Here is a 57,671-nt window from a genome sequence, read left to right as displayed (position 1 = left end):
TCTCTTTTAAAATACATCAACAAAACAAGAATTTATGCTTCTAAACAACTTCTATTAAATTCATCTTTCTCAATAAAAGAAATTGCTCTTCAGGTTGGATTTAATGATGATAAGCATTTTATGAAACTTTTTAAAAAATTTGAAGATGTCACACCAACTGAATATAAAAATGCATATTTTAGAAAAAACTTAAACAAAAAATAACTTCTTATATTGTGACTTTATTTTAAAAATATTTAAAATGATTATTCACATCTAATTCATAAAAGGGTATAATAATCTTAACATAGTATATTATTATTTGATAATTTTATAACGAACTATAACTTAAGTACAATTTTTCCGAAATTAATATTTAAACATTAATTTCGATTCAACGAATATTAACAACACAGAGGAGATTATTATGATTCACATTACAAATCTAAAGGAAAGTTTACCACTCTTCAAGGCTTTAAGTTCGGATGTAAGAATGAATATATTAGAGATTTTATCACAGTATAAGCAATTAAATATGAATGAGTTATCAGAGAAACTTGATTTAACTAATGGTGCAGTTACTATGCATATAAAAAAATTAGAAGAGTGTGGATTAATAAAAACTACTAATTTAACTGGAAAGCATGGATTACAAAAGATATGTTCTCTTCACGAGGATAAATTTGTAATAGATATTGGTAAACAAGATGTAGAAAATTCATATCATATAGATTTAAATATAGGCCACTATTCTAATTATGATATTGCCCCTACATGCGGAATTGCAACTAAGGATAGTATTATAGGAGAGGTAGACAATCCAAATTATTTTGCTGATCCTGAAAGAATTAATGCAGATATTCTTTGGTTCACTAAAGGAAGTATAGAATATAGAATCCCTAACTATTTAAAACCAAGTGAAGTATTCTCTGAATTGCAAATATCTATGGAAATAAGTTCAGAAGCTCCTGGAGTATGTAGCATATGGCCATCTGATATACATTTCTATTTAAATAATGTCAATGTTGGCAGATGGACCAGTCCTGGAGATTTTGGTGATAGTAAAGGTATTTTGACTCCATCTTGGTGGAATCCTCATTGGAATCAATACGGATTACTAAAACTTTTAAGCATAAATTCCTTCGGAACTTTTATTGATGGAATAAAGATTTCAGATGTCACTCTAGAAGATTTAGAATTAAATTATAAAAGTGATATCCTTCTAAAGTTAGCTGTTCCAGAAGAAACAAAACACGTTGGTGGATTAACTATTTTCGGAAAAAACTTTGGCAATTACAATCAAGGCATAAGCATAAGACTTGTTTATAATACATTAACTCAAGAATCTTGATGTTGATCATTGTATCTAATTATATATATGTTGCAATTCACAATGCACATTTCACAATTCACAATTGCAACTAAAATTATTGCAATATTTTTAGAATTATAATGAAGAATCATTTTTGCAATATATATTAAAATATATTGAATTAGATCCGTTTTTATAATAAATAAGAAGTAATATTTATAGGGCATAAATATTACTTCTTATTTTATTTATATACCATTTCAAATGTTTTCTAACCAGAAATAAGTAATATACTTTTGTAATCGCAGTTGTCATAATATGGAATGTTTCATTGGTAATTTTGATGGATGTGATTCTTTGCCAATAAAATAGGATTTAACACTATTAATTTTAGTCGTTAAATCCTATTTAATCTATATTACTTTTTATTTATTCTTTCCTAAACGAATTACATTCCAAGACGCTTTTCCCAAAGATGAAGTTATAATTCCGTCAACCAGATTACTTCTATCTACAGATTTTGGAGTAACAGCTTCACCTGTTGGAGAATTCACTATTTTCATATTATCATGCTCTAACACAATATGTTCAATGATTTTAAATCCTTCAAAACTTCTTACATCACAAGTTAATTCAATATCTTCCTCTAAATTACGATTAACTGCAAATATTGTAACTTCTTCCTTTTCTTCATTATATACTGCTATCGATTCAACGTCTTTTACGTCAGTAAAATCTATAGTATCATGTTTTGGCGAAGAAACTACTGGTTGAAGTGCAATTCCTCTACCGTATTTAGATGCATGCAAATATGGATAGTATATAGTCTGCTTCCAAGCTGGTCCATTTTCTTCTGTCATAATTGGTGCGATAACATTAACCAATTGCGCTAAGCATGCCATTTTAACTCTATCAGAATGTTTCATTAAAACAATTAACATTAATCCAACTAAAAGTGCATCTTCAAAATTATACATATCTTCTAAAAGTGCAGGTGCCTTTTGCCATGGATGATTCTTCATTATATCATCATCTTCATTATTAGAATGGAACCATACATTCCACTCATCGAAGCTTAAGTGCATAGTCTTTTTACTACGTTTTTTTGCTTTTATATAATCACAAGTTGAAGTAACTGTTTTAATAAAGTGCTCCATATCATCACTTTGTGCTAAGAAGTTTGCAGTATCATTTAATCTATTACCATAATATTGATGGAGAGATACAAAATCTACAACATCGTAAGTATGATCAAGAGTTGATGCTTCCCATTCAGGGAAAGTAGGCATTGCTGTATTTGAACTTCCGCATGAAACTAATTCAATATCTGGATCTATTAATTTCATAGCTTTACCTGTTTCTAGAGCTAATCTTCCATACTCTTTAGAAGTTTTATGCCCTATCTGCCATGGTCCATCCATTTCATTTCCTAAACACCATGTTTTTATTTTATGTGGTTCTTTAACACCATGTTTTATTCTTAAATCACTATATTTCGTACCACCTTTATGATTACAATATTCTAAAAGATTGCAGGCATCTGCAATTCCTCTTGTTCCAAGATTTATTGCCATCATTATTTCAGATCCTACAGCATTAGTCCACTTTGAGAATTCGTTTAATCCAATTTCATTAGTTTCTAAGCTTCTCCAAGCTAATTCTAGTCTCTTTGGCCTTTCTGCTACTTCTCCAACACTATCTTCCCAAAAGAAATTTGATACAAAATTACCACCTGGGTATCTTATAATTGGAACATCTAATTCTTTTACTAATTCCATTACATCGGTGCGGAAGCCATTTTCATCAGCTGACATATGGCCTGGCTGATAAATCCCTCCATATACTGCCCTTCCTAAATGTTCAATGAAAGAACCATAAATTCTTTTATCTATTTCGGATATTTTAAAGTCTTTGTCTACCACCATTTTTGCTTTTTTTGCCATTATAATTCATCTCCTTAAGTATTTAGTTTGGACTTTCTAGTCCTTAGTGAAAATCAAATCATATTACCCCTTTACAGCTCCAGCTGTCATACCTTCTACAAAATATTTTTGGAAGCATGCAAATAAAATAAATACTGGTATTACTGAAATGAAAGAACCTACAAATAATAAATTATAGTTGTTTCCATAAGGCGTTAATAATGTATTTAATCCTATTGGTAAAGTAAATTTTGCACCATCTTTCAACACTAACATTGGCCATAATAAGTTATTCCAACTAAACATTGCATTTAATATAGCCATTGCCGCAAAAGATGGCTTCATAATCGGTAAAATTAATCTGAAGAAAATGCCATATTCCGATGCCCCATCTATCCTACCTGCCTCAACAAGGTCTCTTGGTATTCCGGAGAGGTATTGCCTAAAGAAAAATATAGTTGATGCACTTGCTATAGTCGGCAAAATTATTCCAATATAGGTATTTGTTAAATGCATATCACTTATTTGGTTATATAAAGGTAACATTAAAATCTCAAAAGGTACCATCATAACGAATAAAACACATATAAATAGAAAATTCTTTCCTTTAAAATCGTACATTGCGAAACCATATGCAACAAATGCGCTGATAAACAATTGGCAAACTACTTGCACTATAGTTAAAAATAAACTATTAAAAAACCATGTAAATAAGCTATTTTTTTCTGTGAATAGAATTATATAATTTTTAAACGACATTTTAGCAGTATCTATTGATACATCCATACCATTTGCTATTACTAATGCACCATCCTTGAACGTAGAAACAAATAATGTATAAAAGGGAATTAGTAATATTACGGCTATGACTGCAAAAAGCATAAAAATTAATATTCTTTTTGGCAAATTTTTTACATGACTTACTGCATTTTTTTGCGTATTTTTTTTATTATTCAAACTAATATTGCTTTGCATACTAATCTCCTTTCTTAAATGTTCCATTTAGTTTTAATTGCACTAAATTAATAGCCATTCCTATAATAAACAATACTAATCCTACAGCAGATGCATAACCCATGGCATTTTTTTCAATACCTTGTCTGTATAAATATCCTACAATTGTAAGACCTATATTATTAGGCGAGTTATTGCCATTAAATACCATATAACTTTCTATAAACATTGCAAGACCTGCGTAAATAGATATAGTAAGCACATAAATTGTTGTCGGTTTAAGTTGAGGTATTGTTATATATCTAAACTTTTGCAATGTATTTGCTCCATCTATATCAGCTGATTCATATAATTCCGCAGGAATGTTTTTAAGTCCTGATAAGAAATATAACATATTAACACCAGTCCATCTCCAACATGCCAATACTAGCAATACTATAAATCCTGTAGTTCCATTTTTTAGCCATTTAAATGGATCCATTCCAAATAGCGCAACAACCTGATTCATTAATGAAGTAGATTGTTCTCCAAAGGCAAATCTAAATATTATACCTGCCACAGCAACAGATGTTAAAGCCGGTAAATATAATGCAGATTTAAAGAATTCTTTTCCAACCATTAGTTTGCTGTCTATTATACATGCAAGTATCATTGGAATTGGAATAAGCAATATCAATGTCCATATCATATATTTAAAGCTGTTCCATAACGCAACTAAGAAAACCTTATCCCCTAATAGTTTTGTATAATTTTCAAACCCAACAAATTTTCTCGATCCTGGTAATACATTCTCAAAGCTCATTATTACCGTATTTACCATTGGAGATATGAAAAAAAGTAAAAATACAAGAATAAATGGTAATATAAATACATATGGTGCTGCTTTTTTATTATATATAAATCTCTTTACCATTTCTTAACTTCCTCCTCCCACGCTTAAATAATACAGAGAAGCCATCTTTGTAACTCAATATGCTTGTAAAAAGCTTCTCTGTGTGGATGTTTTTAATTATTTCAATTCATTTTCTACTTGTTGCTGTGCTTCATCTAATGCTTGTTTTATATCTTTTTTATCTTCAAATATGCTATTTAATGTAACTGTATTTAAAACGTTGTTTATACTTGGAATAGCATCATTTGATTTAATTAATTGTATTTCATTTTTGATTTCGTTTAATGTATCAAAAGGATTAGTCTTAAAGTATTTTACAAACTTATTTTCTGGATTATGAGTAATATCATTTTTAGTCCATAAATCAGTATTGCATGGATCGAAGCCTAAATCTTCCCATATTGCCTGTTCACCTTCATCTGAAAGTTTTGCATATGCTAAGAATTCTTTAAGATTTTCTTTATTCTTAGCTGTTTTAGTTACAGCTGTACCTGTACCACCTAAACCTACAGAACGTAGTTGACCTTTTTCAAATACTGGAGCCGGAGCAATTGCCCATTTACCTGCTTGATCAGGCATGTATTGTAAAAATCTTGACATATACCAAAGAGGCATAATTGCAACTGCATAGTCCCCATTATTTATCGCACCTTCAGCATCTGTTTGGTCAGGTTGTCCACCTGGAATAGTAGCTATTGCATGGGCATCTTGTAAATCTCTTAACGTAGTAAGTGCTTTAACCATTTGCGGACTATTTAATTGTGGCTTACCATCCGCATCAGTAAAATCTGATTTTTGTTCTGCTAGCATAAGACTTTCTTGCCATTGAGCACTTGTATCTGCTGTCCCAAAGTTTTTACCAGTTGCAGCATAATATTTAGCACCTGCTGCTTTAAAATCATCCCAGGTAGCTATAGATTTATAATCAATCCCCGCCTTTTCTAAGATTTCAGTATTGTAGTATGCTACACATGCACCAACGTGTGTTGGTAGTCCATAATTATGTCCATCTTTACTGTAAAGATCTATACGAGATTTAACCAACTTATCTTTATAAGGTGAAATAACATCATCAAGATTCTCTAATTGTGGGTCTCCTTTAAGAAAATTAGGGAATTTTCCAACTTCTATATCACATGCATCAGGGGCTCCTTGTCCGGACAAGAGTGCAGATTGCAATTTATTATGCATATCATCATAAGGAAGAACTGTAAAATTAATATTTAACTTCTTATCAGGGTTTTTCTGATTCCATTTTTCTAACATCTTTTCATAAAACGTTTTATGCATCTCAATAAATGTCCACATTTCTAACTGATCTCCTGAAGAAGATGATGCTGAATCCTTTCCTCCACTCGAGCTAGTACTCGAACTACTTCCACCACATCCGATTAACATTGTTGCAGCAATGGATGTTACAGCAGCAATAGCAGCAAGTTTTTTTAATATTTTTACACTTTTCATATTTTTACCTCCCATTATTTATTTGAAGTTAATATATTTAGTGAACACCATTTCATTTTTATTAATTAAATATATGCCTTTAAAAACAGTGATCAAAATAACTCTTATAAACAAAGCTTGTACAAATACGCGCTTTATTTTAATTAATTTTAAAGTATATCAATAAACTTGTATTCCTTTTAAATTATTTTATGTATATATTTTTTTAGTTTATTTAATTCTTTTGTTAATTTATCGATATTTTGCCACCAGTAATCCTTTTCATATGCATTATTTTTAAGTTGCAACTTATTATCATAAATTTATTATATACTTATATCTATTAAAGTCAATACTTTCAAGTTATATTTATTTAAATTATTTTAGATTTATTTAAATCATATTTTGACCTTTTTATACAAAACTTAAGATGTTTTATATTATAACGAACTTCTTAATGGCATGTAAATGTTTTTATAATCTTGAACTTTAAATTTTCAAATGATATACTATCTTTAAACTTATCTAAAATAAATATATCAATAATATTAGGTAAATTTTATTTGAGGAGATTGATTAATATGAAACTATTAACCCCAAATTTCGAACGCGAAGGTCCTGATATAGAAAAGGACGAGCCTCCAAAGGAAGGTATACATTTATTTTTTGAATTATTTACTATGAGATTTTGGGATATAATTAAATTGAATTTTGTCTTTGTTTTATATTCCCTCCCTATTATTACAATCGGTCCAGCTTTCGGTGCTATGACTTCAATTTTAATGTCTATGATCCAAAGAAAGCATACTTATATTTTTTCAGATTTCCATGAAGCCTTTAAAAACAACTGGAAACAATCATTATTTAGTGGATTAATAATATTAATTGCATTTTCATTTTTAGGTGTTTCACTATCCTTTTATTTAAAATTAGCTCAAGAGAAATCTATTTTCTATTTTGTTTTCTATTTATGTCTTTTTATCACAGTTTTACTTGCACTTGCATCCATGTATATTTATCCGTTGCTTACTACTGTTTCTCTTCCTCTAAAAGATGTTTTTAAAAATTCTATATTACTTTGTATTGTGTGTATAAGAAATACATTGTTAGGCGAATTAGCCTGTGCACTAATATTAGGAATTCATATTTTCTTTTTTCCTATATCACTTCCGCTTTTCTTGATGCTTACATTTGGTATACTATCTTTCATTTCCAGCTTTACCGCTTGGATAGGCATAAAAAGATTTATTGTACAATGAGTAAAAAAACAAAGCATAACCAACTACTCAAATATAGTTATTATGCTTTGTTTTTTATCTATTATAGATTAATTGTCAACTCAACTGGACAATGATCTGATCCTGTTACTTCCATATGAATTTTTGCATCTTCTAATTTATCCTTAAGACTTTCTGAAACCAAGAAATAATCTATTCTCCATCCAGCATTATTAGCTCTGGCATTAAATCTATACGACCACCATGAGTACATGCCTTCTTTATCAGGATAGAAATATCTATATGTATCTATAAATCCTGCTTCTAATAGTTCAGTTATCTTAGATCTTTCCTCATCTGTAAATCCTGCATTTTTTCTATTAGATGTAGGATTTTTTAAATCTATTTCTTTATGTGCAACATTTAAATCCCCACAAATTATTACAGGTTTGTTTTTCTCAAGTTCTTTTAAATATTTTCTAAATACATCTTCCCATACCATTCTATAATCAAGTCTTTCTAATCCTTGCTTAGAATTAGGAGTATAAACATTTACTAAGTAAAAATTACCATACTCTAAAGTAAGTACCCTTCCTTCGTTATCATGTTCTTCTATCCCAATACCTCTTTTTACAGTTAAAGGCTCCTCTTTTGTAAATACAGCAGTGCCTGAATAACCTTTCTTTTCAGCATAATTCCAGTAACTTGTATATCCATCTAGTTCCAAATCTATTTGACCTTCTTGAAGTTTACTTTCTTGTATGCAAAATATATCAGCATCTATTTCCTTAAAATATTCTAAAAAGCCTTTTTTTACGCAGGCTCTTAACCCATTTACGTTCCATGAGATTAATTTTTTCAATTTCATCTCCTCCTTAAAATCTTAAATAATAATAATTATTATATAATATTTTAGAAATATTATCTATATATATCACAATTATCTTTTTACTTTCTATTAGATTTAAGTGGACACTTTGACCTCTAGAGTTTTAAATATAGATTTATTATTAGAACATACGTATTATGTTAGTAAATAATTTATTAACATAACAAAAAACCACATGCTTTTTATGCCTAGTGGTTTAATCCATTTATCAAAATATTACTTTTTCGATTATACTAATTAATAATAAACAACAATAAAGTTATTATAACTATGCTTATAGGTATACATAAAGAATTTACTACCCCCGCTAAGCCTTCATCACATTTACATCTAGCCGTAAAGACTGGTGCAAGAACAGGAACTGGGCCAAATACCAAAATAACTAGTACATGCTTAATTTCCATTGAGAACGGTACACAAAAATAAATAATAACTGCAAATATTGCTGCAAACAAGTAACGTATACTTATAATAGAAGCAACTTTAACTAGCTGTTCTTTTCGGAATTTGCATTCAAAAACCATGCCAATCATAAGCATGGACAAAAACGCATTTCCTGCACTTAGATTTGAAGTTACTGTATATATCACCTGTGGCAACTTAATACCTGTAATTGTCACTATAAACATAAGCATATAAGTATCAAAAGGTACAGATGAGAACATTTTTCTAAGAAATGCTCTAATGCTTTGATCATTTCCTTCACCAACAACACCTGATGCAAGTGCATATGTGCCTCCTGTACACATAATCGAATTACCTATATCAAAGAGACTTGTTATCCCAACAGCATATGCACCCATAAAACTCTGCACATATGGTAGGGTAAAACATCCTATATTATATCCAGCTAAATTTAGCATATTAAAGGCTTTTTCTTTATTATCCTTATTCCTAGCTAAAACAAAACCAACGAAAGACATTATAATGTTTCCCAAAAATCCAAGCAAAATAATAAAAAGCATTGATGTATCCATTTTAAAATTTGCAAATCCAGTAATAAGTGCACACGGTAAAGTAATATTCATTATAATTTTAGTTATAATTTTATAGTCTTTAGGCCCAAAAACCCCTATCCTTTTAAAACTATATCCTATCGCAATAATCAATATAAAGCTAAACGCTTTTATTAAAATATCCCCCATTTTTACCCCTTTCTCTTAATCATACCGAAATAATAAAAATCCACATCTAGCACTCTAATACTTAACTACCAAATTAGGATCAAAATGTAGAAATTTAACTTCAGCATGTATGCAAATACATGCTGAAAAATCAATAACTTATTCTTAATTTCAATATATACTATCGATTAAATTAGTAAATTGCTACAACTCATGAACTAAATATAAGATCTAACAAAAACACTTTATTCTTTCATTTCAGCAATTTTACAATGCTATTTACTATTTTATCTTTTCTTAATAGTCTTCTTTTTGCCATTTGGCGAGTTTTTTTCTTTTGCTTTCTTACCTTTTTCTCTTCTATCAGAAATTCTATCAGCCTTTAATCTGTCTGAAGGCTTTTTCCTATTAGTTCCTTGGCTTTCATTACCTCTGGAAACGCTAGAATTATAACCTTTGACACTTTTATTTTTGTCTTTTATAAGACATTTTGGACCATTTCCTATCAAATCAGTTCTACCAGCTTGTGTTAATGCCTCATAGACCAGTGTATAGTACTTTGGATTCTTATATTGAAGCAGAGCTCTTTGCATAGCTTTTTCATGCTTAGTCTTTGGTACATAAACTTCTTTCATTGTCATTGGGTCTAATCCGGTATAATACATTGTTGTAGCCAATGTACCTGGTGTTGGATAAAAATCTTGTACCTGCTCTGGTTGATAGTTAATATCTCTTAGATACTCAGCAAGCTCAATTGCACATTCTAAAGTACTTCCCGGATGAGATGACATTAAATATGGAATTATATATTGTTTTTTTCCAAGTTTCTTTGTTATTTTTTCAAACTTATTTACAAATTTATCATAAGTTTCACCAGCCGGTTTACCCATATATTTTAGTACATCTTTTGAAATATGTTCAGGCGCAACTTTTAATTTTCCACTTACATGATGTTCTACTAATTCTTTAAAAAACGTATCATCTTTATCAGCCATAATATAATCATATCTAAGACCTGAGCGCACAAATGCCTTTTTAACTTTTGGTACATTCCTTATAGATCTTAACAAATCAAGGTATTCAGTATGATCTACATCCATATTTCTACAAACATCTGGAGATAAACACTCTTTATTTTTACATGCTCCAAAAGCTAACTGCTTAGAACAAGCTGGTTTTCTAAAGTTTGCAGTCGGCCCTCCTACATCATGAATATATCCCTTAAAATCTGGAAGTTTTGTAATGTCTTCTACTTCTTGTAATATTGATTCTTTACTTCTACTTTGAACAACTCTTCCCTGATGGAAAGTTATAGCACAAAATTTACAATCTCCAAAACAGCCTCTTGAACTTACTGTACTAAATTTAACTTCTTCAATTGCAGCTATTCCGCCTTTCCCTTCATAAACAGGATGGTAATCTCTCATATATGGAAGTCCATATACTTCATCTAATTCCTCTCTATTTAAAGGGGCTTCTGGAATATTTTGTACCACATATTTACTTCCATGCTTTTGTACGATAATATTACCACGAACAGAATCCTGTTCTTCATATTCTACTTTGCTTGCTTCCGCATATTTATATCTATTTGTAGATACTTCCTTATACGAAGGAATTTCAATATAATCCTGCACATCTTCTAAACTTTCTGTAGCATAGCAAGTACCTCTAATATAAGTTATATCCTTTGCTCGAACTTTATTCTTTAAACTTTCTGCAACGGCCACTATTTGTTTTTCACCCATACCATAAATTAACAAGTCAGCTGTACTATCAATTAATATTGATTTTCTTACTTTATCACTCCAATAATCGTAATGAGCAAATCTTCTAAGACTTGCTTCTATTCCTCCTATTACAATATCTATATCTTTATAAGCTTCTCTTATCTTATTGCAATAAACAATTGTCGCTCTATCAGGCCTAAGTCCCATTTGTCCACCTGGAGAATAGAAATCTTTTTCTCTTAATCTTTTACTTACAGTATAATGATTGACCATAGGATCCATGTTTCCACCATTAACTAGGAAAGCATATTTAGGCTTCCCAAATCTCTGAAAATCATAAATATTATCCCAATCTGGTTGTGGTATTATCCCAACTTTATATCCATTTGCTTCAAGTACTCTCGAAATAATTGCAGTACCAAAACTATGATGATCAATGTATGCATCAGCTGTAACAATTATGAAATCTAATTGCTCCCAACCTCTTTCTCTCATATCTTTTTTGCTTATGGGCAAAAACTTTCTTTCAGTTGTCATATCTTCACCTACTTATTCTTCTTATGGTTTAATTTTCAAAAATAATACACACCTTATTTTCTCTTTGCCTATTATAACATAAAGACATCAAATTCTAAATCCGTATTATGTTATTGTTTGAGTCAAGTAAAAGTTGGCAAGAATTTTATTTAATTTATTATCCATTATTTTACATCATATTTTTAGAATTTCCCTACACACGCTTTATACTTAACTATAACTAATATCACTAAATGATTTTAATCCACATAAATCACGCACTATTTTTCTACCTAGCGTTGTGGCAGCTCCGCTGTACGGAATTTGTGCGCTATTACACTTATATACCTTACATTTATTAGATTCTTTATTTGCTTGAAATACTGTTAATGGTAGTTTTGTAACTATTGTATCAATAACATTATCAGGAATAATATTTCTATAGATTTTATCCACAGTATCAAACAACCTATTACTAAATTTTTCAGATAATATTTTAGATAAATTATCTGCACCATTAATAGACCAGCTCATTTTTCTGCCCTTCATCCTTTGAGCTAATACATCACAAATATTATGTTCCATTGTACCTAAATTCCTGTATTCTATGCCTTCCGGCGCCGTAGGCATGTCTATGTTACCTCTTAATTTATATGGTGTTAATCCATCTCTATTGTGAGCTAAGTAATCATATAACTCAGTAAGCTTCTTAAATGAAACATCTTCTTCATTTGTAAGTGTCATCATATTTACAATAGCTTCTAGACCTTCATCAATTTTACCTTCTCTAAATAGTTTTAATAATTGCTTTTGGGTTCTTTTATCACTTACCTTACGCATAATTGCTTGACCTACATGAAATGGATCTAGTTGAAAATGAATGTCTTGATCCTCACAAGTTGCCTTAATCCACTTTGCTCCATCACCGTTTAATATTCTAGTTTGAATTTCGTCTACATTGTATTTTTCTGAAATTGTTGCGCTAGCAAGCTTTTTAAAGTGGCTAGAATTACTAAAACTTGCACAAGCAGTTTTATCAACAACTACATATTCTTTTTTGCTTCCTGGACGTAAAGTCCAGCCTGTATATGATACTGCTAGTTTTAACTCTTTCTTTTTATTTTTCCCTTTTGGTCTATCTTTACCTTGAAGATAGAGCCAAACTCCATCTTGCTCTTGAAACAATACTGGTACTTCCTTTTCGCCTTTTAACACACCTTTATCATCTAGTTCAATTTTACGATTTTCTAGTTCTTTAATCTTTTCTCCAACTGTTTGAACTACGTTCCAAACGCCTTGAGCACTAATTTCTTGATTACACATAGTTTTAATATTCTCAGATGTCTTTCTAAAAGAAACATCCGCCACGTTAGTCAAAATAGTTTCTACGAGATTTATAGAAACATTTCCTATAGTATCCATTCCTAAATACTCATCCAAAAGGTATTTAGTTGCTTTCTTACCATCCTCAAGTTTTAATTCATAAACACGCCTAGAATACTCTACATTCCCCATAATAGTCCTCAAACAAGTTTGCTTACGGCCTTTATTACGGTAAACCTTGCTATCTCTTTCATTAAGTAGTTTTTCATCCAAGGATTCTAATATGCTTTTTAATGCATTGCAAGCTTCATCACAAGCATATTTATAAATTCTTTTCTCTAACTCCTTGAAAGTAAATCCATTATCATTTAAACTTAATTCATACATAAATCTAACTCTATTCTATTTAGTTTCGTCAACTTAATTATAATGGATAATTTATGTATTGAGGAGATGCTTTTGCATCTCCTTTATTATTTATATAGTATTCTTTATTATCTTTGCCTACTAAAATTATACTCTAACTATGTTATTTATTAATTTCATGTCTTTTTAAACATTATTTTCAATTATTCTAGTATTAAAATGCTTTATTTAAACTATTCTACCCCAGTATGTACACCTATAAGATCTTATTTACATAAATTTGTATAATAAAAATATGGCGGGTTATATCCTTATAGATAATTTTATTTTTAAGTTTAATATGTAACAATTTTTAATTATGTTTAATATATTATTAATATAACAAATGATATAGATTAACAAAGGAGAAATGAACTATGAGCAGATGCTGTTATAACAGATGTTGCAATAATTGCTGTGGATACAATTACGGAAACTTTTGTGGATACGGTGGTTATGGCGGATATGGTGGTGGATATGGTTTTAATAATGCTTGGGCATTATGGCCACTATTATTCTTATTATAAAACAACCAACTAATTTTATCCTGTAAGGCTATTTTTACACCTCGATATTACAAAAGAAAAGATTTCTATAATTGCTTATTTTAGAAATAATATAGAATATGAAATAAGACCTAAAGATATATTTAATATCTTGTAGGTCTTATTTTTATGTTTATTAATTTTTAAATGAATGTATAGGTGCAGGAATTCTTCCACCTCTTTGAGCAAATAATTCTGATGATTTACCATTTACCTTCATTACAGGTGCTCTACCCAATAATCCACCAAACTCCACCATATCACCGATTTCACAACCTGGTGCTGGTATAATTCTAACTGCTGTAGTCTTATTATTTATTACTCCAATCGCAGCTTCATCGGCTATCATTCCTGCAATCGTAGATGCTGGAGTATCTCCAGGAATTGCAATCATATCAAGACCAACTGAGCATACACATGTCATTCCTTCTAATTTTTCTAAATTTAATGATCCACTTATAACCGCATCAATCATACCTGCATCTTCAGATACTGGAATGAAAGCTCCACTTAGGCCTCCAACATGGCTACATGCCATAACTCCACCTTTTTTAACTGCATCGTTAAGCATAGCAAGTGCCGCAATTGTACCATGAGTTCCAACTTGTTCTAGTCCTATTTCTTCTAGAATTTCTGCAACTGAGTCACCAACGGCTGGTGTTGGAGCTAAAGATAAGTCAACTATACCAAAAGGCACATTCAATCTTCTAGACGCTTCGTTAGCAACTAATTCTCCCATCCTTGTAACTTTAAATGCAGTTTGCTTAATTGTTTCAGCAACAACATCAAAAGATGCTCCTCTAACTTTCTCAAGCGCTCTCTTAACAACGCCTGGTCCGCTTACACCAACATTTATAATTCTCTCAGCTTCTCCAACTCCGTGGAAAGCTCCTGCCATAAACGGATTATCTTCTACTGCATTTGCAAATACAACTAACTTAGCGCAACCAAAACCTTTTTGATCTTTTGTAAGTTCTGCAGTTCTCTTTATAACATCCGCCATATCTCTTACAGCGTTCATGTTTATTCCTGATTTTGTGCATCCTACATTAACTGATGCACAAACTTTTTTTGTTACTGCTAAAGCTTCTGGAATTGAACTTATTAAAATCTTATCACCTTTTGTACAGCCTTTTTGAACTAATGCTGAAAATCCACCTAAGAAATCTATTCCAAGAGTCTCTGCTGCTCTATCTAAAGTTCTTGCAAATTCAACATAGCTAGTTTCATTAGTAGCTCCAGCAATTATTGACATAGGAGTTATTGAAACTCTTTTATTTACTATTGGAATACCAAATTCTGTTTCTATTTGCCTTCCAACCTCTACTAAATGCTCTGCAGATTTTGTAATTTTATCATATATCTTAATTCTAGCTTTATCTCCATCTGGATCTATACAATCAAGCAAGGATATTCCCATTGTTATAGTTCTAACATCAAGTTTTTCTTCCTCAATCATTTTTATCGTTTCAAGTATATTATTAGTATTCATAAGCCCCTCCTATTATAGTGAATGCATTGACTTAAATATTTCTTCTCTTTGAATCTTTACTTCTACCCCAAGTCTTTCACCCTCTGCTGTAAGTCCTGTACGAACTTCTTCAAAAGTCGCATTCATATCTTTGCAGTCTAGTACCATTATCATGGTAAAAAAACCTTGCATTATAGTTTGATTAACATCTAATATATTGATACTATATTCTAACATTTTCTGACTAACCCCTGCTATAATACCAACTTTGTCCTGCCCAATTACTGTTAATATTGCTTTCATGCTTATCTACTCCATTCATAAGTTATTTTTAAGATCCTTATTAAAAATATTATCCAATTCTAATTGAATTGGATAATATACAATAAGCATCTTTATTGCTCTCTTTATTCTATAATTTATATTATATTTTGTCAATTTTAAGAGAACGTTTTGTAAATATTTTTTCTTTTCGTTCGGATTTTTGTTAATCTTATTCAAAAGAAAATCTCAAATTACTTTTTCAAGTTTTTTAATACCTTTAGAATGTCTTTAGGCTTATATGTATAATCTACGCATATTCTGTTTAATTCTGCGGAATTATCATCTCTGTCAGCATATCCTCTTTCAGTGGTAAATCCCATTGAATAACCAACTTCACTAAAAGCTTTCTTAGTATCATCATTATATTTTCCTTCTGGATAAGCAATCGAAATTATAGGCTTATTAATTAAACTTTCTAACTTTTCCTTAGAATTTTTTAGTTCTTTTAATTGATCTTCATATGACATAGTAGGAAGATCGATATGAGAAACTGTGTGAGACTCTATATCAATTATTCCACTACTACTCAACTCTTTAACTTGGTCAGTAGTTAGATATCCATCTCTATCTAAATAACTTTGTATAACAAAAATCGTTGCATTCATATTAAACTCTTTTAATATTGGAAATACATTAGTGTAATTATCTCTATATCCATCATCAAAGGTTAGAACAACACTTTTTTCTGGAATAGCCTTGCCCTTAGAAAGGTAATCATTAAGTTGAGCCATTGTTAATGTCGTATATCCATTATCTTTAATAGCTTGAAGCTGTGTTCTAAATTTATCCTTTGAAATAATAATAGGGCTTTTTACTGAAGGATCATCATTTATAGAATGAAAACAAATTACCGGCACGCCTCTATTGTCATTTATTAACGGTACTTCCCCAAACTCTTTTTTCTCATCCTCTGATGGGTTTTCGATAACATCTTTTTTATCACTATTTTGACTAGTAGCCATATTAGCAAAAGAATTTATTCCTTTATTAATCCCAATAAAAGCAATTATTCCAATCACAACTAAAAGTGATACTATTTTAACTAATTTTATAGAATTACTTCTCCTGCTATTATTAAATCTTTTTCTATTCTTTTTTTCTTTCATAATATATCTCCTTATAATATAAAGCATAAATGTATCTTAAACTTTATTTTTTATAGTTACAAATTTAATTTTATTCATATATAATTTCTTTCATATTTAGCCTATATGTATCACAAAGTTCACCCGCTTTTACTTGTAACCTTCACTATTTTCAATATACTTCACAAAAATTACAATTTATAAATAAAAATTCATATAAATTATAGCACACAAGGCAACATTTATAAAATATGTATATATTAAATCCTAAAATATATTATTTTCAAATAACTTGAACCTATAAATAATAGCTATTTCAATTATATTGCAATAATAAATTTATGCTTAATACTCTAGCATCCAGATCACTTCAATTGAGAGCTCAACACAAAACTCCAATTGTTGCATATATATTTAATTACTTTTTTATAATACAACAAAAAAATTAAGGTGAGATAGTAAATACAATTAGAAAATTTACTATCTCACCTTAATTTTTATTTAGGCATATGAATGAAAATAACAAGTATAAAATACCAGTCCTATTCTTCTTTTACAGGTAGGTATATTAATCTAATAGCAAAATTACTATGACAATCTGCTGACGCAGAATAATAGGAAATGGTCTTAGCAGATGGACTTATTATTTTTTCGATTATGCCTTATCATTATTTTTAGCACTTAATTTCGTAGTACTTAAATGTTCAGCTGATATTCTCTCTGTGTTCTTAGATTTTTTATAATCATTTGAAAAATATATTATTAGACTCTCATCATTACTTTCTGCATTAACTTGATATGCTACATTTTGTACGTACCCATGGATGAAATCATCTTTGCTAAAAAACAAATTGATCTCTGTACCTACTTTGGTAATGACATTTATTATATCCTTCAAATCTTTAGATTCTTTTGTAAAAACAATATCATCACTTTCTACAAGACAAAACTCAACCTTCATAGCTTCCACCCCTTTCTGTTACTAAAATTATATAAATTAAGAATTATTATTTCAATATCTAAAATCTAGGGATTAGACTTATGAATAGCAATTAGCTTATGAAAGTAATATTATACTTACTTATCCGTTCTATAATTTAATATTTATGTATGTATATGTTGCAATTAAATTTCTACATTCTAGTTTTTAATCTAATACGTAATTTACCAGCGTTTTAAATATAAATTTATTATTGCAGCATATACATATCTTACAATTTTGTTTACTAAAAATATCTTAATTTGAAATATGAGCTATCTACACATACCTAAAATTATTTTAAACTAATGCTCTAGACATGCTAACTAATGCTTTAGTTGAATATTTTCTATTAAATTCACTTACTCTAATATTAAAGCCACTATACGGCATACTTTTCTGTTCTAAGACATCATCTCTTAACATTTTAGATAATCTAATATCAAGTTCAACTTGTCTAGTATCTTCTAAAACCCCTGTTCCCGAATTAATAATATATATATTAAGAGAGAAGCCCTCAGTTTCTGTAACTTCTTCTAATTCAACGGAATTTTTACACATATGTATAGAATATGGAACTTCTATCCATTGGTGATTACCAAACCTGAATAACATGATAATAACATTATCTTCTTTGAAATATCCGTATTTCAGATCACCCTTTATAATAGCTTGTCTAGATTTTTCTGTAAATTTCGTAGTATAAATTAATAAATTGCACCCATTTTTATTTATATCGAAACTTATTCCTTCTGGATACCTTGTAATACCATCCTTAAATGGCTTACCTACCTCAAACAATTCCACAAATTTTGCCCTCCTTTTTAATATACATTTAATTATACTTTATTTTGTCTAAAAAATCAAAAATAAGTTAACTTAATTATGCAGTTCAGAAAACTATGTTGCTTTTCATATATTAGTAGGAAAGCTAAATTCTGTTACCTTAACATATAATCTAATAAGAAGGTGAACTAATGAAAAAATTATTGTTTATAACTTGGAATATAAAAGGAAGCATTTGAAACTGTTGCAACTCTTTGCTTTGATGATGATAAACCTTTTCTAAAATACAAAGATCGATTTAATGTAGTAGATGCTTTTGAAAAGAACATTTATGTGCCTAAGTTATATACACATGCCAATTTATGCTCTCACACAGACAGTTCAACCCAGATAGTACCATTATTGAAACGCATGGAACGCATGAATAATATTGATAACTTTAATAATATTGAAATAATCTTACGCTATGAGCCAGAAAAAAGGACATGATGGATTAAATATTCTAGATATACAGAATTCTAGGAGAAGCTTGATATTCAAAGATAGCCTTAAATAAGCAAAGAAAATTGTGTATAGTGGCATTTTCTTCGCTTATTCTTCATTAGAAAATTAACCTATATCGTTTTCTTTTAAGTAATACTTTCCTTGTCTCCAAACAAGTATGTCACTATTCACCATTTGATTTAAGGCTCCAACTAAGAAAATATTTATTTTAGTTAGGGTTCCATTTTTAAAATATACCTCTGGCTGAAATTTTTCATTGGTGTGTATTTCTTCAAATGTCAACCCATCATTTTTATTTTTAAACATTGTTAATATCTCTTTTTTACCGTCTAACATAAGTCTCCCTCCTTTATATATAATTAATTATATATAATCAAAAGAAATATATAACCAATTATATAAAAAAGAGGAAATTATTTTTAGATTTCATACTTAACATATAATAAAATTATGTATATATTAATATATGTAAATTTAAATATTAGATTAAATCACCTTTAAATTCGTCACTCTTGCTAAAGTTGGAACATCATCTTCTTCTCCATCTATTACAACAACAGCGCTATGTTCTCCCATCAATTTAATTACAGTCCCTGTCTTACCTTTATTATCATTTTCTAAAAATTCAACTCTGTCATTTATTTTCATTATAGTCCCTCCATATTTTTTATAATATTTTTTTCTAATATTAATTATATCATATTTCATGGTTCATATTGTTTAATTTATAAAGAATGTGATATACCCTAATTTAGTTTATACATTTTTCCTTAATTAATCCTGGTTTATTAGAACATTAGACATATGTTCATTGTAGCAATATATGTTATTAACTGTTTTTAACATATAAACTAATATACATTCTTATATTAAAAAGCACTCATAATTCTATGAGTGCTTTTTTGTATAATTATTTTTTATAACCCTTGTTCGTAGCTTTCTATCATTCTTTTTACCATTTCTCCACCAACGCTACCATTTTGCCTTGAAGATAGGTTCCCTTTATCGATGTTTTCATAGTTTTGTAATCCAATTTCTGATGCAACCTCAGTTTTTAATCTGTTTAAACCTTGCTTTGCTTCAGGTACTAATGTTCTATTGCTTCCACTATTATTTGATGCCATTTGAATCTACCTCCTTTTATTTTAATTTTGTTTGGCAGTAATATATTAACCAATAACACAAAATATAATCTATAAAAATATTAACAAAAATAGTATTGATAGCTTGTATTAGTTAATATTACTGTATGTCCCTAAGTACTAAGTAAATTTACTTACATGCTATTCATTGATATATTCGCCTAAAGCAGAAATATTCTTGTATTAACGCTTTATTTACTATTATTTAATGTTTTTATTATAAACTCATTCAATATCTCATCAAATTTCTGTTCAATTTTTTTATTCCTGTCTACATGTGCCTTATAAACTCTAACTACATTAAATATTACACCTATAACTATGAATAACAAAAAGAAATTAATTAGCAGTAAAATTAATAAATTATAGTCGAATTTCATATTGCCCTCCATAACGCATCCATATATTAGTCCTATAATATTACCAGACAATATAGATGTATATGAGCAATATTTAATTATATTCGTATCTAGCATATATTTTTTGCTAATTTATTTAGCAAAAGCATAATTCTTATTTCTAGTTGGGATATATTTCATAGACAATAAAAAAGGCACCACAATAAAAAGTAGCGCCTTTCATATAATTATCAATTATTCCTAAGCTTCTTTAACATTATAAAGATTGTATTTCTCGCTGTCCCTTCTATAATAATCGCAAGAAACCTTTGCAGTGCAGTAAGCTGATGTACAAATTGTGATTTCTTTTATAGCTTCTCTAGTAGCCTCCATTGCTTTTCTTTTATAAAAGCAGTTCGATTCGCTTTTGCACCATGAACAACTTTCATCATTATACTCTTTTACTAACCCTTTAAATTCATCTTTAACCATTTAAAACCTCTCCCTTATTTAGATTATTAATTTTATAAAGGCTATATTAAATTTCCTTGTTCTAGCTCTTTAAATTATCTTTTCATTTTACTTAAACACAACTTGTAGTGTTTAAATTTAAGTATATTATTCATTTCGGCGATACACACGCATAAGTCTAGATTATAGCTGATTTATCTATATATGTATCCACATTAATATATTTATGAAAATTTCTTATACTTATGTCTATATATTTTGTTTTCCACCATGCCAACCAAATATAATAAACAAACTAATACTATAAACTCTAAAGGATAGTAAGTAATATTAATATCACTTACTATCCCCCGTCAATATTACTGAACCCGTAAAAATTCCTCATAAGTTTCTATATTATCTTTTCTATTCGTATCCTTTAACCATTTATCATACCTCAAAATGGATTTTTCTACTGTTTCCAATCTTAATTTGCCTTTATTTTTTCTTGTAAATTCTGCATAATATATGTTTATTTTAATTATATTCCCCATCCATTCTCATCCCCTCTAATATTCTATAGAATACAATTAATTTGGTAAAATTTGTGTAGCAAATTCTGAAGAAAAAATTTAAATTAAGTGTTAATTTTATAAGTATTTCACTTCTTATACTGTAAATGTTATCACAACATTCAAACTTTAAAAATGCTTTTTACTCTAAACGCACAAATCTGACTATAAAACAACAATATTTTTGCTTTAATTCTTTTTGTTGTGAAAAAATAGCATTATTTATTCACATAACAAAAAGCACCTATAAATTTAGATGCTTAAGACTTTGATATTTATGTTAGTATGTTTATATAGTATGCTTTTTATATAGCATATATGTAAACCCTCTTATTTTGAGGGTTTGTACAAATTTCTGTTTTATTCCCATTCAATAGTTAATATCTCGAGTTCTCCTTCTTTAAGAGAAACTTTATATCCATCAGTAATTAGCCATGTAGCCAAATCTGTAACCATGTTTTTTCGGAGCTCATCTCTTTTACTTATGGCAAAAACGGCTGAAACTTTATTGACCCCCGATTTTTTACCTTGCTCAATGTTTCTCAATATTATGTTCTTATTTTCGTTTAATTTTTCTTCATATTCACTCACAATATTTCCTCCCTCTAACTCGACATATATATAATTCCCAAATTATTTTCTTATAGAAACTTTCCTTGACATATATTTATACTATTACAATTCTATGATATAAACCTCCAGATTATTCTATATTTTATGTTGTAATAATAAAAACTGTTCTAAATATAAACCATGTTTATATCTAGAACAGTCTTCTTTCTTAAATCTATTTATCACCAATTTCTGATGTCACATCTATTCCTCTATGCTCAACTGCTGTAGAGAACACTATTTGAGTTTCCGTATTTCCAAACTTTTGTAATTCTCCAATAAAGGCATCTAATTCTAAAGTTGTGTGATAAGCAACCTTTATTAACATGGAATACTTGCCTGTTACGCAATTGCACTCAAGTACATTTGGGCAATTTGATATAAAAGGATAAAACTCAGGTTTCTGCTTAGGCGTCATTTCCAAATTAATAAACGCCTTAATATTATAGCCTAACTTTAGTGGATCGACGTGTGCAGAATATCCTGTAATAACACCTGCTTGTTCCAATTTTTCAATACGTGCTGATACTGCGGGAGTTGATAAAAACACTTCCTCTGCTAAATGCTTTAGTGGATAACGAGCATTTTCTTGTAGAAGTTCAATAATCTTAAAATCAATCTTGTCCATATACTATACCTCTGTCTCCTTATGAATTAATTATAATAGCAAAATTAAAGAATAAAAAAACATATCAAATAATCCTAATAGTTTCTGATTATTGATACGCCCCTTTGCGCTTTATTATTAAATTTTCAGCAATCTATTCTTCCTTTATACTTATTCAAATTGCCTATTTATTATATTTATATTTTAAGGTGATTATTAGAAATTTACAAGTACTTTTCGAGGTTTTGATTTAAAAAATTAACTTTATATTTTAGTATAAACTATTATACTGCTCGTATATTCCAAACTTTTCCTTATTTATTCTCAATTTTTATACTATTTTATTGTCTTTATGAATTTTTTCTTATTATTAAGCAAAACTTTATCTATAATTTTAGTAATATTACGAATTTATAAATATAATTTAATATTTATGTTCGCATTTTATTTGAAATTTCAGACTTAATAAAATTAAGCATTTTTATATCTACTATAATTTTATTTAAGTGTATTATGCTAATTTTTAGCTTTTATTCACAATTTTGTTTCTAATATTTACATTGATTTTAAAGCGTGATAATCTTCAGTCATAGAGATTAATAAAAAAAATAACGGTAGATATATCTTGATTATAAATTTATCTTTTGTTGTTAGAAATTATTTTAAGTAATCTATTATTTTAAATTTTTGAAATGATTTAAGTTATGAAAGCGAGGAATTTTTAAATGAAAACACGTATGGAATCAGACTCAATAGGAACCATGGAGGTACCAGCTAGTGCATATTACGGCATTCAATCATTAAGAGCAAAAAACAATTTTCCTATTACTGAAAGAAAATTAAATAAGGAATTTATAATTAGTCTTGCTGAAATAAAAAAAGCTGCTGCTATTACAAATAGAGATGCAAATTTCTTAACTTCAACGATTGCCAATGCTATAATAAATGCTTGCGATGAGATTATTTGCGGGAAATTACATGAAGAATTTATAGTAGATTCAATTCAAGGAGGCGCAGGAACTTCTGCTAACATGAATGCTAATGAAGTTATAGCTAATCGCGCAATTGAACTCCTTGGAGAAATTAAAGGCAGTTATAATGTTGTACACCCAAACGATCACGTAAATATGGCCCAATCTACTAATGATGTATTCCCTACAGCCGGAAAACTTACAGTTCTAAAAATGCTTCCAAAAACTATTGCAGAGCTTCAACGTTTATATAACACTCTCAAATTAAAATCGTTAGAATTTAATAATATAATTAAAATGGGACGTACTCAACTTCAAGATGCAGTTCCAATTAGACTTGGACAATCATTCAATGCTTTTGCATCGATGATAAAACGTGATATAGAACGCTTAAAAAGGGCTGAAAAAGATATGCTTGTTCTAAATATAGGGGGCACAGCTATTGGTACAGCAATAAATGTAAGCCCTGAATATTTTCATAATATAACTCCTAATTTAAGAAAAATTTGCGGTCTTAATTTAACTCAATCAAATGATTTAATTGATGCGACTCAAAATCTTGACTGTTTTGTAAGTGTATCAGGACTTCTAAAAACATGTGCAGTTAATCTATCTAAAATGGCAAATGATTTAAGACTGCTATCTAGTGGTCCAAAAACAGGTTTTGCAGAAATTAACCTGCCTTCAATGCAAAATGGTTCTTCTATTATGCCTGGAAAAGTTAATCCTGTTATTTTAGAAGTAGTCTCACAAGTTGCATTTAACATTATAGGTAATGATTTAACAATAACTATGGCAGCAGAAGCAGGTCAATTAGAGCTTAATGCTTTTGAACCCGTTCTATTCTATAAATTATTTGAATCAATAGAAACGCTTCAAAATGCTACTGCAACTTTAGTTGATAATTGTATTATAGGTATTACTGCTAATGAAGTAAGATGCAAAGAACTCTTAGACAATAGTGTTGGTATTGTAACAGCACTTTGCCCATACATTGGATACCAAAATTCTGCTGACATTGCAAAAGAATCATTAAAATCAGGAATTTCTGTAAAGGAACTTGTTCTGGCAAAAGGTATATTAACTTCTGAGGAATTAGAACAAATTCTAGATCCAAATTTAATGACACAATTGAATTCTTCACTAACAATAGAATCAAAGGAAAAAATAAATCAAGCAATATAATTTTTAACTCTTGGTATAATTTTCAAAAATTTGGATTATACTATTATATGAACATGATTTTATGAATCGTGGTATTAACCAAAAAGAGATAGCACATCTTATATGCGCCATCTCTTTTTTATATTATTATACATAAATATGACTGATTAAATCTTACTTAAACAATATTCATTGAATATATAAGTAATTGGATACTTTTTAAGTCCATTAAAAGCATCTCTACTTCTAAAATCAGAGGATTCCAAACAAAAAGATTCGCTAGAAACACTTTCATCATCTTCTTCTTCGAAATTTCTAAAACAATAAAAATCTTCTTCTTTATTTGCTTCAATAGAATATACACCTAGCATACATGAAAAATCAGATTCCATAGTATATTCTTTAGGCAGTTTTTTCTTCATTTTATATAATAATTCTTGCAAATTATATCCTTCAACAGTATAAGATTTTCCATCTAGATCAAGTGAAAGCATATTATTATAAGAATTTCTCTGTCTCTTAATGCATAATATAGATTCTCTCACACATTCCTCATCATCATATGTCATTATTAATGGAATTCTCACATCCATAACATATTCTATTAATTCATCATCCTTTAAATAGAAAAGTTGTTTATGCTCATTAGGTCTCTTAGTATAAAAATCGAAATCAAAATGATCATCATAAAAGACGCAATCTCTTATATTAAATTGAAGTCCCCCTTTTAGAAAGTATAGTTCTGCCTGCTCACAGCCAAAATTATCAGTATATATAGCAGAATATTTTACTTTGACCATATAATATTTAATATCCCTCCCCAATTTATTTTTCTCATATCCCATTATAATTTAAAGTAAAGAATTTAAATTATAATAAAAAACCACCTTTCTATATTACCACATTTAACCACAAACAGCAAAGATTATTATCTATGTACTTTTAATTATAAATAAAATGTTTATTTTGAGGTTCATAGAAAGATAGTTCATGTTTTTGAGCTAATTCCTTTATCAAATCGCTTACATAATCAGCCTTGCTAAATACACAAGACATAATAATGTGTCCTTCTGATTTATCAAAAGTTACACTCCATGGGCATAAATCTAAATCCCCAATTTCCTCTTCACTTATATCATCAATTTCAGGATGCTTAGCTGTTAATTCTTCATAAAAATCTTGTATTTTTTGTGTAGGACCAATTAACGAAGTATCTCCTTCACATAGTCTTTTATATAGAATTTCTGCATCCTCTTTATTTTTTACAATATTGCAGTGCCATACCGCACAATCCCAACTCACATTCTTCCCCCTTTGTAATAAGCTAAAGTATCATTTTCACTAATTTGCTTTTATAATAACCTTCCTCATAATTATTATAATGTATATCTTTAATTTTCAAAATAATAATTTACTAATAATAAAAAATTATTTTCAAAGTTATTAAATATGGGGTTCGGAATCAATAGTAACTTGGTTTAACTCAAAATAAAACTTAATGATCTTTTATTAAATGCTGCAATAACTAAATTACCTATCAAAAGCCCAATAACCATCCCTGCAAAAACATCTGATGGATAATGTACATATAAGTATAACCTTGAAAAGCCTATTAATGTGCTTAGAGTTAATGCAAGTATCCCAGCTCTTTTATTCATATAATTAATTATAGTTGCTGGTGCAAATGAACACATAGTATGGCCTGACGGAAAAGAAAAATCTGTTGGCAGCTTCATATGAATCATATTTAATATTGGTTCAGCATTAAAAGGACGAATTCTGGCTACTAAAGGTTTTAAGCCTAAATTTCCTACAATAAAACATAATATCAAAGAGCATATGATCATAATACCATACTTCCTATATTCTTTTCCTATTATAAGTATTAAAGCAATAAACGTCCATATAGTAATTTTACTTCCAAGAATAGTTATTAGCGGCATGATCTTATCTAAAGCGGGAGCCCTCATATGGATTTGTATAAATTCTAAAATATTATTATCTATGTTCTGAATCACTTCCATAAATTCCAATTCCTTTTCTCATTTATTTTTTCATAGTTTTTTGTATTGCAATATAGATAAACCAACTATAATCTATACTTATGCATACATCTCAACGAAATGAATAATATACTTTTGTTCCAGTTTCTAGGTAATTATGATGGGTGATTCTAAGGCTATAAAGTTGCATCCAAAGTGCTAGCCTCAAAGAGCAAGCGCTCACAGAGAAAGTTCTGCTTACCAAATGTAAAATTTGGAGCATCACTTTTTGAACTAGCACATTTGGAACAACTTATAGCCAAGAATCACATCCATCAAAATTACCAATGAAACATTCCACAAAAGTATATCACTCATTTCTGTTTGGAAAATATTTCATAGTCTGAGCATAGCTTATAATTGTGGTATCTCTAGCAAGTTTACGTTTAAGATATTAATAAAAAAGAGCTCAATTAATCTTAAAATGTAAAAACTTAAGTGCAATATATAGTTTATATTGATAATTGCTGTAAATTTTTCTAATACTACTGTATCATTAATTTAGCAGGATTTATATAGTTTCTTATTATATACAAATACTATTTACTCTTATTGATAGGAATTATCTTTATCCCTAATATAGAAAATTTTACAAAGGTAATATATAATTGTTTTATATGTAATTATACAATTATAAGAAAGAAGGTAACATTTAATGTATGAATTTAAAGAAGAATTTAAGACTGGAATTGATTTTATTGACGAACAGCACAAAGTTCTCTTCGAAATAGCAGACAAAGCTTACAATCTACTAAAAAATGATTTTACAACTGATAAATATGATAACATATTAGAGTTAGTAGATGAGCTACGCGACTATACATCATTCCATTTTAAAGCAGAAGAAGAATATATGAAGAAAATTAACTATAAAAGAATGTTCACTCAAAAGATAGAACATGACGCTTTTATAAAAAGAATTAATGAAGTAGATTTTAGGAGTATTGATGAAAATCAGAATGAATCGATTTCTACTCTATTACAGCTTTTAAATGATTGGTTAATTGAACATATCTTTGAAAACGATAAGTTGATAGGTCAATAAAGCTCCAATTTAGCATTTTCTAGGACAAGCTTTTTCTTTTTAGATATAAAATTATTATAAAAAAAAAATACTATCTCTCAATGTTTTTTACTAATACATTTTGAAATAGTATTTTTTATTTTTCCAAGTTTTCACAGATTGGTAATTTCACTTTATATCTATAGGATAATTTATTTCAACTATCTATCCTTCTTCCCATGCCCCATCTGGTCCTAAATAATAAGTTCCAATATATATGTCCTTAACCATTACTCCAGAGGAATTTAAATAATATAAATTTCCATTATATCTAAGCCACCCTGTCACCATTTCTCCAGAACTATTTAAATAATACCAATTCCCTCTATTTTGAATCCATCCACTCAGCATTTTTCCTGTAACTGTGTCCAGATAATACCACTTGCCTTCACTTTTAAGCCATCCGGTTTTTGCCATACCGTTTTCATCTAAATAATACCAATTATCTTTGTATTTATACCAACCAGTATTCTGTTCGGGACCACTATAATATCGCCAGCTATTGTTTACATACACCCATTCCCCATTTGCCTTCACATCATAAATTAATTGAAATGCAAATACAATACTTAATAAAGTGCCTAACATTAATATATATTTAAAACTAATAGTTTTTATCATTCTCTTATCCTCTCCAAATCAAAAATCTATATTTACTATTATTTTTATTAACATAATTTATAAAATAGACTTAAAATTCTGAAATAAAAAAAACGTAGGCGACTGTGGAGCCGTAGATTTTTTTTACGCATCTGCCTTTTCGAACGTATGTGAGAAAAATTTGGCAGGCGAATATATTTTCTTTTTTATTCTCTTTACAAACCGTAACCTTCTGAATTGGTCTTTTCTATAACTTATACACAGATTTAACTTGAATATAAATTCCTAGAGAATAAAAAAATTCAATTACACTGCTGTATATATGATGAAATTAAGTTTCTACACTCTACTCCTAATTAATTATCTGGTTCATTAGAATCTAAAATCTAAGTCTATTATTGCAATATAGATTTATAAAATTGTTTATATATTTACATAACTGGTATATTATAATATTATGTAAAAACAATGTTAAGGAGGCTTTATTATGTCAAATTTATTTAAACACTCTCTCGAAATTAAACCTAGACAATCTATGGTTGATATAACTTCTTATATAAGAGAAGATATTAAAAACAGTAATATTAGAAATGGAATCATAGTAGTTTATTGCCCTCATACTACCGCTGGAATAACTATAAATGAAAATGCAGATCCAGATGTAGTTAGCGATTTAATATATGGTTTTGAAAAAATTTACCCAACCACAGATTCGAATTATAAGCATTTTGAAGGGAATTCACATTCTCACCTAAAATCTTCAACAGTAGGTGCTTCACAAACTCTTATTTTAAATAATGGCAATCTAATTTTAGGACGATGGCAAAACGTATATTTCTGCGAGTTTGATGGTCCTAGGGATAGAATGTTTTATGTAAAAATAATAGAAGGCTAATCCTGGTTAAATTTTATATTTACATAAAAATTAAAGAGGAATGTAAACCTAAATACATTCCTCTTTAGCAACAAATCTAAAAAAATATTTTCTTTTATCTAGCATCATGTCCTGTATTCTCTATACAGCTTTTAATTTCTTCTACTGTTGCAGGAGCATTATATACTACTTCAACACTTCCACGTGCAAGATCTACACAAACCTTATCTACACCTTGGATTTTTTCCAGTGCATTTTTAACTTGTGTTTTCATATTTTCATTTGCTAATCCATCAACATTATAATGTATTCTTTCCATATATACTATTCTCCTTTTTCTACAAAGTAACAAGTATAGTATGTTCAAAATCACACTATTATATCAATATTTTTTAAAGAAAATCGACTCACATTTGCTCGCTGATACTCGCAAAGTAAGCGACCATAATCAAATCATAGATACTTACAGAGAAAGTTCTTCACCTATAAATTAAACAGCTATTCTGCAATTAAGAACCCTTCACCTATAGCCAAATACAAGATTTTGATCATCACTTTTGAAATGTCTGCTTAACTGATTCACATCAAATAACAGATTCGAGTTCACTACTTATAAAATCAAATCATCCAATGTTCTTTTTGGAACATGATGTACTTGTTTGTCATCTCTCCAATACTTTACATCTCCAGATTCATTTATATTTTCTATAACTACTTCTTCTTTAGGATAACCAAGAGCTACTACCAAGGAAATTTCAAATTTTTCATCTAAATTGAGTTCTTCTCTTAGATTCTTTCTATCTATATTTCCTATAATGCATCCGCCCAAATTATTTTCAACAGCTCCAAGTAACATACTTTGTACTGCTATGCCATCATCTTGCGGCGCACCTTGGCCAAGACTCGTATCCTTTAGTACTACTATATAAGCACTTGGTTTTTCGCCTTCTTTAGGACCATCCCAATCCTTATAGTAACCTGCCCAAAATATGCATTTACTTATTTTTTCATTTTGTTCTTTTTCATTTGATAAAATATACCTTAATACTTGTTTATTAGCTCCTGATGGTGATAGCCTCGCTAAATCCACCAAGTCTCTTAAAGTATTCATATCAACGCTCTTATCCTGATAAAACCTCCTATATGACCTATTTTTCAATACAAGCTCTTTTATCATTTTAACAAACCACCTATCTTAGTTTTTCTACCTTTCTTTGTATATCCTGCATCCTCATATCTGTAGATGCTATAAGCTCCGCACATTCCTTTAAGTCTTGCGTAATATGCAGCGGTCCATCTCCAGATGTCTTATAATATAATTTATGCTCAAGACTAGCCCAAAAGTCCATAGCTATCGTTCTAATTTGAACTTCAACTCTGACTGGCTCCACATGATCCGAAAAAAATATTGGAACCTCTATAACTAAATGAAGACTTCTATAGCCATTTGGCTTAGGACTGTTTATATAATCTTTTTCTTCAATTAGTGTTATATCATCCTGTCTTATTAGCATATTGGCGATATCATATATATCACCTACAAAAGAACAGATAACTCTAATTCCCGCAATATCATTTAAATTCTTTTTAGCAGATTCAATGCTCATTTCGAACCCTTTACGTTTAAGTTTATCCATAATACTGCTTGGAGTCTTCACTCTAGATTTCATGTATTCAATCGGATTCCTCTTCCTCTTTATCTTAAGTTCATCATCTAAAATATCTAATTTAGTCTTAACTTCCTTTATTGCTGATCTATAAACAAGTAACGTTTCATTCATCTCTTCTATTCTTTCTTCAACTAATTCTGGTGATATAATGTTTTCTCTACTGTCCCAAAATATTTGATCATTTTCTTTTGATTGACCCATAAGCCTATTGTCCCCCTTAGTCTAAAAAAAGACTCTTCTTAACAAAATATATGTAATATATATTGCAATGCACATTTCACAATTCACAATTACAACTAAAATTCTTGTAATATTTTTTAGAATTATGATAAAGGACTATTTTTGCAATATATATTCTATTTTTTTCTTGCTTTATTTCCTCATACTAACATAATTTTAATTGAATATTAGAAAAACTTCAAGCTACTATTATTTTATTAGATAAACTGTAGTCTTTTTTCTTCCAAATTCCTTGACTTGCTCATGGGTTGGAAGCCACACATCTATTATATAGGTGCCATCGCTTTTAACTTTAACTGCGCCACCTCTATCTTCTGCATCAAAAATACCGTCATCTTTATAATCTTTTAAATCCGGAATATATATTTTACTTCCTAACGGAATATTTTTAGGTACAGCTATAGTTCCAACTCTAGTATGGGTCTGCATTGCGGTTTCTGAGCCCCAAGCTTCTGAGCATATAGCGCAATTACAGTAGGCTGTTAATTCTGCTTTTATCGGCACTTTAGGTGCGGCAGTTAATACTTTTTCTATGCTCTCATTGTTATTAGTAGTATTCACATTTACATCAGAGGGCTTCTTATCTTTTCTAGCTATTAAGCCGCTGTAATTTATTTCACCAAATGTTACTTTACAATAAGCTGCAAGCCCACCTAAGACAATTGCTAAACATATGTATGTTACGCATACACATTTCTCTAATTTCGACAATAAATTTATTCTCCTTTATATTAATAATATATTTTTTTATTTTATTTTTAATTTATTTACAATATATACTATTATATAATATTTTTTCTTCATTTTAAAGTTAATTGGTTCATCATGTATTTATATCCAGTATAATCAACAAAATATAATTTCAACTTGTTAATTTACTAAAAATCCCATAACAACAAAATCTCCGCCGGCTGTGTAGCTTGAGATTCCACTATAATATAAAATTCTAGAGAAGTAAAAAAATCGCAGGCGACTGTTATTAAGTTCCGTATTGTGCATATAAGAACATTTTATGTAGGCGAATATGATTTATTTTCTTAATCATATTTTTACAATCCAACATCTTCTTAACCACTTATATAACTAGCTTTCAAAATTCAAAATTTTTATACTTTTCGAGACAATAAAAAAAAACTTGGATTCATAATCTTAGAATTCCAAGTTTTTTACTAATGCTTTATTTAAATTTTTATACTTTTAATTTATTACTATATCTGCCATTAAAGGATAATGATCAGAGGGATATTTCCCGTTAACATTATATTTAATTATTTCAGCATTAACTACATCTATTTCCTCCGATACAAATATATAATCTATATGAAGCCCTTTTCCTGACCTTTTGAAATTTCCTATTGTAGATTCATTATATAAACCCATGTTTACGTCTTGTACTGGTAATAATTTTTTACTTGATATTTTCCCCTCTTTAAGACTTTTAATCAACTTACTATTAGGTCTATCATTAAAATCTCCCATTAGTATAACAGGAAGTTTTTCATTTTCTATAAATTCTAGAATTTTTTTTAAACCATACATTCTTGCCTTTGGAAGCAGATTATCTAAATGAGTATTACAAACCCTAACTCTTCTTCCATTATCCATTTGTAAAATGGCTGTTGTGCAAATTCTTGGAAGATATGAGTACCATACGCGGCTTCCTATCTTATCTGGAGTTTCAGATAGCCAGAAAGTTTTATAATCTTCAATTAAATAATTTCTAGAGATTAATAAACTGTTCCTTTCGGAAGAAACTTTTTTCCCTCTTGGAGCTCCAATAATATTATATCCCTCAATATTTTCTTTAATATCATTAAGCATATTATCTTTAATTTCCTGAGCCCCTATTATATCGCATTTATACTCATTTATTACGTTATAAATTAAGCTCCTTCTAGTATTCCATCTATCATTAAAATCTATAGGAACATCGCGTCTTAAATTAAAGGTCATTACTCTCATTTGGATCCTCCTTCTAATTTGCTTTTTATATTTCAAATTAGCCTATAAATATAATTATATTATACTCACTTAAGGAAGAAATCATATATTTTTATTTCCAAATTTCTTCTGAAATTTCTCTTACTAACTTTATCTTATTCCATTGTTCTTCTTCTGTTAGAATATTTCCCTCCTCAGTAGAGGCAAAACCACATTGTGGACTTAAGCAAACTTGGTTAATATCTACGTATTTTGTTGCTTCTCTAATTCTTTCTTTAACTTCTTCTTTATTTTCTAATATTCCTGTCTTAGAACTTATTAAGCCCAAAACTACTTGTTGATTTTTAATAAACCTTAATGGTGCAAAATCTCCTGCACGATCTGTATCATACTCTAGATAAAATCCATCTACATTTACAGTTCCAAAAAGAATTTTTGCTACTGGTTCATATCCACCAGATCCTGCCCATGTTGAATTATAATTTCCACGGCAAACATGCATTGTAATAACCAAATCTTCAGGATGCTCTTCAATTGCTAAGTTGTTTACCTTTGCGTATAGTTTAGCAATATCATTTGTATCTACGCCTTCTTGTTGTCTAGCTTCCCAATATTTTTTATCACAAAGCATACCCCAAGTACAATCGTCAAGTTGAAGATTTCTGCAACCTTCATTATAGAATGCTTTAATAGCTTTTTTATAAGCATTTGCAATATCTAAAATTAACTCATCTATGTTTTTATAAATAGATTCTGTAATCTCCTTATTTTCACCACGTTGAAGTTCTGCAAGAAATTGTGCCGGTGCTGGAATAGTCTGTCTAGCGACTACATCATCTCCCGAGATACTCTTTAAAAATTTATAATGTTCAACCATCGGATGATTACTAAAATCTATTTTTCCTGTTAATGCGGCTGTTTCTGCTCTAGTTTCTAGTCCGTTAAATTTATAGCCTGTTTCTAGTACACGTTTTTCTACCCCATCCAATCCCCACATAAAATCAAGATGCCACCATGAGCGCCTAAATTCTCCATCTGTTACTGCTTTAAGCCCAAGTTCCTTTTGTTTTTTCACTAATTTTATTATTTCTTCATCTTCTATTCTTTTTAATTCATTACTTGAAATCTCTTGATTTTGAAATTTAGCACGCGCCTCTTTAATAACCTCTGGTCGTAAAAAACTTCCTACAATATCAGCCCTAAATGGTGCAACACTTCTTTGTTTTGCATTTTTAAATTCTATACTCATTTTTTTAATCCCCCTTAATTGCCTCGCTTTATTCTTGAAATCAGTATAGCATGTTTAACCCCAAGTAAGGTAACTTCAAAAAACTATTACTGGCTATAATATTTTCCTATAACAAACAAATTCACTTTTAAAAAGCAAACTTCTAAACTAGCCCTTATGACAATCTATAACTTCCAAATTTCATTAGCTGTTTCAATAACGAGTTTAATTTTCTCCCATTGTTCTTCTTCAGTAATTATATTTCCCTCTTCTGTTGATGCAAAACCGCACTGTGGGCTTATGCAAAGTTTATTAATATCTACATATTGAGAAGCTTCTGCAATACGATTTTTTAATTGCTCTTTACTTTCAAGGCCTCCATGCTTTGTCGTTACAAGTCCCAATACAACAAACTGATCATTTATAAATCTTAGCGGCTTAAAATCTCCGCATCTTTCACTATCGTATTCAAGAAAGAATCCATCCACATTAGCATTAGAAAATAATTCTTCTGCAATAGGTTCATATCCACCTGATGCAAATCCTATTGAATGTAGATTTCCACGGCAAACATGCAAGGTTATAATCATATCTTCTGGTTTTTCTTTAATGCTCTCATTTATCAATCTTACATAATTCTTTGAAAGAGCTTCTGGGTCAATTCCCCGACTCCTAAAATAACTTCTGTGTCTTTCACTACATAGGGTTCCCCATGCAGTATCATCAAACTGCAAATAACGACAGCCTACATCGTAAAACTCCTTTATTGCAGATTTGTAAACACTAATAATATCTTCCATCAGTTCTTCATCACTGCCATATACATTATTTTTATTGTGACTTTGAACAAAATGAAATAGAGATGGTGATGGAATAGTAAATTTGGCAATATTTTGATCTTTAACAATGCTATTTAAATACTTAAAATGCTCTAACATTGGATGCTTATTAAATCTTATCTTATCAACAATTTGAAAGCTTTCAGCCTTTGTTCTAGATCCCTGAACGCTACCTCCTTGATTTAATATTATTTTCTTTGTACCTTCTATTCCAACAAAAAAATCAAGATGCCACCAAGATCTCCTAAACTCTCCATCAGTAACAGCTATTAATCCTATTTCTTTTTCCTTTTCTATAAGCTTCCTTATTTCTATATCTTCAATACTTCTCAGCTCTTCAGCATTTATCTCTCCAATATTATATTGTTTCCGTGCAATCTTAATTTCATCAGTTCTAAGAAAACTTCCAACTATATCATATCGAAAAGGTGGACTATTTCTCTTTGTACCTATAATCTCATTACTCATATTTTCCTCCATTTAAACTGCTATAACAGATAATAGTTTAAGTCGAAATAATTTGTTGAAATAATTTCGTTCAAAATCTCAATGTAGCGCGTTGTTATTTTATTAAGCTTAATATCCTTATGGGCTATCCATCCGACTGTGAAAATTTCATCACATTCTATTGGTATTGCTTTAAGTTTGCTTTCATCAAAATCCGAGTCTATAAATCCTGTTCCAATTGTATAACTATCTGTACTGGTTAATAAAGTTGAAAGTGTTGCTCTATCAATAACTTTAATACTTTTAGGTACATTAGCCATATTCATCATTTCTTCTGAAAAATTAAATGAATTATTAATTCCCTGTTCAAATGTTATATAAGTAAATTCTAGCATTTCATTAGTAGTAACACTTTCTTTAGTAGAAAGAGGATGATTGTTACTGATAATTATATGTGGGTTTGCATTAAAAAGTGGAGTGAATTTCAAATTACTATCACTAAAAATTCTATTCATAACCTTAGAGTTTACTTCGTTAATATATAAAATTCCAACATCACTACGAAGAGTTTTTACATCATCTATTATTTCATATGTCTTTGTTTCTCTTAAATTAAACTCATACTGATTTGTTTCAATTTCCTTTAAGAGTTTTGTAAATGCATTTACAACAAAAGCATAATGCTGAGTTGACACAGAGAAATGCATAATCTTTTCTCTTCTTCCATGATAGCGATCCTCAATAAATTCAGCTTGTTCACTTATTTGGCGAGCATACCCTAAGAATTCAATCCCATCTGAAGAAATGCTAATTCCTCTATTGGTCCTCTCAAATATTACAATTCCCAGTTCACTTTCAAGTTCTCTTATTGAATTAGATAGACTTGGCTGGGATATAAATAATTTTTTAGCTGCCTCGTTTATTGACCCGTACCTTGCAATTTCAAGAGCATATTTTAATTGTTGCAAAGTCAATGTTTTTCCCCCTTTCAGCTAAAATCCTTTATTTGATATTATAATCTAGATTTTATCATTTATAAATATCTATGATTTTCTTTACACAAAAAAAGACCGCTTAGTTTTAAGCAGCCTTTCTATTAAGTATATTATTTATTTAATTGTTCTAATAATTCTTCTAAATTTATTCCATGAACTTTAACTGCATCTTCAATTGTTTCAGCTTGTGCAGATGGGCATCCAACACATCCCATTCCGAAGCTCATTAAAATTTGTGGTGCATTTTCCTTTATACGAATTATTTCTCCTATTGTTAAATCCTTAGTTATCATGTTGACATTCTCCTCTCATATATCTTAATAAATTATCTTTTAAGTTTTTATTGTTTATCTTTAATCTTATTATAATGTTTATTCCATATTACTTCCGTAACTGATGTTACAATAAAATTAATTTTTATATTTCTTTACTGAGTATTGAAGATATCAACATAATTATCCTTATATAACTGATTTATAATTTTTTAAAGAAGAATATTCAATAGTTCTTCTGTATCCTTAACTATATATTCTGCTCTGGCTTGGGTTAGTTCAATAACATCTCCAAAACCATAAAGAACTCCCACTGATTTTATATTATTTTCTTTTGCGCCGATAATATCATGTTCTCTGTCTCCTACCATGATAACCTTTGATAAGTCTGTAATATTAGCCTCTTGTAAAGCATATTTTATTACATCCCCTTTATTTACTCTTGTTTCTTCAAAATCTGCTCCAGCTGCAAAATCAAAATATTTATCGATTTTAAAGTATTGTAAAATTTGCCTTGCATACACTTCTGGTTTTGATGTAGCAAGTACAATTTTTTTATTATTTTTCTTAAGCACCTCTAGAAGTTCTGGTATTCCATCATACAACTTATTTTCATAGATACCTTTTTCAGCAAAATATTCTCTGTATTTTACCAATCCAAGCTGTGCTTTTTCCTCATCGAAGTTATAATATTCTTTAAACGAATCCTTTAAAGGTGGTCCAATAAATTTGTTTAATTCTTTAAGGTCATCAACTAAAATTCCAAAAGACTTTAAAGCATATTGAACTGATTTAGTTATTCCTTCGCCAGAATCAGTAAGTGTTCCATCTAAATCAAATAATATATATTCAAAATTGTTATTCAAGTAAAAATTCCTCCTTGTTTATCACTCTTAAATCACTCCAATAAATTATAACATATTTAGAAAATTATACGACACCTGAATAATTTAATTAATAAAAATTATATATTAATATTTTTGTTTTAATTGGTAATACTATTTTTAAGGTTGTTTAATACCTAAAAAATACAATAATAGTTTATGGAGGAATTTTAAATGAAAAGATTTGTTTGTACTATTTGTGGTTATATCCATGAAGGTGACACCCCACCAGACGTTTGTCCTATCTGTAAAGCAGGTGCTGACAAATTCAAAGAAATGACTGACTCATTAAATTTTGCTGATGAACATAGAATCGGTGTTGCTGGCGGTCTTAATGATGAATTATTAGAAGGTTTAAGAGCTAATTTCATAGGTGAATGTACTGAAGTCGGAATGTACTTAGCAATGTCCCGTCAAGCTGACCGTGAAGGTTATCCTGAAGTAGGTGAAGCATATAAAAGAATTGCTTATGAAGAAGCGGAACATGCTGCTAAATTCGCAGAACTTTTAGGGGAAGTTGTTGTTCCTGATACTAAATCTAATTTAAGTGCTAGAGTTGAAGCTGAATATGGTGCTTGCGAAGGTAAAAAGAAACTTGCAACCTTAGCTAAGGAGCATAATTTAGATGCTATACATGATACTGTTCATGAAATGTGTAAAGATGAAGCAAGACATGGTAAAGCATTTAAAGGCTTACTTGATAGATACTTTAGCAAATAATATTATAACTAGATTAAGATTTAACTTAAAGGAGTGTGTTTTTTATGGAAAAAATTAATTGTGAAGTAAATAATTGTTCACACAACCATAGTGGAGTTTGCTATTCAAATAGAGTTGATATTGGTGGAATGTCTGCAAGTAGTGAAAGAGGAACTTGCTGTGGTTCATTTTTACAAGAATCTCATTATAGTGACTTAACTAATAATACTAATTCTCAAGGAAAATGCGATGCTCTAACTTGCAACGTTGAAACATGTAATCATAACACTAACAAACTTTGTAGCCTAGATTCTATACAAGTAGCAGGTAATGGAGCCCAATTATATACTGAAACTAAATGTGCTAGTTACGATTCTAGAGAATAATTAGAATATATGATTAAGTGTTCTATATTCTAATATTCCTAACAATAGGTATTCTGAAGAATATTTAAATATCTATTCTTCAGAATACCCATATATAATTTTAGACAGTTTATTTACATATAAAAACCAGTTCGATGATATTATATATTTTTTAGATTTCCTTTCCCATCATTATCATATTCTCAAAAGTTTTGAATCCATGCTTCTTATAAAAACCTTCTGTTTCATTAGTTTTAAGTGTCAGCAAAATCACTCTATCTATCCCCTTAGCTTTTAATCTTGTTATAAATTCACTCAGCAACTTTGAACCTATACCTGCACCTTTAATTTTAGGTTCTACACAAAGTTCTTTAATTTGAAAAAGTACTGCATCATAATAATATTCAATGCTTCCAAGTATCATTCCCACTAATTTTTCCCCATCAAATGCAACCAGTCCATTAAACCCTTCGCAATTTATCATCTGAGATATGCGTTTAGATGCACTTTCAATAGTCCATTTGTCATTCCACGGTTCACAATTAAAAGCATTTACATAAACTTCTGAAATTTCTCTAATAATTTCTCTATCTAAATTTTTATATTCTATCATTTTATTACCCCTTATTTTGTATTACAGGTATAAGCTATTTAAAAATTCTGTTCCTGATTTTGTTTTAAAGTATTTATTTTTTATACTTTCAATTTGAGGAGTTTTTATTTCATCTTCATAAATATTAACTAAAAAATCAGCTTCTATTAATATTTGATAGTCAATGCCATCAATTTTGCTATATGTATGATGATGCCCAATCAAATAGCATACTCTTTCAATAAATTCTTCACTAAAATTAAATTTTGAAAGCATTTCCTTTGCAACAGGAGGCCCTTCAAGCTCCTGATAATTTCCAGCAGAAGAATTATATTTTTCTTCACTAACTTTTATTCCTATATCATGCATTACTGCAGCTACTTCTAAAATTTCCTGCGTCTTCTTATCTACATTTTCAATTTCCCCTATAGATTTAGCAAAAGAAAATACCTTTAAAAAGTGATTAACCCTTCTTGGATCTTTTGCATAGTATTTTATCATTTCATTTATTATAGTACTAATTTTTTCATTCATAATTACATTTTAGTCTGCAGCATACTTTAATAGTATACCCAGAGCTAATCCACCTTCCTTCTTAATAATATATCTTATTTAATTATTATACTAATTCATAAGATATATTAATATAGCTTTTATATTAATTCTTATACTTATAAGACTTATCTTTTGAAACCACCAGCCTCTTCGTTAAATATTATTATAACTAGCTTTAACTTCATATTTTCTCTACCTATATATAAACTGCGCACATAAAAGATTATAAATTCACGTATTAACACTGGAAGCCTTTATAATTTTTTTGTACAAAAAAGTAACAACCACCCATTTTCTAGGCAGTTGCTACTGTAATTTCTATATATTATATAATTTTAAAGTTCCTAATTTTCTATTGATAACACACTCATAAACTATACTTAGACTATGAAATATCTTTTAACTAGAAATGAGTAATATACTTTTGTGGAATGTTTCATTGGTAATTTTGATAGATGTGATTCTTTGGCTATAAGTTGTTCCAAATGTGCTAGTTCAAAGCTTGTTCTTTGAAGCTAGCACTTTGGGTGCAACTTTATAGCCTTAGAATCACCTATCAGAATTACCTAGAAACTGGAACAAAAGTATGTTATTCATTTCGGTGAGTTATAAGCATAAGTATATATTATAGTTGGGTTATCTATATATGATATACAATTGATTCAAATGGTCTTAAATTTAACTCTTTATTTAATACACTACTATCTTTATAATTTGATATTAATATTTTACTCTTAGCACTTTTATTTGCATATTCATCAGGAATCTCTACTTTTGTACTTTCTCCATAAAAATTATTTATGACAAGTACTGTAGTGTCGCCTAAATTTCTTACATATGAAAGTACTTTATTATTTTCTTCAAGAATAAACTTTATACTTCCATTTGAAATCACTTCATAATCTTTTCTCAACCTTATTAGCTTTTGATAATGATAGAAAATCGAATCTTCATCCTTTAATGCTTGTTCAACATTTATTCTTTTATATTCACTGCTAACAGGTATCCATGGTTCACCTTTAGTAAATCCAGCATTTTCACTATCATCCCATTGTACTGGGGTTCTAGAATTATCACGAGATTTTGCTTTTAAAATCTGTAATATCTCTTCTTCAGATTTTCCTTGCTCTTTTAAAATATTATAATAATTTATAGATTCTACATCTCTATACTTCTCTATGCTATCGAAATAAGGGTTTGTCATTCCAATCTCTTCACCTTGATACACATATGGAGTCCCCCTCATCATGTGTATTGTAGTTGCCAGCATTTTAGCACTTTCTTTTAAATATTCTTTATCATTTCCAAACCGAGAAACTATTCTAGGCTGATCATGATTACACCAAAACAGAGCATTCCACCCATTTTGAATTTCTTCTTGCCAAGTTTTAAATAACGCCTTCAACTTCATAAAGTCAAAATCCATAACAGTCCATTTATCGCCTTTATAGTAATCAACCTTTAAATGATGGAAATTAAATACCATTGATAATTCTTTTTCTTCTGGATTAGAATATCTTATACAATTCTCAAGAGAAGTTGATGACATTTCTCCTACAGTTACAATATCTTCATATTCTCCATAGGTATTTTCATTAAGTTCGTGGAGATAGTCATGAATTTTAGGACCATCTGTATAGAATCTTCTTCCATCACCTTCTGTATCACTTTCAAACTTTTCTGGTTTTGAAATTAAATTTATAACATCAAATCTTAGCCCTTTGACACCCTTTTTAAGCCAAAAGTTAACAACACCATAAATCTCATTTCTAACTTCTTCATTATCCCAATTCAAATCTGCCTGAGTTCTATCAAAAAGATGTAGGTAATATTCATCAAACTTTTCTACATATTCCCATGCATTTCCACCAAATTTAGATTTCCAATTTGTAGGTGGTGTATCTTTTTCTGATTCCTTAAATATATAGAAATCTTTATATTTTCTATCTCCGCTTATAGCTTTTTTGAACCATTCATGTTCTGTTGATGTATGATTAAGTACCATATCAAGCATTACATATATATCTCTTTTTTCTGCTTCTTGTACTAATTTTTCAAAATCTTCTAATGTACCAAAGCTTGGGTCAATATTATAGTAATCAGAGATATCATATCCGTTATCTACTTGAGGAGAAGGATAAAAAGGAGTAAGCCATATATAATCTATACCTAAATTTTTTAAATAATCTAATTTTTCTATTACTCCGTTTAAATCTCCAATTCCATCACCGTTTGTATCATAAAATGATTTAGGATATATTTGATAAATAGTACTTTTCTTAAAATCCTTCATAATTTCTTCCTTCCTATCCTAGCTTATTGCTTTCTTTTTCCCTACAATTACTGTAAGAACAAATGGTACTACTACTGCTACAAGCATTGCTAATGCAAATATCATCATGAACGCTGGTTTTATTGATAATATACCTGGAAGTCCTCCAACACCGATTGAGTTTGCCATTACGCCACTTCCAACTGAAATTATAGCTGCTATTGCTGATCCTGCCATTCCACAGAAGAATGGGAATCCATGTTTTAAGTTAACACCAAACATTGCTGGTTCAGTTACACCAAGATAAGCTGAAATGCAAGCTGGTACATTAACTTCTTGAGCTTCTTGATTCTTTCTTTGTAAATATATCATAGCTAAAACTGCTGAACCTTGTGCAATATTAGATAATGCTATCATTGGCCAAAGTGATGTTCCTCCAAATTGTGCCATTAATTGAAGATCTATTGCATTTGTCATGTGGTGAAGTCCTGTAATAACAAGTGGTGCATAAAGGAATCCAAAGATTGCTGCAAAAATCATTCCAAATGAAGATGTAAGTCCACCATATACTACTTTTGAAATCGCTGCACCAATTGCCCAGCCTATAGGTCCTATAACAATATGAGCTATCAAAACAGCTGGTACTAAAGCAAAGAATGGTACAACTATCATTGATATTGATGCTGGACTTATCTTTCTTGCACCTCTTTCAAGAAATACTAATGCAAAACCTGCAAGTATAGCTGGTATAACTTGTGCTTGATATCCAATCATGTTTACATGTGCAAATCCAAAATCCCAGAAAGGTATTTTATCAGCTGGTGTACTTGCCACTGCATATGCATTTAAAAGTTGTGGTGAAACTAATGTAATACCTAAAACTATACCGAGAATTTGGGTTGTCCCCATTTTCTTTGTAATTGACCATGTAATACCTACTGGTAGGAAATGGAATATAGCTTCTCCAATTAACCATAAGAAACTGTTTGTCCCAGCCCAGAATTGAGATACTTCAACTAAAGATTTTGTTCCGCCTTCTAATAATTTCATATCTCCGATAACATTTCTAAATCCTAAAATCAAACCTCCAACGATGATTGCTGGAATAAGTGGTGAAAATATTTCTGCTATATTTGCCATAAGCTTTTGTATAAAAGTCATATTGTTTTTAGCAACATCTTTTACTGCGTCTTTACTTACTCCATCTATTCCTGAAACTGCTATAAAGTCATTATAAAATGTTGATACTTCATTTCCAATTATAACTTGGAACTGTCCTGCTTGTGTAAATGTCCCTTTAACACTTTTTAATTTTTCAATTTCACTTACGCCAGCTTTACTCGGATCGTTTAATACAAATCTCATTCTAGTAACACAATGTGTAACTGCTGAGATGTTTTCTTTTCCACCAACTAGCTTTAATAGTTCTTTTGCATCATTTTGAAATTTCCCCATTATTAAAACCTCCAATTTGATTTTTATTACTTTAAAGAATAAGTTCATGAATATTAATACAATTTTGTTTTGTATTAGTCCAATTGAACAATTAATTAATAAATTTTATATTAAACCTAACATTTAAATGTTTACAATATCATCATAATCTATTTTAAACATATAGTCAATAATATTTTTAATATTTGTTTAAACAAATTTCTTGAAAATGTTTAGTATCTAGTATTTAAGCCATCTTATGAGATAAAACAAATTTAAAATATGTTTAAACATATTTTAAATTTGTTTAAATAAACTATTCAAATTTTAGTTTTTTCACCCCTTTACTAAATCATCAAATCAAGTTTAAATTTACAAATCTCCTAAAGGTTCAAATTCATATCTTTACTAGAAATCATAAATATTTTGATTACGAAAAGCTATGAAAATATCGCTGGAGATTCTAAGCAACTTTGTAAATATATTCATCTAATAAATCTAATTTTCAAGTTGTTTGTCTATATAGTGCAAATTTTTTAGGTGTTGGAGTGGCTTACATTATCATACATTAATAAATTACACAAAGTAATTTATTACCTTATTATTTTAATTATTTAGTTAACTTATTAAAAAAAATAAAGTATAATATATTCATTAAAACCTATAGATAACACAATCATAAATTATAATTAGACTATGGAACACCTCACAACCAGAAATGAGTAATAAACTTTTGTAACCACAAGGGTCATAATATGGAATGTTTCATTTCGGCGAGGTATACGCATAAGTATAGATTATGGTTGAGTTACCTATGGTACAAATATTTTATATATGCTCCAATGATAAATCTGCATTTAAAATTCTAGTTGGATAAACGCTCAATTAAGTATAAGATGTAGAAATCCAATTGCAGCATATATACCCCAAGATAACTTAAGGGAGTGTTAACTTTGCCTAATGTAAAATTCAAAGATATATATCACATATTAAAAAGCAATATAGATAACGGTAAGTATGATAATTCTATGATGCTTCCAACCGAAATGGAATTAGTTGACAAATTTGAATGTAGTAGAAATACTGTTAGAAGAGCAATTAATGAACTGAGCAAAGATGGATATGTTAAAAGCGTTAAAGGTAAGGGCGTAATCATATTAGAAAGCAGAGAATCAATAGAACTTCCTATTGGAAATCTACTTGGGTTACAGGAATTACATACAAAAAAGAAATTCACTACTAGTGTTGTGCATTTTTCAAAAATAACTATAGATGAATCCTTATCAAGAATAACTGCTTTAAAATTAGATACTGAAGTATATCACCTTCATAGAATAAGATTTTATGATAATGAACCAATTATCCTTGATGTGAATTATTTTAGTGCTGATGTAGCAAAAGATTTGACTATAGAAATTGCTCAAAATTCCGTATATGAATATATTGAAAAAGATTTAAATACAAAAATTCTTGCTTCAAAAAAAATTATTGTTGTTGAACATGCAACAGAATTAGATAAAAGATTTTTAGATTTAGGTACATATGATTGTGTTGCTGTCGTAAAAACATATGCTTATACTGATTCAGGTAAACTTTTTGAGTATACAGAATCTCGTCATAGGCCAGATAAATTTGTATTTGTTGAATCATCATCTTTAAGAAAAAATATTTAATCATAGTAAATGACATTTTTTTATTCTTTTATAGTATTTAGCTCTAGTAAAATAGACTATTATAAATGTTATCCGCTGATTTAATTGCATTATAATTTCCTAAATGCTAAAAAAACTTACTAAATAAATTTTTAGTAAGTTTTTTTGCATAGAATATTTAGTTAATGAAAATGAATTTATATTATTCTATAAAATTGCAAAGGTATGTATATTGCTTATTTAATTCTTTTTGATACCATTCTGTTTTTATTAAACTTATATATGCATCAACTATCTTTTTCACTTGGCTTTCTTTTGTAATCTGCATGAATAATGCAAGAATAAAAAAAACTATAATTCCTATTGTAATGGCATTTTTTACATTATTAGTAAAATTGAATATAATTAATAATACTGCACCAATAGCTCCTGTAGCTATTGAATAATATGTTACGTAATCTATTCTATCTTTAGTTCTTACTATTTTCGCCTTTAATGTATCAACGATATGTACATCCTTAAATAACAAATCTAACTTATCTCTATATAAATCCATGAATTTAGACAACATATAGTTATATCTTTCAACATTACTACTTTCTAAGATTCTCATGCACATAATTAATGGATAAGGGTACTCAGCCACACTTTTATATACATATTCATTTCTTCTTTCAAGACTAGGAATCTTTACACTTAATTCTCTATTTTCATCAAGAGTCAATTCATAATTGTCATTTACTAAACTTGTATAATTGTCTTTAATAATTTCTAATGACTTAGCCATTAATTTATTATTCTCATTCATTTTATTTAGCATGTCCAAAATCGTCATATTCTCTTCTCCCCTACTTTTTAAAATAAATGCTTCATCAGCTATATTATAGCATACTTTACCAATGCATGAACATAAAGGATTGATTTTAGAACTTATTCCAATATGTTTTTAAGCACCCCTATAGCTAATGTCATACCTTCATGCTTTATTTTGCTTATAATAACCTCTGCACCCGCAAGATCAACAGAAGGCTCACAGACCCCAGTTATTCCAAGTGTTTTAAATACAAATTGACTTTTATCATATTTATCTTGAACTGTTTTTATTTCATCTTTGCTAAAAGTTTTGAATGGACAATTAATCTTTTCCGCTAATTTTATAATACCTTCTTCATTAGCTTTAATATCTACAGAAACAATTCCTGATACTGCTCTTATATCCAAATTATATTTTATTAAATTTGCATTTACAAAGTCATATAATTTTTCATAAGTTGTGCCTTTCCTACAACCGATACCCAAAACTATATCTTTCTTTATAAGTCTAAGTATCTTAGAATAATCAGTTCTTTCAATATCTTCATTGTTACTACTTTTTAAACAATGAGTTATCCAAATACAATCCTTTCTTAAGTACTGTATCTTTTCGTATCCATTACTGATTTTTATTATATTATAATCATCTTTAATTCCAATTATTTTTTTATCAATTAAAAGCGCCGCCATATATTTAGCCTTTTTTAAATCTTCAATAATCAAATTATTTTCTTTAGCTAAAATATCTGGGGCAATCAGCCCTAAATTATCACTTGCAGTGGTTATAATAGGCATAGAATTTAATATTTCTGATACCTTATAAGTAAGCTCATTGCCTCCCCCTAAATGTCCACTTAATATATTTATTGCATATTTACCTGATAGATCAACTACTACAATTCCCGGATCCTTATCCTTGCCTTCAAGAAATGGAGCTATTGCTCTTACTGCAATTCCTGTTGAAGATATAAATATAATACCTTCTGAATTATTCATAGCTTCTTTTGTAATAGTCTTTAAACTGAAATCTTCACCATATGCAAAAGTGTTTATTTCTGACTTCCAATTATTAATCTGATCTTGTGATGGATTATTTTCTTTTATATATAATCTTCCATTAAAGCTTTCTTTAAGCTTCAATGCTATATCTTTTCCCTTAGGCGATGGACAAATTATACTTATATTTTTACTAAGTGAATTTATTGCCTCACTTTGGGACTTTTTAGATAGTTCTTCATTATTTAGATTCATTACTTGTATCCTCAGCGTCTCTGAACATATGAGAAAAGCTCTTATCATATAACAAGCTTTTTTCAAAATCGCTATCAATAAAATCTCCAACTAATATTTGTGCACATTTAGTAATATTATTTTCCTTAACTTTTTCTGCTATATCATCAAGAGTTCCCATAATTACTCTTTGATCAGGCCATGTAGCTCTTTCAACTACAGCTATTGAAACATTCTTTTTATACCCTTTTCTAAGTTTCTCAACAACTTTGTCTATCATTGAAATAGATAAAAATATAGCCATTGATGCTCCAATAGATGCCAATGTTTCAAGATCCTCATTTGCTGGAACAGGAGTTCTTCCCTCAATCCTAGTTAAAATTACAGTTTGTGATACTCCTGGTAAAGTAAATTCTCTATTTATAGCAGCTGCTGCACCTGTAAATGAACTTACACCTGGAACAACTTCATAAGGTATACTAACCCTGTCAAGCTCAACCATTTGCTCTCTTATAGCTCCGTAAATTGATGGATCACCTGTATGTAGCCTTACAACTAACTTTCCCATTTGTTCTTCCATGGTCATTATTTCCATTACATCTTCTAAAGTCATATTAGCAGAATTATAGATTTGAACGTCTGGTCTACAATATTCTAAATGTTCTTTTGAAACTAAAGAACCAGCATATATTACTACATCTGCTCTTTCTAATAAATCACGACCTTTAACTGTTATTAAATCAGCTGCTCCAGGACCTGCCCCTATAAAATAAATCATGCTTAAAACACTCCTTTTTAATATTAATTTAACTAATATTTTATTATATTTATTCCCTGTTTGCTATTATTAAAGACATATAATCTCTAAGTTTTAGTATTTCTTCTCTTTCAGTTAAAACAGTCTCGCCCTCTCTACCAACTCGACTTGCATAAACATAATCAAAGCCTTTTTCTTCTAATGTATTTATAACTTCTTCTTCATGCTTGTATACTTTCATTATTACAACAAACTTTTCATCTGTTATTTCCTTCACTTTAGTAGCTGGCATAACCACTAGCTTCTCGTCACCTACAACTAAAGTCCTATTAACTAGGCTCGCAGCCGCACAAAAAGATGTTATTCCAGGAATTGTTTGAACATCAAATCCACAATCTCTAACATGCTTTAACATATGACTATATGTACTGTAAATATACGGATCTCCAATAGTTAAAAATGCAACATCCTTTCCTTCTTTAAGCCTCGCTTCTATAAATTCATAAGCCTCCAATGCTTTTATTACTCTATCTTTCTTCCCCATTGGAAAATGCTTTACAATAACTTCAGTACCTGGTTTTATATATTCCCTAGCTGTTTCAAGCGCAATGCTTTCCCCACCTTCAGTAGCCGATGGTGCAACTACAACTTGACACCTTTCTATTGTTCTTACTGCCTTTACAGTTAAAAGTTCAGTATCTCCAGGTCCTACACCTATTCCGTATAATGTTGCCATTTTATAATTCCTCTCTTCCTAAGTAACTACATATGTATATATTATTATTTTAATTCTAGTTACCGATATCATATTATCTTTATTTATACACTTTTATTTATAACAACTATGTATTATTTTATCTTAAAAATCTTTATTAAATTATACTTAATTCCTTATACATTGAATTATATATATTGGATTATTAGCTATCATCATTAAAGTATCTTCACGGTTTTTACTTATATTAACTAACGAAATTTCAATTTTATAATCTAGTTTCTTCATGACCTCAATTGCTCTGTATGCATTGTCTAAGGTAATAAAATTCATAACTATCGTGCCTTTTTTTACTACGATTGCATTTACCTTAAGTAATATCTCCTCTAAATGCCCGCTGCTTCCTCCAATGAATATAGAATCGAATTTTAAACCTTGAAAAATCAAAGTATCCAAAACTCTACTTGCTTCTTTATTTAAAATCTTTACATTATCACATTCAAACTTTTCCACATTAGTTTCTGTAATTTCATATGCTTCATAATTTTTTTCTATTGCAAGCACCTTACCGTTTTTTGCAATTTTAGCAGCCTGAACTGTAATACTCCCTGTACCACTTCCAACATCTAGTACTAAAGAATTATCTGTTAAGTTCATTTTCGCAATTGAAAGTATTCTTATGTCTTCCTTTGTCATTGGGCAGTTTCCTCTAATAAACTCTTCATCTTTTATAAAAACCATGAAAATTTCCTCCTCTATTTCAGGTATTAATCAAACGTCAACGTCACACAAAAATCATTATAAGTTCTATCGACTTGTTCTATCTACTATAAACACACTCAGCGAATCATATTTTTTATTCATAAATTCTTCTGGCGTCCCATTAGTTATAATCTCATCTTCATAGGATAAATTTTCTCCTATTGCAACTTTACATCTAACTTTTTCTTTATGCAAAATTTCACATAACATAGCAGGATTATTCTCTTTATCTGTAAGCCAAATGCTTAAGTCGTGATTATTAACCACAGTCAAAAAGTCTTCTTTCCTTCCATGTAAACTTCCTAGGTACGCATTATTCCATGACATATTTAATTTACATGTCAGATATTGAAACGAACTTATTCCTGGTATTACTTGAAATTCTAAAGTTGCTTTACTTTTTATATAATTTGTTATCCCATAAAAAGTTGGATCACCAGATGCAACAATTGAAATAATCATACTTCTATTTTTCTCATCACATATATATTCGTTAATATCACTTAGCTTATTTATATATAATTTTTCATTATCTACAAACTCTAAGGAATCCAATGCTCTTTTAAAGCCTATTATTATATTAGATTTTTTTAATATTTCCAAGGCCTTAGGCATAATGTAATCCTTGTGTCCAGGACCAAGCCCTACAATATAAATCATTTTTGTGTCCCCCTATGAAAGCTTAATTAACTTTTTTATATTAATCCCTAAAATATTTTACACAATCCATAATCTAATGAACTATCCTAAAATTTATATTGAACCTTATTATTAATTATCCTTAATGGACTTCCATAATAAAATCTGATTTGATGCGCCATAATACATTACAGCGTCAACTTCTAACTCTCCATAAACATGCTCTTTGATTTTTTGAACTATTTTATTTCCAATATTCTCATAGAGTTTGTCATATCCATCTCCAAGCATTTTAACTGCACCTTCACATGTCTTTTCCTCAAGCACTCTTTTTACAAGTGACATATCATATCCAAGAAGTGCAAGTTCTAATGCAATAACTTCAAGCCTCACTCCATTGACCTTACTATGGGTATTAAAGCATCCATAAGCTATTTTACTCATCTTTCCTATATGTCCAACTATTATAATAGACTTAACTTTACATGAAACACAAGTCTCTAATGCAAATCCTATAAAGTTTGAACATGTTACCACTTCTTCCTCTTTAAACCCAAGTTCCTTACAATAATTATCGCCTAAATTTCCGAAAGTTAAAACTAATCTTTCATTATTTATTGCTTTTTGGGTAATTTCTATCTTTATGGAAGCTTTAAGTGCATCTTCTGACATAGGATATACAATTCCTGTTGTCCCAAGAATAGAAATCCCGCCTACAATCCCAAGTCTAGGATTAAAAGTCTTTTTTGCTACTTTTTCTCCTTGAGGCACTGAAATTATAACTTCAACTCTTTCTCCAGGCGGTAACACTTTTAATACTTCTTCTTTTATCATCTTTCTAGGAACAGGGTTAATAGCCGCTTGTCCTTTAGGAATAAAAAGCCCTTCCCTAGTGACAATTCCAACTCCTGTTCCGCCTTTAAGCACTACTCTTTCTAACTCATCTTCTTTTTCTGCTCTGCTATCTTCAACTAAAACACTATCAAACTTTTGCAAGTCTTCATCTTGAAATATTTTATTATCTATTGGTTTGATCTTTTTAACCATGGCCTTTATTTCTATTCCATGAGTGTTATCAGGATCATCTCCACCATCTTTTAAAATAGTACACTCAACATAATCATCAAATTTTTCTATTAATTCTATAGGCATTGTTACATCAATTCCTTTAGGAGTTGCAATCTCTATTTCATTAAGATTTTTCTCTTTATTAAATAAGATAATTGTTGCTGCTTTTGCTGCTCCAGCACTACAAGAACCTGTCGTATATCCACATCTTAACCTTTTTCCATCTACATCAACGTACATTTCAAACATAAAAATCACCTCCTGACATCATTAACTTTTTAACTATCTTTAATCTAATAAATTTAATTATCTTGAAACCACCATGTACATAAGGGCATTAACTATTGCTGCTGCAACAGTGCTTCCACCTTTTCTTCCTTTAATTCTTATGTAAGGTATATTAAGCTCATCCATATTTTCCTTACTTTCTGCAGCTCCAACAAAACCTACTGGCGCAGCTATTATAAGCTTTGGTTTTGCCTTTCCTTCTTTTATTAACTCTTTAAGCCTAAAAAGAGCTGTTGGTGCATTACCAAAAACGAATATATCTACATTATCCATACAAGCTTTTTCAACCGCTGCCATGCTTCTAGTAATATTTTTTTCCTTTGCTTCTTTATGAACTATTTCTTCATTCACATAACAGATGACTTCACTATTAGTTTTAGCTAACGCCATTTTATTAATTCCGTTTAAAGCCATATTAGTATCCGTATAGATTTTTGCACCTTGTTTAAAAATACCTTTTGCAGTTTCAATTGCTGTTTCACTTATTTCTACCAAATCTTTATATTCAAAGTCTGCAGTAGTGTGAATAGTTCTTTTAACTATAAGCAGTTCTTCTTCACTAAATGAGTGCGCGCCCATTTCGTTACCAATAATCTCAAAACTTTTTTCTTCAATTCCCATAGGATTTTTTAAATATTCCATATATTTTTAGCGAGGGATTTAACAAACACCTCACCAAGCTCACCTCTTTCCAAGTTTAATAAATTGATTAATAGTTAACCAACGCTTTTAATAATTCTTCATTTCCAAGAAAGTTTATATGGGCATATCCTCCTAATGTATTATTTTTAAAGTATCCGCATTTCCACTTTAATACTTCCCCATTATATAAAGTTTTTTCTACATCATATACATTGTCCTCATCTAAATCTACCTTTGACTTATGAAACTCATGGGCATTAACTTCAAATTCATTATCTTCTAATCCCTTATTATCAAAGCATTTGTTATCTATCTTAACATTACAGTAACCAAAATTCTGAAGCTTATTAGTCATTGTGCTATCTCCATTAAAAAAACCAACCATTTCTGATCCATCTATTGATTCTGTAAGATACATAAGTCCACCGCATTCTGCATAACACCTCAAGCCGCCATCTAAGGCTTCTTTAATGCTTTTTCGCATAGAATAATTGTTTTCCAATTCCTTTTTAAATACTTCTGGATATCCTCCACCTATATATAAAAAATCTAAGTTTTGTGGCAATTCTTTATCATTGATTGGACTAAAATAAACTACCTCACCCAAGTTTTCTAAAGCTTCCAAATTATCTTTATAATAGAAACTGAACGCCTTATCTAAAGCCACTCCTATTTTAAAATTTCTATTTTTAGATTCTCCTTTTGAACTTTCAAAACTTTTTTGTTTATTATCTTCTTTAAAGGAATTACTAAGATCACCATCTGTACTTATTTTATACTCCTGAGTCGCATTTATAATTCCATCTATATCTACATACTTTTCCATTAAATTTGCACATATATCTAATTTTTCTTCAAGATTAAGAATTTCCATACTCTGAACAAGCCCTAAATGCCTGCTGCTTAATGATATTTCTGGTGTTTTAGGCATATATCCAAAAACTTTTATATTACAATTCTTTTCTATTGCATACTTTAATAAATTATAATATTTTTCACTTACAGAATTTAATACGACACCAACAATATTAGCATCCTTATAATTTTTAAAGCCGCTAATTTCAGCGCATATGCTTGCACTTTGCCCCTTAGGAGACAACACTAGAACTATCGGCATATTTCCTAAAAGTTTTGAGACATGATAAGTAGAACCTTTTTCACTTGCTCCAATTCCGTCATATAATCCCATAACACCTTCTATTATACCAATATTTCCAGAACCTTTTTGAAAACTTTTTTTCACACCTTCTTCACCCAGTAAGAAAGTATCAAGATTTCTTGAAGCTATCCCTGTCACTGTTTTATGAAATGCTGTATCTATATAATCCGGTCCTACCTTATAACCTTGTACATGAAAATTTCTACTTTTAAGTACTTTCATAAGCCCAAGAGTAAAAGTAGTTTTTCCTCCTCCGCTGCAATTGGAAGATATAATTATAGACCTCATATTATTTTCCTTTCTGTACTAACAAGACTTTTAAACTCTACCTAACTACCTGCAAAGAATTTTGCAACTATAAAAATTGAACTATCTAAGTTTTTTAGTCCTTCCAGCGTTTATATATTTATTCTCAATTGAGTCATAAATTCTATTTATATAGAGTCCATCAAATTTATCAAGCTCTCCAAGTCCGTGCATATGTAACTTCACTTCAATTCCTTCTTTTTGAAGCCTAGTCTTTAAAGAATGATCTTCATCTGATGCCATATCATTCTTTACGTGATCACCTGCCACAAGTAATAGAGGAACAAGTTTTGTCTTATTTATTCCTTTTTTCTTTAACTTCTTTACTACATTTTCAACTGTTGGGTACCCTTCTACAGTTGCCACAAAAACATTCTCATAATCTTCATCTACCAAAACAGTTTGCAGCATTCCATAGACTGCATTAGATGGATGTTCTGTACCGTGGCCAAATAATATTACACTTTCTTCACCTTCGAAAACATCTTTAATACTTTCAATAAATAAAGAATAATCTTCTGGTAATCCATTCATTCCTTGATAAAAAAATATCGGTCTTCCAAGCTTAAGATCTTTAAAATCATTTTTCCTTCGCTCCACAACGCCTTTTATGTAATCAAATTCTTCTCCTGGAATTATATGAAGCGGCTGCACTATAACTTCTTCAAATCCTCTAGATTTCAAATCTTCTAGTGCTTCTTCTGGTGTTAATATATCCAAATTATCCTTTGCCTTTAATTTCTTTATTATAAAATGAGCTGTAAAAGCTCTAAAAACTTCATAATCTTTGAATTCCTCTTTGATTTTATTTTCAATCTTTTCAATTGAATTCTTAAGCGCCTCTAAATGGCTTGTTCCGAAACTAACTACTAAAATAGCTTTTCTCATGTATTTTCCTCCTAAAATTGTCTTAAAAAAGACCTTAATTTAATAAATTTATAAATATTTCATAAGATTTATAATTTGGAATATATAAAAATCCCCTTTATCGTTAGATAAGGAGGAAATACATAACAAATTAAGAATGTAGAATATACTCTACTACATCCCGCTATTTGCAAGTTTTCTTCCCTCCGAAGAATAGCATTTTTATAAACTCCTAGGCAGGTCTCCTGACTTTGGCCTCATCCTAATTCTCTTCCTTCCCAAGAAAATTTCTCAGTGGATTTTTTAGTATACTATTTAAAAGCAGCTAATTCTTAATTAATGATGAGCACTTTTATTATATACTTTAGAGATTAGTCTTCCATCACAGTAGCGGGGGCTGTAGTGGATTTTAACCACTTTCCCTTTTAATCATATACACTTAACCTTATATGAACCTAAAAATCATTTCTTATTGTATTTTAAATTATATAGGACTATTGTATTTTATTCAACTAAAAATGAGGTTTATTGTTGACAGTATCTGCTTGTCAGCAATAAACCTCAAAATAATTTTAATATAATAAGGTAACCATAAAATTGTACTCATTAAATCTTTACTGGTAAATTAAAATCCTCATTCTTTCTTACAGCTTTGTTTTATTAGTTGATTAGTATAGACTGTAGCTCCCGTTACCAGTATGCCTTGAATTACTGATTCTACGCTAGGGCCCATGATTCCAACAGCCCCTAATATTCCTAGGAATAATAATATCATCGGAATATATTTATCGTTAATTTTTTCTGTATTTTTTATTACCATACCAACAATATATAGAGCAGGAATCAAAATCAGAGCATTTTGTGTTATATACTGTGCAAAATCCATATACTTGTCCCTCCTTTAACTAAAAAATTTCTCTAACTTAAAATAATTTTAAATATGATATAATATTCTGCTTTATTATGTTATATGCGTTATGTCAAGTTTTGTTTCTATATTAATAAAATTCATATCAAATTTTCACTTCACTAATTGCTATAAAAATAGAATTAATATCTATTTTTTGCAAGTACCCCACTAATAATTATATTTAAATAAAAGTCAACTATTCCACTTACTGAAATACTCACCACATTTAACATTTTCAAAGAAATAATTTACAACCATCAATATTACTGTATAATTTAAATATAACTTGTTAACCTAATATAAATAAAAAAAGCTAGAAGGGATTGATATAATAATGTCAGCATATATGATTACATATTTTTTAAGCGATACTCATGGCCATCATCACGAACATGGTGATGATTGTGGATGTGGAGAAGATCATTCTCATGAACATGGTGATAGCTGTGGATGCGGAGAAGATCATTCTCATGAACATGTACACAGTGGCACTAATATACCAGGAAAAATTAAATCTTTAGGTTCATGGGCTCAATTTATGCCTGAAGGATTCTTTGTAAAAACAGATACATTATCTGCAAAAGAAATATTTGATGAAGTAAGCTCTGTTGCTAATGGAGGAGATATTATTTTTGTAACAAAGATTGATGCTGAAACTTCAGCATGCGCAAATCCTGCTGTATTAGAGTGGATTTCAAAATAATAGTTTCAAGTAATATAACTTAAAATTGTAGTATAAATTAAAAAAGAGGATTATCAAATTTTATTTTGACAATCCTCTTTTTGCTTTTAAACTTATTAGTTAACATAAATTTCAATTGCTCTTCTACATTCTAGTATTATTTGAACATTTGGTTTACTTAAGCTTTAAATGTAAATTTATTATAAAATATAGTAATTTATCATAAAAAATAATACCCATCAAAATTAAACTGTTCATAAACAATAAAATCTCAATGGATATCCCACAAAATATTAAAAAGGAGTCGTAATTCCGTATGATCAAAAAATCATACAAGAGGAGCGATGAGTATATTTTACAATATACACCTCTATTTAAATTACTAACTATATAATAGTTTAACAGATTTTCAGCGAAAAACAAGTATGTTTTTTAAATATTTAGAAAATTATGATTTGTATAAAATGTAACAAATCATTTTTACATTTTAAGCACTCTTCTCTAACTCTTTCCTTTTTTACGGATATATTCAAAAAAGTTGTTGACATAATAGATAAATGAGTGTAAAATAATATTTGTTGTGAGGCCCATTGGTCAAGCGGTTAAGACGCCACCCTCTCACGGTGAAATCAGGAGTTCGATTCTCCTATGGGTCACCAAGTTAGAAAACATCAAGGTTTTAAGTATTTAAAATCTTGATGTTTTTATTATTTTACACCATAGTTTTTTATTGATAAATTCATATTTTAAATTTGTGTTTTTAGGTCCTGTTTCGCAATTTTATTCTAACTAAAATTAAAAAACACCTATATTTCTATAGATGTTTTAATTCTAATTATATAAATAATGGGACGTTGAATTTATTCTGAGTACCTGCAAATTTCGGACTTTTGAGATAGTTGTCAGGAGCTTA

General features: G+C 29.3%; 62 protein-coding genes, 1 tRNA gene and 1 riboswitch (1 of these 64 cut by a window edge). Of the genes, 12 read left to right on the top strand and 51 right to left on the bottom strand.

From position 1 onward, the window contains the following. Window positions 1-204, top strand: partial view of an AraC family transcriptional regulator gene (locus KEC93_RS12135; protein WP_077869500.1) — the 3' portion only. 693 nt of this gene lie to the left of the window's left edge; only the last 204 of its 897 coding nucleotides appear in the window; its start codon lies off the left edge, out of view; the stop codon is at window positions 202-204. 202 nt (window positions 205-406) lie between these two features. Continuing rightward, the gene (locus tag KEC93_RS12130) at window positions 407-1,330 is read left to right on the top strand and encodes an ArsR/SmtB family transcription factor (RefSeq protein WP_077869499.1); all 924 of its coding nucleotides are present in this window, start codon (window positions 407-409) and stop codon (window positions 1,328-1,330) included. A 386-nt stretch (window positions 1,331-1,716) separates the two neighbouring features. Here the strand turns inward: KEC93_RS12130 and arfA are convergent, their stop codons facing one another. The 4 genes from arfA to KEC93_RS12110 all read right to left on the bottom strand — a co-directional run bounded on the left by arfA (window position 1,717) and on the right by KEC93_RS12110 (window position 6,523). Continuing rightward, window positions 1,717-3,234, bottom strand: a complete 1,518-nt coding sequence (arfA, locus tag KEC93_RS12125) for an arabinosylfuranosidase ArfA (protein ID WP_023976143.1) — start codon at window positions 3,232-3,234, stop codon at window positions 1,717-1,719. A gap of 63 nt (window positions 3,235-3,297) precedes the next feature. Then, window positions 3,298-4,188 carry a carbohydrate ABC transporter permease gene (locus tag KEC93_RS12120; protein WP_012058575.1) on the bottom strand — a complete coding sequence of 297 codons (891 nt, stop codon included), beginning with the start codon at window positions 4,186-4,188 and terminating at the stop codon, window positions 3,298-3,300. A 1-nt stretch (window position 4,189) separates the two neighbouring features. Then, window positions 4,190-5,080, bottom strand: a complete 891-nt coding sequence (locus tag KEC93_RS12115; RefSeq protein ID WP_012058574.1) for a carbohydrate ABC transporter permease — start codon at window positions 5,078-5,080, stop codon at window positions 4,190-4,192. Window positions 5,081-5,176: 96 nt separating this feature from the next. Beyond that, a complete protein-coding gene (locus KEC93_RS12110; protein ID WP_077869498.1) occupies window positions 5,177-6,523 on the bottom strand; it encodes an ABC transporter substrate-binding protein in 1,347 nt (448 codons plus the stop codon). Window positions 6,524-7,083: 560 nt separating this feature from the next. On the opposite strand from KEC93_RS12110, the gene KEC93_RS12105 reads away from it, so the two are divergent. Continuing rightward, window positions 7,084-7,761 carry a YesL family protein gene (locus KEC93_RS12105; RefSeq protein ID WP_077869497.1) on the top strand — a complete coding sequence of 226 codons (678 nt, stop codon included), beginning with the start codon at window positions 7,084-7,086 and terminating at the stop codon, window positions 7,759-7,761. A gap of 61 nt (window positions 7,762-7,822) precedes the next feature. Here KEC93_RS12105 and KEC93_RS12100 read toward each other — a convergent pair whose 3' ends face one another. The 4 genes from KEC93_RS12100 to KEC93_RS12085 all read right to left on the bottom strand — a co-directional run bounded on the left by KEC93_RS12100 (window position 7,823) and on the right by KEC93_RS12085 (window position 13,688). After that, window positions 7,823-8,587 (bottom strand): exodeoxyribonuclease III, encoded by a 765-nt coding sequence (locus tag KEC93_RS12100; RefSeq protein ID WP_031276137.1) that lies wholly within the window; start codon window positions 8,585-8,587, stop codon window positions 7,823-7,825. 254 nt (window positions 8,588-8,841) lie between these two features. Beyond that, entirely contained in the window at window positions 8,842-9,753 is a 912-nt protein-coding gene (locus KEC93_RS12095) for an AEC family transporter (protein WP_023976148.1), read from the bottom strand. Window positions 9,754-10,019: 266 nt separating this feature from the next. Beyond that, a complete protein-coding gene (locus KEC93_RS12090; protein ID WP_023976149.1) occupies window positions 10,020-11,999 on the bottom strand; it encodes a YgiQ family radical SAM protein in 1,980 nt (659 codons plus the stop codon). A 210-nt stretch (window positions 12,000-12,209) separates the two neighbouring features. Next, window positions 12,210-13,688, bottom strand: coding sequence for an ISLre2 family transposase (locus KEC93_RS12085; protein WP_077870071.1), 1,479 nt, complete (start codon window positions 13,686-13,688; stop codon window positions 12,210-12,212). Window positions 13,689-14,083: 395 nt separating this feature from the next. Between KEC93_RS12085 and KEC93_RS12080 the strand changes: the two genes are divergently transcribed. Continuing rightward, window positions 14,084-14,233 carry a hypothetical protein gene (locus KEC93_RS12080; RefSeq protein ID WP_017209305.1) on the top strand — a complete coding sequence of 50 codons (150 nt, stop codon included), beginning with the start codon at window positions 14,084-14,086 and terminating at the stop codon, window positions 14,231-14,233. 154 nt (window positions 14,234-14,387) lie between these two features. On the opposite strand, the gene KEC93_RS12075 is transcribed toward KEC93_RS12080, so the two are convergent. The 14 genes from KEC93_RS12075 to KEC93_RS12015 form a co-directional block, all read right to left on the bottom strand. Beyond that, on the bottom strand, window positions 14,388-15,743 hold the full coding sequence (locus KEC93_RS12075; protein ID WP_077838925.1) for a PFL family protein: 1,356 nt from the start codon (window positions 15,741-15,743) through the stop codon (window positions 14,388-14,390). Between the two features lie 12 nt (window positions 15,744-15,755). Then, a complete protein-coding gene (locus tag KEC93_RS12070) occupies window positions 15,756-16,025 on the bottom strand; it encodes an ACT domain-containing protein (RefSeq protein ID WP_077869930.1) in 270 nt (89 codons plus the stop codon). 212 nt (window positions 16,026-16,237) lie between these two features. After that, a complete protein-coding gene (locus KEC93_RS12065; RefSeq protein WP_077869929.1) occupies window positions 16,238-17,152 on the bottom strand; it encodes a polysaccharide deacetylase family protein in 915 nt (304 codons plus the stop codon). A gap of 634 nt (window positions 17,153-17,786) precedes the next feature. Continuing rightward, complete coding sequence (locus tag KEC93_RS12060; RefSeq protein ID WP_012058565.1) at window positions 17,787-18,092, bottom strand: hypothetical protein; 306 nt, start codon at window positions 18,090-18,092, stop codon at window positions 17,787-17,789. Window positions 18,093-18,410: 318 nt separating this feature from the next. Continuing rightward, window positions 18,411-18,917, bottom strand: coding sequence for a hypothetical protein (locus KEC93_RS12055; RefSeq protein ID WP_012058564.1), 507 nt, complete (start codon window positions 18,915-18,917; stop codon window positions 18,411-18,413). Between the two features lie 179 nt (window positions 18,918-19,096). Further along, window positions 19,097-19,225, bottom strand: coding sequence for a hypothetical protein (locus KEC93_RS26695; protein ID WP_276517170.1), 129 nt, complete (start codon window positions 19,223-19,225; stop codon window positions 19,097-19,099). A gap of 280 nt (window positions 19,226-19,505) precedes the next feature. Further along, the gene (locus KEC93_RS12050; protein ID WP_012058563.1) at window positions 19,506-19,736 is read right to left on the bottom strand and encodes a hypothetical protein; all 231 of its coding nucleotides are present in this window, start codon (window positions 19,734-19,736) and stop codon (window positions 19,506-19,508) included. Between the two features lie 150 nt (window positions 19,737-19,886). Continuing rightward, window positions 19,887-20,048 (bottom strand): hypothetical protein, encoded by a 162-nt coding sequence (locus KEC93_RS12045; RefSeq protein ID WP_012058562.1) that lies wholly within the window; start codon window positions 20,046-20,048, stop codon window positions 19,887-19,889. A 269-nt stretch (window positions 20,049-20,317) separates the two neighbouring features. Next, a complete protein-coding gene (locus KEC93_RS12040; RefSeq protein WP_017209309.1) occupies window positions 20,318-20,524 on the bottom strand; it encodes an alpha/beta-type small acid-soluble spore protein in 207 nt (68 codons plus the stop codon). Window positions 20,525-20,733: 209 nt separating this feature from the next. After that, on the bottom strand, window positions 20,734-21,018 hold the full coding sequence (locus KEC93_RS12035) for a hypothetical protein (RefSeq protein ID WP_241413859.1): 285 nt from the start codon (window positions 21,016-21,018) through the stop codon (window positions 20,734-20,736). A gap of 123 nt (window positions 21,019-21,141) precedes the next feature. After that, window positions 21,142-21,372, bottom strand: a complete 231-nt coding sequence (locus tag KEC93_RS12030) for a hypothetical protein (RefSeq protein WP_065416484.1) — start codon at window positions 21,370-21,372, stop codon at window positions 21,142-21,144. 338 nt (window positions 21,373-21,710) lie between these two features. Beyond that, the gene (locus tag KEC93_RS12025) at window positions 21,711-21,884 is read right to left on the bottom strand and encodes a hypothetical protein (protein ID WP_017209312.1); all 174 of its coding nucleotides are present in this window, start codon (window positions 21,882-21,884) and stop codon (window positions 21,711-21,713) included. Window positions 21,885-22,262: 378 nt separating this feature from the next. Further along, the gene (locus KEC93_RS12020; RefSeq protein WP_012058560.1) at window positions 22,263-22,493 is read right to left on the bottom strand and encodes a hypothetical protein; all 231 of its coding nucleotides are present in this window, start codon (window positions 22,491-22,493) and stop codon (window positions 22,263-22,265) included. A 196-nt stretch (window positions 22,494-22,689) separates the two neighbouring features. After that, on the bottom strand, window positions 22,690-23,142 hold the full coding sequence (locus tag KEC93_RS12015) for an Lrp/AsnC family transcriptional regulator (RefSeq protein WP_012058559.1): 453 nt from the start codon (window positions 23,140-23,142) through the stop codon (window positions 22,690-22,692). 704 nt (window positions 23,143-23,846) lie between these two features. On the opposite strand from KEC93_RS12015, the gene KEC93_RS12010 reads away from it, so the two are divergent. After that, window positions 23,847-25,277, top strand: a complete 1,431-nt coding sequence (locus KEC93_RS12010) for an aspartate ammonia-lyase (protein WP_077868838.1) — start codon at window positions 23,847-23,849, stop codon at window positions 25,275-25,277. Between the two features lie 146 nt (window positions 25,278-25,423). Here the strand turns inward: KEC93_RS12010 and KEC93_RS12005 are convergent, their stop codons facing one another. The 3 genes from KEC93_RS12005 to KEC93_RS11995 form a co-directional block, all read right to left on the bottom strand. Beyond that, on the bottom strand, window positions 25,424-26,056 hold the full coding sequence (locus KEC93_RS12005) for a DUF6304 family protein (RefSeq protein WP_065416483.1): 633 nt from the start codon (window positions 26,054-26,056) through the stop codon (window positions 25,424-25,426). Between the two features lie 142 nt (window positions 26,057-26,198). Beyond that, window positions 26,199-26,558: a hypothetical protein gene (locus tag KEC93_RS12000; protein ID WP_065416482.1), complete on the bottom strand. Its 360-nt coding sequence runs from the start codon at window positions 26,556-26,558 to the stop codon at window positions 26,199-26,201. 176 nt (window positions 26,559-26,734) lie between these two features. Continuing rightward, complete coding sequence (locus KEC93_RS11995) at window positions 26,735-27,280, bottom strand: phosphatase PAP2 family protein (protein WP_077868840.1); 546 nt, start codon at window positions 27,278-27,280, stop codon at window positions 26,735-26,737. 673 nt (window positions 27,281-27,953) lie between these two features. Here KEC93_RS11995 and KEC93_RS11990 point away from each other — a divergent pair. Further along, window positions 27,954-28,343, top strand: coding sequence for a bacteriohemerythrin (locus KEC93_RS11990; RefSeq protein ID WP_017209316.1), 390 nt, complete (start codon window positions 27,954-27,956; stop codon window positions 28,341-28,343). Between the two features lie 183 nt (window positions 28,344-28,526). Here KEC93_RS11990 and KEC93_RS11985 read toward each other — a convergent pair whose 3' ends face one another. Then, a complete protein-coding gene (locus KEC93_RS11985) occupies window positions 28,527-28,982 on the bottom strand; it encodes a cell wall-binding protein (RefSeq protein WP_039773889.1) in 456 nt (151 codons plus the stop codon). A 466-nt stretch (window positions 28,983-29,448) separates the two neighbouring features. On the opposite strand from KEC93_RS11985, the gene KEC93_RS11980 reads away from it, so the two are divergent. After that, window positions 29,449-29,856: a secondary thiamine-phosphate synthase enzyme YjbQ gene (locus tag KEC93_RS11980; protein ID WP_039773890.1), complete on the top strand. Its 408-nt coding sequence runs from the start codon at window positions 29,449-29,451 to the stop codon at window positions 29,854-29,856. A gap of 94 nt (window positions 29,857-29,950) precedes the next feature. Here the strand turns inward: KEC93_RS11980 and KEC93_RS11975 are convergent, their stop codons facing one another. The 10 genes from KEC93_RS11975 to KEC93_RS11930 all read right to left on the bottom strand — a co-directional run bounded on the left by KEC93_RS11975 (window position 29,951) and on the right by KEC93_RS11930 (window position 38,333). Next, complete coding sequence (locus KEC93_RS11975; protein WP_012058551.1) at window positions 29,951-30,154, bottom strand: heavy-metal-associated domain-containing protein; 204 nt, start codon at window positions 30,152-30,154, stop codon at window positions 29,951-29,953. Between the two features lie 291 nt (window positions 30,155-30,445). Then, window positions 30,446-31,012 (bottom strand): nitroreductase family protein, encoded by a 567-nt coding sequence (locus tag KEC93_RS11970; RefSeq protein WP_077868841.1) that lies wholly within the window; start codon window positions 31,010-31,012, stop codon window positions 30,446-30,448. Window positions 31,013-31,025: 13 nt separating this feature from the next. Next, window positions 31,026-31,706 carry a GTP pyrophosphokinase gene (locus KEC93_RS11965; RefSeq protein WP_012058549.1) on the bottom strand — a complete coding sequence of 227 codons (681 nt, stop codon included), beginning with the start codon at window positions 31,704-31,706 and terminating at the stop codon, window positions 31,026-31,028. Between the two features lie 228 nt (window positions 31,707-31,934). Continuing rightward, complete coding sequence (locus KEC93_RS11960; protein ID WP_023976619.1) at window positions 31,935-32,456, bottom strand: 3D domain-containing protein; 522 nt, start codon at window positions 32,454-32,456, stop codon at window positions 31,935-31,937. A 486-nt stretch (window positions 32,457-32,942) separates the two neighbouring features. Further along, window positions 32,943-33,707 carry an endonuclease/exonuclease/phosphatase family protein gene (locus KEC93_RS11955; protein WP_077868842.1) on the bottom strand — a complete coding sequence of 255 codons (765 nt, stop codon included), beginning with the start codon at window positions 33,705-33,707 and terminating at the stop codon, window positions 32,943-32,945. Between the two features lie 91 nt (window positions 33,708-33,798). Then, window positions 33,799-34,935 (bottom strand): 5-methyltetrahydropteroyltriglutamate--homocysteine S-methyltransferase, encoded by a 1,137-nt coding sequence (locus tag KEC93_RS11950; RefSeq protein ID WP_077868843.1) that lies wholly within the window; start codon window positions 34,933-34,935, stop codon window positions 33,799-33,801. A 164-nt stretch (window positions 34,936-35,099) separates the two neighbouring features. Next, window positions 35,100-36,221, bottom strand: coding sequence for a 5-methyltetrahydropteroyltriglutamate--homocysteine S-methyltransferase (locus KEC93_RS11945; protein WP_077868844.1), 1,122 nt, complete (start codon window positions 36,219-36,221; stop codon window positions 35,100-35,102). Window positions 36,222-36,241: 20 nt separating this feature from the next. Beyond that, a complete protein-coding gene (locus KEC93_RS11940) occupies window positions 36,242-37,174 on the bottom strand; it encodes a LysR family transcriptional regulator (RefSeq protein WP_077868845.1) in 933 nt (310 codons plus the stop codon). A gap of 131 nt (window positions 37,175-37,305) precedes the next feature. Continuing rightward, a complete protein-coding gene (locus KEC93_RS11935) occupies window positions 37,306-37,488 on the bottom strand; it encodes a DUF1858 domain-containing protein (RefSeq protein WP_012058543.1) in 183 nt (60 codons plus the stop codon). Between the two features lie 191 nt (window positions 37,489-37,679). Further along, window positions 37,680-38,333, bottom strand: a complete 654-nt coding sequence (locus tag KEC93_RS11930; RefSeq protein ID WP_012058542.1) for an HAD family hydrolase — start codon at window positions 38,331-38,333, stop codon at window positions 37,680-37,682. A 192-nt stretch (window positions 38,334-38,525) separates the two neighbouring features. Between KEC93_RS11930 and KEC93_RS11925 the strand changes: the two genes are divergently transcribed. Together KEC93_RS11925 and KEC93_RS11920 are read left to right on the top strand one after the other, a co-directional pair. Continuing rightward, window positions 38,526-39,071, top strand: coding sequence for an NADH peroxidase (locus KEC93_RS11925; RefSeq protein WP_023976625.1), 546 nt, complete (start codon window positions 38,526-38,528; stop codon window positions 39,069-39,071). A gap of 44 nt (window positions 39,072-39,115) precedes the next feature. Continuing rightward, window positions 39,116-39,436 carry a DUF1540 domain-containing protein gene (locus KEC93_RS11920; protein ID WP_023976626.1) on the top strand — a complete coding sequence of 107 codons (321 nt, stop codon included), beginning with the start codon at window positions 39,116-39,118 and terminating at the stop codon, window positions 39,434-39,436. 151 nt (window positions 39,437-39,587) lie between these two features. On the opposite strand, the gene KEC93_RS11915 is transcribed toward KEC93_RS11920, so the two are convergent. The 4 genes from KEC93_RS11915 to treP form a co-directional block, all read right to left on the bottom strand. Beyond that, window positions 39,588-40,028, bottom strand: coding sequence for a GNAT family N-acetyltransferase (locus tag KEC93_RS11915; RefSeq protein WP_023976627.1), 441 nt, complete (start codon window positions 40,026-40,028; stop codon window positions 39,588-39,590). Window positions 40,029-40,049: 21 nt separating this feature from the next. Further along, on the bottom strand, window positions 40,050-40,541 hold the full coding sequence (locus tag KEC93_RS11910; RefSeq protein WP_077868846.1) for an HD domain-containing protein: 492 nt from the start codon (window positions 40,539-40,541) through the stop codon (window positions 40,050-40,052). A gap of 661 nt (window positions 40,542-41,202) precedes the next feature. Continuing rightward, window positions 41,203-42,855: an alpha,alpha-phosphotrehalase gene (gene treC / locus KEC93_RS11905; protein ID WP_077868847.1), complete on the bottom strand. Its 1,653-nt coding sequence runs from the start codon at window positions 42,853-42,855 to the stop codon at window positions 41,203-41,205. 18 nt (window positions 42,856-42,873) lie between these two features. Then, window positions 42,874-44,289 (bottom strand): PTS system trehalose-specific EIIBC component, encoded by a 1,416-nt coding sequence (gene treP, locus KEC93_RS11900; protein WP_023976630.1) that lies wholly within the window; start codon window positions 44,287-44,289, stop codon window positions 42,874-42,876. Between the two features lie 932 nt (window positions 44,290-45,221). Here treP and KEC93_RS11895 point away from each other — a divergent pair. Next, window positions 45,222-45,941 carry a UTRA domain-containing protein gene (locus KEC93_RS11895; protein WP_077830026.1) on the top strand — a complete coding sequence of 240 codons (720 nt, stop codon included), beginning with the start codon at window positions 45,222-45,224 and terminating at the stop codon, window positions 45,939-45,941. Between the two features lie 181 nt (window positions 45,942-46,122). Here the strand turns inward: KEC93_RS11895 and KEC93_RS11890 are convergent, their stop codons facing one another. The 11 genes from KEC93_RS11890 to KEC93_RS11840 form a co-directional block, all read right to left on the bottom strand. After that, window positions 46,123-46,755: a hypothetical protein gene (locus KEC93_RS11890; RefSeq protein ID WP_077868848.1), complete on the bottom strand. Its 633-nt coding sequence runs from the start codon at window positions 46,753-46,755 to the stop codon at window positions 46,123-46,125. Between the two features lie 95 nt (window positions 46,756-46,850). Beyond that, entirely contained in the window at window positions 46,851-47,984 is a 1,134-nt protein-coding gene (gene cbiG / locus KEC93_RS11885) for a cobalt-precorrin 5A hydrolase (RefSeq protein ID WP_077868849.1), read from the bottom strand. Continuing rightward, the gene (gene cobM, locus KEC93_RS11880) at window positions 47,971-48,741 is read right to left on the bottom strand and encodes a precorrin-4 C(11)-methyltransferase (protein ID WP_077868850.1); all 771 of its coding nucleotides are present in this window, start codon (window positions 48,739-48,741) and stop codon (window positions 47,971-47,973) included. The genes cbiG and cobM overlap by 14 nt, the downstream gene beginning before the upstream one ends. 49 nt (window positions 48,742-48,790) lie before the next feature. Next, window positions 48,791-49,456 carry a cobalt-factor II C(20)-methyltransferase gene (locus KEC93_RS11875; protein ID WP_077306626.1) on the bottom strand — a complete coding sequence of 222 codons (666 nt, stop codon included), beginning with the start codon at window positions 49,454-49,456 and terminating at the stop codon, window positions 48,791-48,793. A 147-nt stretch (window positions 49,457-49,603) separates the two neighbouring features. After that, the gene (gene cbiT / locus KEC93_RS11870; protein ID WP_012058530.1) at window positions 49,604-50,176 is read right to left on the bottom strand and encodes a precorrin-6Y C5,15-methyltransferase (decarboxylating) subunit CbiT; all 573 of its coding nucleotides are present in this window, start codon (window positions 50,174-50,176) and stop codon (window positions 49,604-49,606) included. 66 nt (window positions 50,177-50,242) lie between these two features. After that, the gene (gene cbiE / locus KEC93_RS11865) at window positions 50,243-50,857 is read right to left on the bottom strand and encodes a precorrin-6y C5,15-methyltransferase (decarboxylating) subunit CbiE (protein WP_077868851.1); all 615 of its coding nucleotides are present in this window, start codon (window positions 50,855-50,857) and stop codon (window positions 50,243-50,245) included. A gap of 111 nt (window positions 50,858-50,968) precedes the next feature. Then, window positions 50,969-52,153, bottom strand: coding sequence for a cobalt-precorrin-5B (C(1))-methyltransferase CbiD (gene cbiD / locus KEC93_RS11860; RefSeq protein WP_077868852.1), 1,185 nt, complete (start codon window positions 52,151-52,153; stop codon window positions 50,969-50,971). A gap of 57 nt (window positions 52,154-52,210) precedes the next feature. Next, on the bottom strand, window positions 52,211-52,834 hold the full coding sequence (locus tag KEC93_RS11855; RefSeq protein ID WP_012058527.1) for a precorrin-8X methylmutase: 624 nt from the start codon (window positions 52,832-52,834) through the stop codon (window positions 52,211-52,213). Window positions 52,835-52,901: 67 nt separating this feature from the next. Beyond that, window positions 52,902-54,281 (bottom strand): cobyrinic acid a,c-diamide synthase CobB, encoded by a 1,380-nt coding sequence (locus KEC93_RS11850; RefSeq protein ID WP_077868853.1) that lies wholly within the window; start codon window positions 54,279-54,281, stop codon window positions 52,902-52,904. A gap of 81 nt (window positions 54,282-54,362) precedes the next feature. Next, on the bottom strand, window positions 54,363-55,187 hold the full coding sequence (locus tag KEC93_RS11845) for a sirohydrochlorin cobaltochelatase (protein WP_077868854.1): 825 nt from the start codon (window positions 55,185-55,187) through the stop codon (window positions 54,363-54,365). A gap of 197 nt (window positions 55,188-55,384) precedes the next feature. Further along, a riboswitch (cobalamin riboswitch) is annotated at window positions 55,385-55,640 on the bottom strand. A 160-nt stretch (window positions 55,641-55,800) separates the two neighbouring features. Beyond that, window positions 55,801-56,052, bottom strand: coding sequence for a phage holin family protein (locus tag KEC93_RS11840; protein ID WP_012058524.1), 252 nt, complete (start codon window positions 56,050-56,052; stop codon window positions 55,801-55,803). A gap of 358 nt (window positions 56,053-56,410) precedes the next feature. Between KEC93_RS11840 and KEC93_RS11835 the strand changes: the two genes are divergently transcribed. Both KEC93_RS11835 and KEC93_RS11830 read left to right on the top strand, forming a co-directional pair. Next, a complete protein-coding gene (locus tag KEC93_RS11835; RefSeq protein WP_077868855.1) occupies window positions 56,411-56,779 on the top strand; it encodes a hypothetical protein in 369 nt (122 codons plus the stop codon). A 563-nt stretch (window positions 56,780-57,342) separates the two neighbouring features. Continuing rightward, window positions 57,343-57,417: transfer RNA gene (locus tag KEC93_RS11830), tRNA-Glu, on the top strand. Window positions 57,418-57,671: the final 254 nt, after the last annotated feature.

The sequence above is a fragment of the Clostridium beijerinckii genome, assembly GCF_018223745.1.
In the GTDB taxonomy this organism is placed as follows: Bacteria; Bacillota; Clostridia; order Clostridiales; family Clostridiaceae; genus Clostridium; species Clostridium beijerinckii.
This window is presented reverse-complemented; position numbering and strand designations above follow the sequence as displayed.

Excerpts from the sequence above, each read along its gene's own strand:
- KEC93_RS12130 (WP_077869499.1), top strand. The coding sequence starts at position 407 with ATGATTCACATTACAAATCTAAAGGAAAGTTTACCACTCTTCAAGGCT.
- arfA (WP_023976143.1), bottom strand. The coding sequence starts at position 3,234 with ATGGCAAAAAAAGCAAAAATGGTGGTAGACAAAGACTTTAAAATATCC.
- KEC93_RS12120 (WP_012058575.1), bottom strand. The coding sequence starts at position 4,188 with ATGCAAAGCAATATTAGTTTGAATAATAAAAAAAATACGCAAAAAAAT.
- KEC93_RS12115 (WP_012058574.1), bottom strand. The coding sequence starts at position 5,080 with ATGGTAAAGAGATTTATATATAATAAAAAAGCAGCACCATATGTATTT.
- KEC93_RS12110 (WP_077869498.1), bottom strand. The coding sequence starts at position 6,523 with ATGAAAAGTGTAAAAATATTAAAAAAACTTGCTGCTATTGCTGCTGTA.
- KEC93_RS12105 (WP_077869497.1), top strand. The coding sequence starts at position 7,084 with ATGAAACTATTAACCCCAAATTTCGAACGCGAAGGTCCTGATATAGAA.
- KEC93_RS12100 (WP_031276137.1), bottom strand. The coding sequence starts at position 8,587 with ATGAAATTGAAAAAATTAATCTCATGGAACGTAAATGGGTTAAGAGCC.
- KEC93_RS12095 (WP_023976148.1), bottom strand. The coding sequence starts at position 9,753 with ATGGGGGATATTTTAATAAAAGCGTTTAGCTTTATATTGATTATTGCG.
- KEC93_RS12090 (WP_023976149.1), bottom strand. The coding sequence starts at position 11,999 with ATGACAACTGAAAGAAAGTTTTTGCCCATAAGCAAAAAAGATATGAGA.
- KEC93_RS12085 (WP_077870071.1), bottom strand. The coding sequence starts at position 13,688 with ATGTATGAATTAAGTTTAAATGATAATGGATTTACTTTCAAGGAGTTA.
- KEC93_RS12080 (WP_017209305.1), top strand. The coding sequence starts at position 14,084 with ATGAGCAGATGCTGTTATAACAGATGTTGCAATAATTGCTGTGGATAC.
- KEC93_RS12075 (WP_077838925.1), bottom strand. The coding sequence starts at position 15,743 with ATGAATACTAATAATATACTTGAAACGATAAAAATGATTGAGGAAGAA.
- KEC93_RS12070 (WP_077869930.1), bottom strand. The coding sequence starts at position 16,025 with ATGAAAGCAATATTAACAGTAATTGGGCAGGACAAAGTTGGTATTATA.
- KEC93_RS12065 (WP_077869929.1), bottom strand. The coding sequence starts at position 17,152 with ATGAAAGAAAAAAAGAATAGAAAAAGATTTAATAATAGCAGGAGAAGT.
- KEC93_RS12060 (WP_012058565.1), bottom strand. The coding sequence starts at position 18,092 with ATGAAGGTTGAGTTTTGTCTTGTAGAAAGTGATGATATTGTTTTTACA.
- KEC93_RS26695 (WP_276517170.1), bottom strand. The coding sequence starts at position 19,225 with ATGTTCTTTTCAAAAGCATCTACTACATTAAATCGATCTTTGTATTTT.
- KEC93_RS12050 (WP_012058563.1), bottom strand. The coding sequence starts at position 19,736 with ATGTTAGACGGTAAAAAAGAGATATTAACAATGTTTAAAAATAAAAAT.
- KEC93_RS12045 (WP_012058562.1), bottom strand. The coding sequence starts at position 20,048 with ATGAAAATAAATGACAGAGTTGAATTTTTAGAAAATGATAATAAAGGT.
- KEC93_RS12040 (WP_017209309.1), bottom strand. The coding sequence starts at position 20,524 with ATGGCATCAAATAATAGTGGAAGCAATAGAACATTAGTACCTGAAGCA.
- KEC93_RS12035 (WP_241413859.1), bottom strand. The coding sequence starts at position 21,018 with ATGCTAGATACGAATATAATTAAATATTGCTCATATACATCTATATTG.
- KEC93_RS12030 (WP_065416484.1), bottom strand. The coding sequence starts at position 21,372 with ATGGTTAAAGATGAATTTAAAGGGTTAGTAAAAGAGTATAATGATGAA.
- KEC93_RS12025 (WP_017209312.1), bottom strand. The coding sequence starts at position 21,884 with ATGGGGAATATAATTAAAATAAACATATATTATGCAGAATTTACAAGA.
- KEC93_RS12015 (WP_012058559.1), bottom strand. The coding sequence starts at position 23,142 with ATGGACAAGATTGATTTTAAGATTATTGAACTTCTACAAGAAAATGCT.
- KEC93_RS12010 (WP_077868838.1), top strand. The coding sequence starts at position 23,847 with ATGAAAACACGTATGGAATCAGACTCAATAGGAACCATGGAGGTACCA.
- KEC93_RS12005 (WP_065416483.1), bottom strand. The coding sequence starts at position 26,056 with ATGGTCAAAGTAAAATATTCTGCTATATATACTGATAATTTTGGCTGT.
- KEC93_RS11995 (WP_077868840.1), bottom strand. The coding sequence starts at position 27,280 with ATGGAAGTGATTCAGAACATAGATAATAATATTTTAGAATTTATACAA.
- KEC93_RS11990 (WP_017209316.1), top strand. The coding sequence starts at position 27,954 with ATGTATGAATTTAAAGAAGAATTTAAGACTGGAATTGATTTTATTGAC.
- KEC93_RS11985 (WP_039773889.1), bottom strand. The coding sequence starts at position 28,982 with ATGATAAAAACTATTAGTTTTAAATATATATTAATGTTAGGCACTTTA.
- KEC93_RS11980 (WP_039773890.1), top strand. The coding sequence starts at position 29,449 with ATGTCAAATTTATTTAAACACTCTCTCGAAATTAAACCTAGACAATCT.
- KEC93_RS11975 (WP_012058551.1), bottom strand. The coding sequence starts at position 30,154 with ATGGAAAGAATACATTATAATGTTGATGGATTAGCAAATGAAAATATG.
- KEC93_RS11970 (WP_077868841.1), bottom strand. The coding sequence starts at position 31,012 with ATGATAAAAGAGCTTGTATTGAAAAATAGGTCATATAGGAGGTTTTAT.
- KEC93_RS11965 (WP_012058549.1), bottom strand. The coding sequence starts at position 31,706 with ATGGGTCAATCAAAAGAAAATGATCAAATATTTTGGGACAGTAGAGAA.
- KEC93_RS11955 (WP_077868842.1), bottom strand. The coding sequence starts at position 33,707 with ATGAGAGTAATGACCTTTAATTTAAGACGCGATGTTCCTATAGATTTT.
- KEC93_RS11950 (WP_077868843.1), bottom strand. The coding sequence starts at position 34,935 with ATGAGTATAGAATTTAAAAATGCAAAACAAAGAAGTGTTGCACCATTT.
- KEC93_RS11945 (WP_077868844.1), bottom strand. The coding sequence starts at position 36,221 with ATGAGTAATGAGATTATAGGTACAAAGAGAAATAGTCCACCTTTTCGA.
- KEC93_RS11935 (WP_012058543.1), bottom strand. The coding sequence starts at position 37,488 with ATGATAACTAAGGATTTAACAATAGGAGAAATAATTCGTATAAAGGAA.
- KEC93_RS11925 (WP_023976625.1), top strand. The coding sequence starts at position 38,526 with ATGAAAAGATTTGTTTGTACTATTTGTGGTTATATCCATGAAGGTGAC.
- KEC93_RS11920 (WP_023976626.1), top strand. The coding sequence starts at position 39,116 with ATGGAAAAAATTAATTGTGAAGTAAATAATTGTTCACACAACCATAGT.
- KEC93_RS11915 (WP_023976627.1), bottom strand. The coding sequence starts at position 40,028 with ATGATAGAATATAAAAATTTAGATAGAGAAATTATTAGAGAAATTTCA.
- KEC93_RS11910 (WP_077868846.1), bottom strand. The coding sequence starts at position 40,541 with ATGAATGAAAAAATTAGTACTATAATAAATGAAATGATAAAATACTAT.
- treC (WP_077868847.1), bottom strand. The coding sequence starts at position 42,855 with ATGAAGGATTTTAAGAAAAGTACTATTTATCAAATATATCCTAAATCA.
- treP (WP_023976630.1), bottom strand. The coding sequence starts at position 44,289 with ATGGGGAAATTTCAAAATGATGCAAAAGAACTATTAAAGCTAGTTGGT.
- KEC93_RS11890 (WP_077868848.1), bottom strand. The coding sequence starts at position 46,755 with ATGACGATTTTGGACATGCTAAATAAAATGAATGAGAATAATAAATTA.
- cbiG (WP_077868849.1), bottom strand. The coding sequence starts at position 47,984 with ATGAATCTAAATAATGAAGAACTATCTAAAAAGTCCCAAAGTGAGGCA.
- cobM (WP_077868850.1), bottom strand. The coding sequence starts at position 48,741 with ATGATTTATTTTATAGGGGCAGGTCCTGGAGCAGCTGATTTAATAACA.
- KEC93_RS11875 (WP_077306626.1), bottom strand. The coding sequence starts at position 49,456 with ATGGCAACATTATACGGAATAGGTGTAGGACCTGGAGATACTGAACTT.
- cbiT (WP_012058530.1), bottom strand. The coding sequence starts at position 50,176 with ATGGTTTTTATAAAAGATGAAGAGTTTATTAGAGGAAACTGCCCAATG.
- cbiE (WP_077868851.1), bottom strand. The coding sequence starts at position 50,857 with ATGATTTATATTGTAGGGCTTGGTCCTGGACACAAGGATTACATTATG.
- cbiD (WP_077868852.1), bottom strand. The coding sequence starts at position 52,153 with ATGTTTGAAATGTACGTTGATGTAGATGGAAAAAGGTTAAGATGTGGA.
- KEC93_RS11855 (WP_012058527.1), bottom strand. The coding sequence starts at position 52,834 with ATGGAATATTTAAAAAATCCTATGGGAATTGAAGAAAAAAGTTTTGAG.
- KEC93_RS11850 (WP_077868853.1), bottom strand. The coding sequence starts at position 54,281 with ATGAGGTCTATAATTATATCTTCCAATTGCAGCGGAGGAGGAAAAACT.
- KEC93_RS11845 (WP_077868854.1), bottom strand. The coding sequence starts at position 55,187 with ATGAGAAAAGCTATTTTAGTAGTTAGTTTCGGAACAAGCCATTTAGAG.
- KEC93_RS11840 (WP_012058524.1), bottom strand. The coding sequence starts at position 56,052 with ATGGATTTTGCACAGTATATAACACAAAATGCTCTGATTTTGATTCCT.
- KEC93_RS11835 (WP_077868855.1), top strand. The coding sequence starts at position 56,411 with ATGTCAGCATATATGATTACATATTTTTTAAGCGATACTCATGGCCAT.